The sequence below is a fragment of the Thermococcus sp. genome, from assembly GCF_027023865.1.
GTDB lineage: Archaea > Methanobacteriota_B > Thermococci > Thermococcales > Thermococcaceae > Thermococcus.
Window position 1 is genome coordinate 1 of the sequence record NZ_JALVUC010000014.1, and the last position, 56,142, is coordinate 56,142.

At 52.7% G+C, this 56,142-nt stretch carries 59 protein-coding genes; 27 read left to right on the plus strand and 32 right to left on the minus strand.

Annotated features, from left to right (window positions below; translation table 11 throughout):
* Positions 1-172: 172 nt before the first annotated feature.
* The 4 genes from MV421_RS04095 to speB are packed head-to-tail and all read left to right on the plus strand — an operon-like array spanning position 173 to position 3,376.
* Positions 173-718 carry a universal stress protein gene (locus MV421_RS04095; RefSeq protein WP_297503623.1) on the plus strand — a complete coding sequence of 182 codons (546 nt, stop codon included), beginning with the start codon at positions 173-175 and terminating at the stop codon, positions 716-718.
* A gap of 12 nt (positions 719-730) precedes the next feature.
* Positions 731-2,014, plus strand: a complete 1,284-nt coding sequence (locus MV421_RS04100; protein WP_297421035.1) for an ArsB/NhaD family transporter — start codon at positions 731-733, stop codon at positions 2,012-2,014.
* A gap of 9 nt (positions 2,015-2,023) precedes the next feature.
* Positions 2,024-2,473, plus strand: coding sequence for a universal stress protein (locus MV421_RS04105; RefSeq protein WP_297421037.1), 450 nt, complete (start codon positions 2,024-2,026; stop codon positions 2,471-2,473).
* Positions 2,474-2,512: 39 nt separating this feature from the next.
* The gene (gene speB, locus MV421_RS04110; protein WP_297517891.1) at positions 2,513-3,376 is read left to right on the plus strand and encodes an agmatinase; all 864 of its coding nucleotides are present in this window, start codon (positions 2,513-2,515) and stop codon (positions 3,374-3,376) included.
* A 181-nt stretch (positions 3,377-3,557) separates the two neighbouring features.
* Here the strand turns inward: speB and MV421_RS04115 are convergent, their stop codons facing one another.
* From MV421_RS04115 to MV421_RS04125, 3 genes are all read right to left on the minus strand, one after another.
* Complete coding sequence (locus tag MV421_RS04115) at positions 3,558-4,886, minus strand: sodium:proton antiporter (RefSeq protein WP_297421041.1); 1,329 nt, start codon at positions 4,884-4,886, stop codon at positions 3,558-3,560.
* Positions 4,887-5,031: 145 nt separating this feature from the next.
* Positions 5,032-6,693 carry a chloride channel protein gene (locus MV421_RS04120; RefSeq protein WP_366938884.1) on the minus strand — a complete coding sequence of 554 codons (1,662 nt, stop codon included), beginning with the start codon at positions 6,691-6,693 and terminating at the stop codon, positions 5,032-5,034.
* Positions 6,694-6,747: 54 nt separating this feature from the next.
* Positions 6,748-7,218: a hypothetical protein gene (locus MV421_RS04125; protein WP_297421057.1), complete on the minus strand. Its 471-nt coding sequence runs from the start codon at positions 7,216-7,218 to the stop codon at positions 6,748-6,750.
* Between the two features lie 89 nt (positions 7,219-7,307).
* Between MV421_RS04125 and MV421_RS04130 the strand changes: the two genes are divergently transcribed.
* The 9 genes from MV421_RS04130 to MV421_RS04170 all read left to right on the plus strand — a co-directional run bounded on the left by MV421_RS04130 (position 7,308) and on the right by MV421_RS04170 (position 16,543).
* The gene (locus MV421_RS04130) at positions 7,308-8,570 is read left to right on the plus strand and encodes a TIGR00375 family protein (protein WP_297503628.1); all 1,263 of its coding nucleotides are present in this window, start codon (positions 7,308-7,310) and stop codon (positions 8,568-8,570) included.
* Entirely contained in the window at positions 8,567-9,508 is a 942-nt protein-coding gene (locus MV421_RS04135; protein WP_297421047.1) for a thiamine-phosphate kinase, read from the plus strand. Before MV421_RS04130 ends, MV421_RS04135 begins: the two co-directional genes overlap by 4 nt.
* Positions 9,509-9,575: 67 nt before the next feature.
* The gene (locus MV421_RS04140; RefSeq protein WP_297421049.1) at positions 9,576-9,917 is read left to right on the plus strand and encodes a hypothetical protein; all 342 of its coding nucleotides are present in this window, start codon (positions 9,576-9,578) and stop codon (positions 9,915-9,917) included.
* A 28-nt stretch (positions 9,918-9,945) separates the two neighbouring features.
* A complete protein-coding gene (locus MV421_RS04145; RefSeq protein ID WP_297517894.1) occupies positions 9,946-11,097 on the plus strand; it encodes a glycosyltransferase family 4 protein in 1,152 nt (383 codons plus the stop codon).
* The gene (locus MV421_RS04150) at positions 11,087-11,797 is read left to right on the plus strand and encodes a polysaccharide deacetylase family protein (protein ID WP_297421053.1); all 711 of its coding nucleotides are present in this window, start codon (positions 11,087-11,089) and stop codon (positions 11,795-11,797) included. Before MV421_RS04145 ends, MV421_RS04150 begins: the two co-directional genes overlap by 11 nt.
* Before the next feature lie 34 nt (positions 11,798-11,831).
* On the plus strand, positions 11,832-12,878 hold the full coding sequence (gene amrS, locus MV421_RS04155; RefSeq protein ID WP_297517897.1) for an AmmeMemoRadiSam system radical SAM enzyme: 1,047 nt from the start codon (positions 11,832-11,834) through the stop codon (positions 12,876-12,878).
* The gene (locus MV421_RS04160) at positions 12,875-13,711 is read left to right on the plus strand and encodes a hypothetical protein (protein ID WP_367184487.1); all 837 of its coding nucleotides are present in this window, start codon (positions 12,875-12,877) and stop codon (positions 13,709-13,711) included. The genes amrS and MV421_RS04160 overlap by 4 nt, the downstream gene beginning before the upstream one ends.
* Positions 13,712-13,913: 202 nt before the next feature.
* The gene (locus MV421_RS04165; protein WP_297503630.1) at positions 13,914-15,716 is read left to right on the plus strand and encodes an S-layer protein; all 1,803 of its coding nucleotides are present in this window, start codon (positions 13,914-13,916) and stop codon (positions 15,714-15,716) included.
* A gap of 53 nt (positions 15,717-15,769) precedes the next feature.
* Positions 15,770-16,543 carry a hypothetical protein gene (locus MV421_RS04170; protein ID WP_297420512.1) on the plus strand — a complete coding sequence of 258 codons (774 nt, stop codon included), beginning with the start codon at positions 15,770-15,772 and terminating at the stop codon, positions 16,541-16,543.
* Here MV421_RS04170 and MV421_RS04175 read toward each other — a convergent pair whose 3' ends face one another.
* Entirely contained in the window at positions 16,544-18,289 is a 1,746-nt protein-coding gene (locus MV421_RS04175) for a radical SAM protein (RefSeq protein ID WP_297420510.1), read from the minus strand.
* 58 nt (positions 18,290-18,347) lie between these two features.
* Between MV421_RS04175 and MV421_RS04180 the strand changes: the two genes are divergently transcribed.
* The gene (locus MV421_RS04180; RefSeq protein WP_297503631.1) at positions 18,348-18,866 is read left to right on the plus strand and encodes a ferritin family protein; all 519 of its coding nucleotides are present in this window, start codon (positions 18,348-18,350) and stop codon (positions 18,864-18,866) included.
* Here MV421_RS04180 and rsmA read toward each other — a convergent pair.
* The 7 genes from rsmA to MV421_RS04215 all read right to left on the minus strand — a co-directional run bounded on the left by rsmA (position 18,841) and on the right by MV421_RS04215 (position 23,920).
* Positions 18,841-19,677, minus strand: coding sequence for a 16S rRNA (adenine(1518)-N(6)/adenine(1519)-N(6))-dimethyltransferase RsmA (rsmA, locus tag MV421_RS04185; protein WP_297503633.1), 837 nt, complete (start codon positions 19,675-19,677; stop codon positions 18,841-18,843). The genes MV421_RS04180 and rsmA overlap by 26 nt on opposite strands.
* Entirely contained in the window at positions 19,674-20,294 is a 621-nt protein-coding gene (locus MV421_RS04190) for a DUF655 domain-containing protein (protein ID WP_297420504.1), read from the minus strand. Before MV421_RS04190 ends, rsmA begins: the two co-directional genes overlap by 4 nt.
* A gap of 65 nt (positions 20,295-20,359) precedes the next feature.
* The gene (locus MV421_RS04195) at positions 20,360-20,728 is read right to left on the minus strand and encodes an RNA polymerase Rpb4 family protein (RefSeq protein WP_297420501.1); all 369 of its coding nucleotides are present in this window, start codon (positions 20,726-20,728) and stop codon (positions 20,360-20,362) included.
* Between the two features lie 2 nt (positions 20,729-20,730).
* A complete protein-coding gene (locus MV421_RS04200) occupies positions 20,731-21,027 on the minus strand; it encodes a 50S ribosomal protein L21e (RefSeq protein WP_297420498.1) in 297 nt (98 codons plus the stop codon).
* Between the two features lie 151 nt (positions 21,028-21,178).
* Entirely contained in the window at positions 21,179-22,087 is a 909-nt protein-coding gene (locus MV421_RS04205) for a hypothetical protein (protein ID WP_297517899.1), read from the minus strand.
* 105 nt (positions 22,088-22,192) lie between these two features.
* Complete coding sequence (locus MV421_RS04210; protein ID WP_297517901.1) at positions 22,193-22,702, minus strand: hypothetical protein; 510 nt, start codon at positions 22,700-22,702, stop codon at positions 22,193-22,195.
* A gap of 57 nt (positions 22,703-22,759) precedes the next feature.
* Positions 22,760-23,920 carry a tRNA pseudouridine(54/55) synthase Pus10 gene (locus tag MV421_RS04215; RefSeq protein WP_297420492.1) on the minus strand — a complete coding sequence of 387 codons (1,161 nt, stop codon included), beginning with the start codon at positions 23,918-23,920 and terminating at the stop codon, positions 22,760-22,762.
* Positions 23,921-23,965: 45 nt separating this feature from the next.
* On the opposite strand from MV421_RS04215, the gene MV421_RS04220 reads away from it, so the two are divergent.
* The 3 genes from MV421_RS04220 (at position 23,966) to gatE (ending at position 27,548) form a co-directional block, all read left to right on the plus strand.
* A complete protein-coding gene (locus MV421_RS04220; RefSeq protein WP_297420489.1) occupies positions 23,966-24,259 on the plus strand; it encodes a transcriptional regulator in 294 nt (97 codons plus the stop codon).
* Positions 24,260-24,333: 74 nt separating this feature from the next.
* Entirely contained in the window at positions 24,334-25,653 is a 1,320-nt protein-coding gene (gatD, locus tag MV421_RS04225; RefSeq protein WP_297420486.1) for a Glu-tRNA(Gln) amidotransferase subunit GatD, read from the plus strand.
* A gap of 5 nt (positions 25,654-25,658) precedes the next feature.
* Positions 25,659-27,548, plus strand: a complete 1,890-nt coding sequence (gatE, locus tag MV421_RS04230) for a Glu-tRNA(Gln) amidotransferase subunit GatE (protein WP_297517903.1) — start codon at positions 25,659-25,661, stop codon at positions 27,546-27,548.
* Between the two features lie 46 nt (positions 27,549-27,594).
* Here gatE and MV421_RS04235 read toward each other — a convergent pair whose 3' ends face one another.
* The 5 genes from MV421_RS04235 to MV421_RS04255 all read right to left on the minus strand — a co-directional run bounded on the left by MV421_RS04235 (position 27,595) and on the right by MV421_RS04255 (position 32,472).
* Positions 27,595-28,317 (minus strand): ABC transporter permease, encoded by a 723-nt coding sequence (locus MV421_RS04235; protein ID WP_297503637.1) that lies wholly within the window; start codon positions 28,315-28,317, stop codon positions 27,595-27,597.
* Complete coding sequence (locus tag MV421_RS04240; protein ID WP_297517905.1) at positions 28,305-29,246, minus strand: ABC transporter ATP-binding protein; 942 nt, start codon at positions 29,244-29,246, stop codon at positions 28,305-28,307. The genes MV421_RS04235 and MV421_RS04240 overlap by 13 nt, the downstream gene beginning before the upstream one ends.
* The gene (locus MV421_RS04245; RefSeq protein ID WP_297420474.1) at positions 29,243-30,388 is read right to left on the minus strand and encodes a PQQ-binding-like beta-propeller repeat protein; all 1,146 of its coding nucleotides are present in this window, start codon (positions 30,386-30,388) and stop codon (positions 29,243-29,245) included. The genes MV421_RS04240 and MV421_RS04245 overlap by 4 nt, the downstream gene beginning before the upstream one ends.
* A gap of 93 nt (positions 30,389-30,481) precedes the next feature.
* Positions 30,482-31,708, minus strand: coding sequence for a hydroxymethylglutaryl-CoA reductase (NADPH) (hmgA, locus tag MV421_RS04250; RefSeq protein ID WP_297420470.1), 1,227 nt, complete (start codon positions 31,706-31,708; stop codon positions 30,482-30,484).
* Between the two features lie 20 nt (positions 31,709-31,728).
* Entirely contained in the window at positions 31,729-32,472 is a 744-nt protein-coding gene (locus tag MV421_RS04255) for a MinD/ParA family protein (protein WP_297420466.1), read from the minus strand.
* 151 nt (positions 32,473-32,623) lie between these two features.
* Here MV421_RS04255 and tdh point away from each other — a divergent pair, with 151 nt between their 5' ends.
* The 6 genes from tdh to truA all read left to right on the plus strand — a co-directional run bounded on the left by tdh (position 32,624) and on the right by truA (position 38,701).
* Positions 32,624-33,676, plus strand: coding sequence for an L-threonine 3-dehydrogenase (gene tdh, locus MV421_RS04260; RefSeq protein ID WP_297420536.1), 1,053 nt, complete (start codon positions 32,624-32,626; stop codon positions 33,674-33,676).
* Between the two features lie 63 nt (positions 33,677-33,739).
* Entirely contained in the window at positions 33,740-33,913 is a 174-nt protein-coding gene (locus tag MV421_RS04265) for a hypothetical protein (RefSeq protein WP_297517907.1), read from the plus strand.
* A 156-nt stretch (positions 33,914-34,069) separates the two neighbouring features.
* Entirely contained in the window at positions 34,070-34,279 is a 210-nt protein-coding gene (locus MV421_RS04270; protein ID WP_297420460.1) for a type II toxin-antitoxin system VapC family toxin, read from the plus strand.
* A 145-nt stretch (positions 34,280-34,424) separates the two neighbouring features.
* On the plus strand, positions 34,425-35,927 hold the full coding sequence (locus tag MV421_RS04275) for a phenylalanine--tRNA ligase subunit alpha (RefSeq protein WP_297420457.1): 1,503 nt from the start codon (positions 34,425-34,427) through the stop codon (positions 35,925-35,927).
* A 9-nt stretch (positions 35,928-35,936) separates the two neighbouring features.
* Complete coding sequence (gene pheT, locus MV421_RS04280; RefSeq protein ID WP_297420454.1) at positions 35,937-37,655, plus strand: phenylalanine--tRNA ligase subunit beta; 1,719 nt, start codon at positions 35,937-35,939, stop codon at positions 37,653-37,655.
* Positions 37,656-37,897: 242 nt separating this feature from the next.
* On the plus strand, positions 37,898-38,701 hold the full coding sequence (truA, locus tag MV421_RS04285) for a tRNA pseudouridine(38-40) synthase TruA (RefSeq protein WP_297517910.1): 804 nt from the start codon (positions 37,898-37,900) through the stop codon (positions 38,699-38,701).
* On the opposite strand, the gene MV421_RS04290 is transcribed toward truA, so the two are convergent.
* Positions 38,648-40,042, minus strand: a complete 1,395-nt coding sequence (locus tag MV421_RS04290) for a DEAD/DEAH box helicase (RefSeq protein WP_297503646.1) — start codon at positions 40,040-40,042, stop codon at positions 38,648-38,650. The two genes, truA and MV421_RS04290, sit on opposite strands and share 54 nt — an antisense overlap.
* Positions 40,043-40,115: 73 nt before the next feature.
* Here MV421_RS04290 and MV421_RS04295 point away from each other — a divergent pair, with 73 nt between their 5' ends.
* A complete protein-coding gene (locus MV421_RS04295) occupies positions 40,116-41,381 on the plus strand; it encodes a UbiD family decarboxylase (protein WP_297517913.1) in 1,266 nt (421 codons plus the stop codon).
* On the opposite strand, the gene MV421_RS04300 is transcribed toward MV421_RS04295, so the two are convergent.
* The 4 genes from MV421_RS04300 to MV421_RS04315 form a co-directional block, all read right to left on the minus strand.
* Positions 41,378-42,304: an ABC transporter ATP-binding protein gene (locus MV421_RS04300; protein WP_297420528.1), complete on the minus strand. Its 927-nt coding sequence runs from the start codon at positions 42,302-42,304 to the stop codon at positions 41,378-41,380. The genes MV421_RS04295 and MV421_RS04300 overlap by 4 nt on opposite strands.
* Before the next feature lie 5 nt (positions 42,305-42,309).
* On the minus strand, positions 42,310-43,215 hold the full coding sequence (locus MV421_RS04305; protein ID WP_297420445.1) for an ABC transporter permease subunit: 906 nt from the start codon (positions 43,213-43,215) through the stop codon (positions 42,310-42,312).
* A gap of 93 nt (positions 43,216-43,308) precedes the next feature.
* Positions 43,309-44,100: an N-glycosylase/DNA lyase gene (locus tag MV421_RS04310; RefSeq protein WP_297420442.1), complete on the minus strand. Its 792-nt coding sequence runs from the start codon at positions 44,098-44,100 to the stop codon at positions 43,309-43,311.
* Complete coding sequence (locus MV421_RS04315; protein WP_297420525.1) at positions 44,097-45,074, minus strand: beta-ribofuranosylaminobenzene 5'-phosphate synthase family protein; 978 nt, start codon at positions 45,072-45,074, stop codon at positions 44,097-44,099. The genes MV421_RS04310 and MV421_RS04315 overlap by 4 nt, the downstream gene beginning before the upstream one ends.
* Before the next feature lie 67 nt (positions 45,075-45,141).
* Here MV421_RS04315 and folP point away from each other — a divergent pair, with 67 nt between their 5' ends.
* Complete coding sequence (gene folP / locus MV421_RS04320) at positions 45,142-45,960, plus strand: dihydropteroate synthase (protein WP_297420439.1); 819 nt, start codon at positions 45,142-45,144, stop codon at positions 45,958-45,960.
* On the opposite strand, the gene MV421_RS04325 is transcribed toward folP, so the two are convergent.
* The 3 genes from MV421_RS04325 to sppA are packed head-to-tail and all read right to left on the minus strand — an operon-like array spanning position 45,938 to position 48,427.
* Positions 45,938-46,942: an AI-2E family transporter gene (locus MV421_RS04325; protein ID WP_297420435.1), complete on the minus strand. Its 1,005-nt coding sequence runs from the start codon at positions 46,940-46,942 to the stop codon at positions 45,938-45,940. The genes folP and MV421_RS04325 overlap by 23 nt on opposite strands.
* The gene (locus tag MV421_RS04330; RefSeq protein WP_297420433.1) at positions 46,932-47,411 is read right to left on the minus strand and encodes a PH1570 family protein; all 480 of its coding nucleotides are present in this window, start codon (positions 47,409-47,411) and stop codon (positions 46,932-46,934) included. The genes MV421_RS04325 and MV421_RS04330 overlap by 11 nt, the downstream gene beginning before the upstream one ends.
* A 5-nt stretch (positions 47,412-47,416) precedes the next feature.
* The gene (gene sppA, locus MV421_RS04335; protein ID WP_297420430.1) at positions 47,417-48,427 is read right to left on the minus strand and encodes a signal peptide peptidase SppA; all 1,011 of its coding nucleotides are present in this window, start codon (positions 48,425-48,427) and stop codon (positions 47,417-47,419) included.
* Between the two features lie 94 nt (positions 48,428-48,521).
* Between sppA and MV421_RS04340 the strand changes: the two genes are divergently transcribed.
* The gene (locus MV421_RS04340; RefSeq protein ID WP_297420522.1) at positions 48,522-49,328 is read left to right on the plus strand and encodes a sugar phosphate isomerase/epimerase; all 807 of its coding nucleotides are present in this window, start codon (positions 48,522-48,524) and stop codon (positions 49,326-49,328) included.
* Here MV421_RS04340 and MV421_RS04345 read toward each other — a convergent pair.
* The 4 genes from MV421_RS04345 to MV421_RS04360 are packed head-to-tail and all read right to left on the minus strand — an operon-like array spanning position 49,323 to position 51,243.
* Positions 49,323-49,709, minus strand: a complete 387-nt coding sequence (locus MV421_RS04345) for a ribonuclease III family protein (protein ID WP_297420520.1) — start codon at positions 49,707-49,709, stop codon at positions 49,323-49,325. The two genes, MV421_RS04340 and MV421_RS04345, sit on opposite strands and share 6 nt — an antisense overlap.
* A gap of 37 nt (positions 49,710-49,746) precedes the next feature.
* Complete coding sequence (locus MV421_RS04350; RefSeq protein ID WP_297420428.1) at positions 49,747-50,034, minus strand: DNA-directed RNA polymerase subunit L; 288 nt, start codon at positions 50,032-50,034, stop codon at positions 49,747-49,749.
* On the minus strand, positions 50,009-50,656 hold the full coding sequence (locus MV421_RS04355) for a DUF2067 family protein (protein WP_297420427.1): 648 nt from the start codon (positions 50,654-50,656) through the stop codon (positions 50,009-50,011). The genes MV421_RS04350 and MV421_RS04355 overlap by 26 nt, the downstream gene beginning before the upstream one ends.
* Positions 50,656-51,243, minus strand: a complete 588-nt coding sequence (locus tag MV421_RS04360) for an exosome complex RNA-binding protein Csl4 (RefSeq protein WP_297420423.1) — start codon at positions 51,241-51,243, stop codon at positions 50,656-50,658. The genes MV421_RS04355 and MV421_RS04360 overlap by 1 nt, the downstream gene beginning before the upstream one ends.
* A gap of 117 nt (positions 51,244-51,360) precedes the next feature.
* On the opposite strand from MV421_RS04360, the gene MV421_RS04365 reads away from it, so the two are divergent.
* Positions 51,361-53,241 carry a threonine--tRNA ligase gene (locus MV421_RS04365; RefSeq protein ID WP_297517934.1) on the plus strand — a complete coding sequence of 627 codons (1,881 nt, stop codon included), beginning with the start codon at positions 51,361-51,363 and terminating at the stop codon, positions 53,239-53,241.
* Here the strand turns inward: MV421_RS04365 and MV421_RS04370 are convergent.
* The 4 genes from MV421_RS04370 to MV421_RS04385 form a co-directional block, all read right to left on the minus strand.
* Positions 53,200-53,973, minus strand: coding sequence for a hypothetical protein (locus MV421_RS04370; RefSeq protein ID WP_297420416.1), 774 nt, complete (start codon positions 53,971-53,973; stop codon positions 53,200-53,202). The two genes, MV421_RS04365 and MV421_RS04370, sit on opposite strands and share 42 nt — an antisense overlap.
* A 1-nt stretch (position 53,974) precedes the next feature.
* Positions 53,975-54,649, minus strand: a complete 675-nt coding sequence (locus tag MV421_RS04375; RefSeq protein ID WP_297420518.1) for a TBP-interacting protein — start codon at positions 54,647-54,649, stop codon at positions 53,975-53,977.
* A gap of 100 nt (positions 54,650-54,749) precedes the next feature.
* Positions 54,750-55,544, minus strand: a complete 795-nt coding sequence (gene uppS / locus MV421_RS04380; RefSeq protein WP_297420413.1) for a polyprenyl diphosphate synthase — start codon at positions 55,542-55,544, stop codon at positions 54,750-54,752.
* A 6-nt stretch (positions 55,545-55,550) separates the two neighbouring features.
* Positions 55,551-56,075: a gamma carbonic anhydrase family protein gene (locus tag MV421_RS04385; protein ID WP_297517937.1), complete on the minus strand. Its 525-nt coding sequence runs from the start codon at positions 56,073-56,075 to the stop codon at positions 55,551-55,553.
* Positions 56,076-56,142: the final 67 nt, after the last annotated feature.

The window sequence follows — 56,142 nt, forward strand, 5'->3', positions numbered from 1 at the left end:
GTTCTTGAGTGGCCTCTCCGAGACCTTATTAAGTTGCAAAAACTTAAAAGGGTTTTCGGTGGTTTAAGGGTTGTTAGGTGGTTTACTTCATCCCCGCCCTAAAGGGCGAGGCTTTCGGGAAGAAAAAAGGTAAACTTAAATCCTTTTCGCTCATTTAGGGGTGGGGTTCATCATGGTGCGATTTGCTAGCTTCATAAGCCAGAAGTTCAAAAACATCGCTGGAAACAGGTACGAGGAGATACTGAAATCCTACGAGGATTTCTTCCTGACGGAGGGGGAGATGGTCATTCCTGACGTTGGCTCCGTTCTTATTGCCCTTGACAGATACAGTGAGGAGGTTCCAAGTGAAGTTTATGAGGCTATATCTGCCTATCCCAATGCCGGATTTCTGGTTGTCTATGTGGTAGATGAAAATGTTCTACGCCTCATACGGAGCACTCTTGGGGATAAGGAAGCTCAAAAGTTCCAGGAGAAGGAGGAACAGTTGGCGGAGGAGAGGCTGTCAAAGGTTGAGAAGAAACTCCGAGAACTTGGGATTTCACCGAGGAGGGGGCGGGTCTTTGGGGACAAGGGTGAATACCTTGAGGAACTCACTGGAAAATACGACCTTCTGGTGATCTCAAAACACTACGGTTCCGAAACCACGAAGACCCATCCCATAAGCCCCGTTGTTTTCAGGGTTGTCCAAGGCATTAAGAAGCCTGTTGTAATCTACTGAGGAGGAAGGAGCATGATGTCCACAATGGAGATAGCTGCACTGCTCGTATTCATCGGAGTCTACGTTCTGATAATGAGTGAGAGGATTCACCGTACCATTGCAGCAATGGTGGGGGCCTCCGTCATACTCCTCCTCAATATAGTACCATGGGAAAAACTGCCGGAGTATCTTGACCTCGGTACGATACTCCTCCTTGCAGGGATGATGACCGTGGTAAACATCGCTAGGGATAGCGGCCTTTTCGAGTACATAGCCATCAAGACTGCAAAGCTTTCAAAGGGTAGCCCACTAAAAGTCCTTCTCCTGTTCTCGGTTGTTACTGCCTTTGTGAGTGCCTTCCTTGACAACGTGACGACCGTTCTCCTACTGACGCCAATGCTCCTCTACATCACTAGACAGATGGACGTCAACCCAATCCCGTTCCTCCTCTCGGAGGTGTTCGCTTCTAACATAGGCGGAACCGCGACGCTGATAGGGGATCCACCGAACATAATGATAGGCTCCGCGGCCGGGTTGAGCTTCAATGATTTCCTTGTCAACATGGCTCCAATAGCCTTCATTGACCTCATCATCACCGTAGGAATAATCTACGTCGCCTACAGGGGTGCTATGAAGTTCCACAGGGAGCGGACCAACTCGATACGGAGGGGCATAATGTCACTCAACGAGGAGGACGCTATAAAGGATAGAGCCCTCTTCAAGAAGTCGATTATCACAATCGCGGCCATCATTGTTGCGTTTTTCTTCCACGACAGAATAGGCGTCGAGCCTGCGGTTATAGCCCTCGCCGGTGCGTCGTTTCTCCTCCTGTGGAGCGGTGCTTCGCCGGAATACGCGCTGGAAAAGGTCGAGTGGGCAACGCTGTTCTTCTTTGGTAGCCTGTTCATAATCGTCGGCGCCCTCGTTGAGACAGGTGCAATAGACCAGCTCGCGGGATGGATGTTAAAGCATGTCCACGGAGAAGGAGGAGCCGTAGTGGCAGTAACCTGGTTCTCCGCCCTCTCCAGCGCAATAGTGGATAACATACCCTTTACTGCCACTATGATACCCTTGATAAAGGCCATGGGGAGTAGCCTGAACACATACCCCCTGTGGTGGGCGCTCTCACTTGGAGCCTGTCTTGGTGGCAACGGCACGGCCATAGGGGCAAGTGCAAACGTGGTTGTCGTGGGCATAGCCCACAGGGAAGGCATAAGGATAACCTTCGGCGACTTCCTTAAGGTGGGGGCGATCATAATGATGACCACGGTTGGGGCTGGAAGTCTGTTCATATGGTTGAGGTATGTTGGACTGTGAGGTGGGAACATGAGGATACTCGTGCTTATAGATGGCTCAAAGTGGAGCCAGAAAGCGGCACTTCACGCGTTCTCCCTTGCAAAGAGGAGGGGGGCGAAGGTGACCTTATTCTCTGTCCTGGACAGGAAGGAAGCTAAGGCCATAGCCTTCCAGTTGAGCATGAAGAGCGAGAGTATTGAAGCCCTCCAGCGCTTCGAGGAGACCGTCTGGAAGGAGACTAAGGCTGCCGTGAAGGAGGTAATAACCAACCTCCTTGAACTTGGGATTAAGGAAGGCATAAACTGCTCCTTCCGGATAGTCGAGGGGACTGCAAGAACCAGAATCCTTGAGGAGGCCAACAGTGGGAAGTACGGCCTTGTGGTTATGGGTGCCTATGGAAAGAGCGGGAAGACCAGAATAGGCTCTCTTTTAGAGGACGTCATAGGGGAGATAAAGTCCCCGGTCATGGTCGTCCGCTGAGTTTTTAACCCCTATCCTCCCCATTATTCCGGTGGTTGCATGGAGTTCCTGTATACATACGACACCTTCAAGCTGGAATTTCCCCTGGTGGAGCCGGAAGATGCCTCCTTCATTATCCTAGGCGTTCCCTTTGACGGAACGACAAGCTTCAAGGCAGGGGCGCGCTTCGGACCGACCCTTACGAGGCACGCAACCCTCAACCTCGAGAGCTACATCCTGGACTACGGCGTTGATATCGCCGAGTTTCCAATAGCGGATATAGGTGACGTCGCGGTCATCGCCGGAGACCCAAGAGGGACGGCTGACAGGGTACGCGAGACCGTTGAGGAGTTAAAACGGATAAACCCAAATGGAGTTCCAATACTCCTCGGTGGAGAGCACTCCCAAACCCTCGGAGCAGTTGAGGCTTTAAAGCCAAGGAGCTATGTTGTCTTCGACGCTCACCTCGACCTGCGCGACAGCTATGAAGACAACCCCTACAACCACGCCTGCGTCGCGAGGAGGATCGCCGAGCGTGGTGTCGAGGAGGCAATGTTCGGGATAAGGAGCGGAACAAGGGAGGAAGTGGAGTATGCTAAGGAAAAAAACATCCAGTGGGTTCACGCCAGGAACTACAGCTTTGATTCCTTCCTCGAGCTTGTAAGACCTCTCCCCGAGCCAGTCTATCTATCAATCGACATAGACGCCTTTGACCTTTCGATGGTTCCATCAACGGGAACGCCCGAGGCGGGCGGATTGTCCTTCTGGGATGTGGTTGAAGCTATTGAATGGCTCGCAGACAACAAGGTAATAGCTGGCTTCGACATAATGGAAGTGGCTGGGGAGAACCTTGGCGATATCACCGCTTTAACCGCGGCAAAGTTGCTGTTCTACTTCATTGGAGCAATTGGGAAAATGAATTAACTCCTTTTTCTCATTGTGAATTCACTCACAGCGTTAACTTATACTTTTTGACATTGAGAGGAGCTTATGACCCAAAAGAGCCTTATAAAGGGGCGAAATCCCTGGAGAACGGTGGCTGGGCCGATCCATCACCATAAAGACCCGCTCATAGGAGTAAAGTTAAAAAACAGAAAAAACTGCATCAGGAGGACTTCCCCTGAATCTTACTCTCTTGATACCTCCTCATCCTGTCCTCGACGGTCTCGTGCTGGAGGAGCTTGCTCTTGAGGAACGGAACCCAGAGGGTCTCGGTGAGGACCGATGCAAGGACCGTTATGACGGTCACCGCGAGGATCACCTCACCCCAGTAGGTTGTCAGGACGGCACTGTGATAGGTCATGGCCAAACTGAGTGGAAGTGCGGCAAGCGCTGAAGGAACAACACCCCTCGGTCCCTCGAATGAGATGAAGAGGTACTCCTTGACACCCCACCACTTCAGTATCGGCAACGCGGCTATGGGCCTTGCGACTAGCATTATAAAGTAGGCGATGAGTGTCCCACTAACGAGGTTCTCAGTCAATGGCTTGAGGTTAAGGCTTGCACCGAGCAGGACGAAGATGAATATTGTGGCTATGGCCGCTATGCTCTCGTTGAAGTGGACTTCCTTTTCCACGGCCTTCATGACCTTGGTGAGGACCTGTGGCTTCTCCCTCTTGCTGAAGACCTTGTAGTTTCCAAGGATTATGCCCGTGACGGTGGCCACGAGGTAGCCGGATGCCTGAAGGGCCTCTCCGATCAGAAAGCCGCTGAATGCAAGGAAGATAGAGAATATCTCGATCTCAGGAAACTCGAAGATACCCGTCTTCTTGATGAACCAGTAGCCGAATATTCCAACGGCGATGCCCACCACTATGGAAACGATAACTTCATAGAGGAAGTACCCCACCGCCGCACCGTAAACCCCGATGTGGGAGCTGAAGGCCGCGAAAAGCCCACCACTGGCCTGGGGAACTAGCATCGCAACCGCAACTGCCGTCAGAACTATGCCCAGTGGGTCGTTGAATATGGATTCCGTGACTATCGTTGTCTCTATGTCCTGCTGGACGTGATACTGCCGGAAGAGGGGAATGAGGGTCGCAGGGTCCGTTGCGCTGATTATCGCACCGAACAGGAAGCCCACGAGAAACGGAGCGTGGAAGATCCACGAGAAGAACCACGCGGCCAAAATGGCTGTGACGACCAGGCCCAGAGTGTCAAGGATTGTTATTGTTGAGAAGTTCCGTTTCAACAGCTTCCAACTAAGGTTGTGCCCTTCAGTGAACAATATCATAACCAGACCAAAGACACGGACGTAATTGAAAAGCTCTTGGGCAATGTTCCTGGATATAAGGGTTGCTATTGGTCCAAGGATTATGCCCGCGATGATGAAAATCGGAACGTAGGAGATGTTGTAGCGCCTACTTATCAGCATCGCGATTATTCCCGAGCCGAGAACCGCCACGAGAACCCCTGCTAGGATGTCCGTTATCATGATATCGCCCCCGTATTCTCTGTTCTCCGTGTTATCGAGTAGATTTTAAAGTTTTCCATGGGCATCTCCGACAATTAGGGAATTCTAACGATAGAGTTTCGAGAATAAAGCTGGGACATAGGTATTTATTCACCCTTTAAACCACTCACCAGAGGTATATGCCCTCAATAGCGTAGTAATACGCACGGTAGATGTCCTTTTTGGTTACCACGCCAATAAGCTTTCCACTATCATCAACGACGGGAAGGAGATTCTGGTCGTTCATCAAAATCTTATCTAGGGCATCCTGAGCCGTCTCCGCTGGGGTTATTACAGCAAAGTCCCTCTTCATTGTCCTTTCAACCGAAAGCTTCTTCATGGAAGTTGTCCTGCCCAGTATCTCTGTTACCCCCACGATGCCAACTACCCTCCCATCATCGTCCACAACGGGAAGGAAATCGTGTCCGGTTGAGGATATTATCCTCTCGACTTCAAGGAGTGGGCGTTTCACATGGATTCTAACAACATTCGTGGTCATTATCTCGTGAACCGCTATCGTCTCAAGGATCAAGGGCCTGCCTGTTTTAACGTGAACCCCCTTGCGTTCGAGTTTGGTTGTGTAGACAGAGGACCCTCTAAAGAAGGCCCTTGCGGTTAAAAAGGCGACGACCGAGGTTAGGGCAACTGCCGGCGAGTAGGCGTAGCTACCGGACATTTCCGTTATCATGATTATCTGTGTCAACGGTGCCTGGGTTGATGCAGAGAAGAAGCCTGCCATCCCCGCAAGGGCGTAGGCTTCCACGTTTGCGTGAGGGACGAGCATCCCGAAGGCCGAACCCAGCATCGTTCCAATGAAGAGGCTTGGGGCAAATATTCCACCGGAGAATCCCGAACTTATGGCTAGCAACGTGGCCGTCATCTTTGCGAGGGCGAGGATTATCAGCAGCTCAAGGGTGAACTTCCCAAGCAGGGCATCTTTTATGCCCCCAAAGCCTATCCCAAAGATCCCCTGGGTGGGGAGGAGCATCCCTATCAGGCCTATCCCAAGCGCTCCGATAACTAAACGAAGCTCGAAGGGATACCTCTTCGAGAACGCGTCGAAGAAGTCGGTCGCCTTATATAAAGCCCGAGTGTAAGCGTAGCCTACCAAACCGAGTATCACCCCAAGGATGAAATAGAAAGGAATCCCCCCCAAGATGCTTATGTTGGGGTTTACAACGGGGAACCTGGCGGGCTGATGAAGGATGGTGAGGGTTATTGCGTTGCCTATTATAGCAGATATGAATATCGGGACGAGGTTTATGGTTATCGCCCCCATGTAAACGACCTCAAGGGCGAACATAGAACCTGCCAACGGGGTGTTGAAGGTTCCCGCTATTCCGGCGGCGAGGCCGCAGGTGGTTATGAGCTTCCTCACCTGGGGGTTGGGAAGCTTTTCAGCCAAGGTCGAATCGAGGGCCGCTCCAATGAATGCAGCTGGTCCCTCGCGGCCAAGAGGACCGCCCGCTCCAATAGAAACAGCCGTTGCCACGGTCTTTAAGAGGGCCAGCTTGGCACCAATTTTACCGCTCTTGAAGATTATGCCCTCGATGACCTCGGGAACACCGTTTCCCCTAAGCCCTGGGTAGATCTTCACCATTGGGGCTATCAGCAGGGCACCGAAAACAGGGAGAAGAACGTATCCCAGGTTTAGGCCATAGACCCTGTAGGATACTGCCGGGAGAACGCGTGAAAAGAAGAGAGAAGTAAAACCGTCTATCAGAAGCCTGAAAACAAGAGCTCCCAGACCGCCAACTAACCCGGCCAGCGCTGCTATGCCGAGCAGCACGGTCCACCTCTTAACATATCTCCGGAGATTCCATTCCTTAGCGTACATCGGCACTCAACCGAAGAACGCTCCCATCATATTCATCTGCTCGTCGCTCATGGACTTTATCCTGAACTCTGGTATCTCAAGAATTAAGCCCTCGTATTCCTCCTTTGTTATTTCCCTGGCTTTCCCGCCCTTAGTGAGGTAGAAGATCTCGTAGTCCGGGTCGCGGTAGGTAACTAGGAACCTGTCAGCCTCAATATCATTAAAGTTCACGAATATGATGTTCCCGCCCGTGTAGGGACGCTTGCACTTGAAGGGGAAGCTTGAGGAGTTTAGCATGGCATCGCCGAGGGCTTGGTTTGCTCTCTCTCCGTTTATCTCGGTCCAGAACTTTTTCCCCTCGAAGTCCCCCTCGACAACGATGAGGAACCTCTGACCGTCAAGCTCGACTATAGGTGCACCTTTCTCAGCAAGTATCTTAAAAAGCTCGCCGATTGTTTCAGCGTTTCTCAGAGAGGCAATGAATCCCTCAACCTTCATATCTCCCACCTTTTTTGAGTTGAGAAGGCGGGTTATAAGCTTTGGGGCAACGTTTTTTATAGTTCCCAAAAACTTCCTCCGGTGGTTGAATGTTAGTAGATGCCGACCTCCACATCCATTCCCACTACTCAAGGGCCGTTTCAAAGGCCATGACGATACCTAACTTAGCGAAAAATGCCCGCTTCAAGGGGCTCGGCCTCGTCGGAACCGGGGATATACTGAACCCAAAGTGGGAAGAAGAACTGCTCAAATACGCCGAAAAGGTCAACGAGGGAACCTACGAGAGGGACGGAATCAGGTTTCTCCTCACCACCGAGGCGGAAGACGACAGAAGGGTTCACCACGTTCTCATTTTCCCGAGCATAGAAACCGTCCACGAGATGAGGGAGAGATTGAAGCCGTATTCAAAAAACATCGAAACGGAGGGTAGGCCCCACGTAAATCTCTCCGCGGCGGGGATAGCTGATTTAGCGAACGAGCTGGACGTCCTAATCGGGCCGGCCCACGCCTTTACACCCTGGACAAGTCTCTACAAAGAGTACAACAGCCTTAAAGAAGCCTACGGAGACGCAAAAATTCACTTCCTCGAGCTTGGTCTCTCCGCTGATTCAGAGATGGCTGATAGAATAAGGGCACACCACGGGATTACCTACCTCAGTAACAGCGACGCCCATTCCCCGATGCCCCACCGCCTTGGGAGGGAGTTTAACCGCTTCGAAATTGAGGAAACCACCTTTGAGGAGATAAGAAGAGCCATCCTAAAGCGCGGCGGGAGGAGAATCGTCTTGAACGCAGGCCTCGACCCGCGCCTTGGTAAGTACCACCTGACGGCATGCTCGAGGTGTTACACTAAATACAGCCTTGAGGAGGCGAGGGCCTATCACTGGAAGTGTCCGAAGTGCGGTGGAAGGATAAAGAAGGGTGTTCACGACAGGATTATGGAACTGGCCGACACGGAGAAAGGGCCAAAAGACAGGCCACCTTACATCCGCCTCGCACCGCTGGCCGAGATTATAGCGATGGTGATCGGCAAAGGCGTCGAAACGAAGTCAGTTAGAGTAATCTGGGAGCGTTTTTTGAGGGAGTTTGGGAGCGAGATAAGGGTCCTTGTAGATGTGCCGGTTGAGGCCTTGGCGGAGGTTCACGATGAGGTGGCCAAGGCAGTTTGGGCTTACAGGGAAGGCAAGCTGATAGTGATTCCCGGCGGTGGTGGTAAGTACGGCGAGATTAAACTGCCCGAGGAGATAAGAAAGGCGAGCATCGAGGAGCTGGAAAGCATTGAAGTTTCAGTCCCAGACGGAGAAAGGCCAAAACAGAGGAGTATAACTGATTTCTTGGGGGTGGAAACTTGAGAGAGTCCGAGATAATCAGCCTCTTTTTCAGACATCTTCAAAAGCAGGGTGATCTTCCTCTTGGAGACGACGCCGGGGCGATAAGGCTCGATGATGAATGGCTTGTGGCAACCAACGACATGCTGGTCAGAAAAACGGACGTTCCCGATATAATGACGCCAGAACAGGTCGGTTTTAAAGCGGTGACGATGAACGTGAGCGACGTTGCCGCTATGGGTGCAAGGCCGGTGGGATTCCTCTTCTCGCTTGGAATTCCCGACGATTTGGGCGCGGGTTATCTTGAAGGAGTAGCAAAGGGAATTGGAAAGGCCCTCGACTTCTATGGCGTTCCCGTTTTGAGTGCCGACACCAACGAGGCGGATGATTTAATCATCGATGGGATTGCCCTGGGAACGACGAAAAAGCCACTCACTAGGTCAGGGGCAAAGCCTGGGGAGATAATATGTGCTACTGGGGATCTTGGCAGGGCGCTGGCGGGACTTCTCGCCTGGAGGAAAGGCCTTGAAATTTCTCCTTCCCTGAGGAGGGCACTCTACGAGAAGTTTCTGGAGCCTAAGGCGAGGGTCCGCGAGGGGATGGCCCTGAACGGCATTGCCAGCGCGGCAATAGACATCAGCGATGGACTCAGCAAGGAGCTACACATCCTCTCTAAGATGAGTAACGTTGGAATTGAGATTTATCCCAATAGGTTACCCATCAGAGAGGAGGTTTTTTACGTTGCCAAAGAACTTGGTGAGGATCCTGTAATGCTCGCCCTCGCCAGCGGGGAGGAGTTTGAGTTGGTCTTTACCCTACCCGAAGGATTCAGTGAAATCCCTGACTTTAACTGCACTCCTATCGGAAGAACGCTTAAAGGGGGTGGTGTTTACATTACCACAGAGGAAAAACGGGAGGAGATGCCCCTTTTAGGATGGGAACACTTGGCTAGTCATTTATAACCTCCGAAGCCTGTGTTGGGATAGGTGACCGGAAAAGGTTTATAATGCCTCTCAAACTTCAGTGAGTTTGAAGTGTGGCGGGATGGTCGTGAACGTTGAAGCCCTCATCAACTCAGGCGAGCGTTATCTTGACCTTATGGGAAGCGTCCCGGTACACTACCTTGCCCTCGCCATTTTAAGCTGCTATCTCAGCGTTGTGTTATACGCTTTGAGATGGAAGGTTATTTTGAGGGGGACCGGAGACGACGTTGGGTTCATAAGGCTCCTCAAGAAGGTTCCTCTGCCCATTTCAACGGCCAGTGTGATCTACGAGATAATCCATTTGGAGATTCAGGCGGTCTTTGTGGTTCCGGTTACACTCACAGAGAGGTTTGTGTCTACGTTCAGAGCACCGTGGTCGGGATGGTAGTCATGTCCTCTTCCGGAGGGGCTGAAATATGGAGAGCCTTAAAATCGCGCTCGTGAGCGACTGGTACTATCCCAAGCTCGGCGGTGTTGCCGTCCACATACATGACCTCGCATTGAATCTCCGCCGTCTCGGCCATGAGGTTGATATAATAACGAACAACCTCCCCACTGGAAGAGAGAACGAACTTTGGGAGGCAGAGGTGGGTCTTGTCAAAGTGCCCGGCCACGTTGTCAAAGACGTTGGGGTAAACGCCACAGTTCTCTCCCACAATGCCCGAATTTTAGAACCCTACCTCAGGGACTATGATGTGGTTCACGGCCAGCACGCCTTCACCCCCCTTGCCCTCAAGGCAGTATCCCTAGCGAGAAAGCTTGGACAGGCTTCGATCATTACAACCCACAGCATAGACCTCGAGAACACCCAATACCTTAGGGCGGCCGCGAGAGTTACATTTCCCTATTTCAAATATTACCTTATGAACCCCCACAGGATCATCGCCGTCAGTAAGGCATCCAAGCTCTTCATAAAGAAGTTCACTGATGTTCCGGTAGATGTTGTCTACAACGGCATAAACACGTCTATGTTTCACGACGGATGGAACAAGGACGAGCTCCGAGAGGAGCTTGGATTGGGGGATGGACCCCTGATCCTCTACGTTGGGAGGTTGGAACCTCGTAAGGGCGTCAACGTCCTTGTTTCAGCTATGAGGTGGATCGATGGGACCCTCTTGGTGGTTGGTAATGGAAACATGCTCCCCCTCCTCCGTAGTGAGGCTAAGATGCTTGGCGTCTCCGAGAGGGTTCGCTTCATGGGAACGGTTGAGTATGGACTCCTCCCTAGAATTTACGGGGCTAGCGATGTTTTCGTTCTCCCGAGCCTCAGTGAGGCCTTCGGCATAGTTCTCCTCGAGGCTATGTCCTCCGGTGTTCCGACCGTGGGGACAACCGTTGGTGGCATCCCGGAGATAATTGACAGATGCGGCCTTCTCGTTCCGCCCGGTGACGCTCGCAAACTCGCAGAGGCCGTGAACATGATACTGGACAACAAGAGCCTTGCTAAAAAGCTGGGTCGCTTGGGAAGGGAGAGGGTAGAGGAGATTTACAGCTGGAACGTCATAGTCAGAAGAACCGTCTCAATATACAAGGAAGTTCTTGGGGGAGGTGAAAGCAGTGGGCACTAAGGTTATACTCTCCTTTGACGTGGAGCACGACTGTCCACCGTTTGCTGAGACTCGAAGGGGGATGGAATGGGGTCTGCCAAAGGTTATGTCCCTCCTTGAGCGGAAGGGAATCAGGGGGACCTTTCTCTTTACCGGTAGGATGGCTGAGGAGTTTCCGGAGCTTGCCGAGAGGGCCGCGAAGAGGCACGAACTTGGCTGTCACGGCCTTGAACACGAGCGCTTCGACAGACTGAACACTGAAGAGACGAGGAGACGGCTGATGGAAGCGATGCGCATCCTGTCTGATTTTGGAAAAGTCGTTTCCTTCCGCGCCCCAAACTTCCAGTTCCCGGATGAGTACTATCCAATCCTCCGTGAAGTTGGTTTTCTGGTTGATTCAACGAAGGCAAAGCACAAGGGGTGGAAGAAGGGGGTGACAAAGATAGGGGAAATCCTAGAGATTCCAGCCACCACGACGTCCATTGTCACGAGGCTACCCTGGGTAATTCAGGAGAGGTTCCATAAAAAATTTGAGAGCCCCATCGTCTACATCTTCCACCCCTGGGAGTTCGTGAGGATGCCTAAGCATTTGAGGCCAGACTGCTGGTTTGGAACGGGTGATGGGGCCTTTAAAAAGCTCGAGGCCCTTATAGACTATCACCTAAAGGGGGGTGCCGAGTTCATCACCCTCAGGGACATGGTTGGCGACCCCAACGTTTAAACCCTCCGCGGATAAACTACATCTCGGTGAGAGTATGCGCGAGGCGATGTACTGGGAGCCTTTGGAGAATGGCCGGGTGCGGTGCAAACTTTGCCCCCTTAACTGCATCATAGACGAGGGGCAGAGGGGCTCCTGTAGGGTGAGGAAGAACATTGGTGGAAAACTCTACACTCTCAACTACGGCAAGGTCTCGGCCATAGCGGCTGATCCGGTGGAGAAGAAGCCGCTCTTTCACTTCTGGCCCGGTTCCTGCGCTCTCTCGGTAGCCACCATCGGCTGCAACATGCACTGCAAGCACTGTCAGAACTGGGAGATAAGCCAGTCGGATGAGAGCTTTCCTTACCTCCATGATATGAGTCCAGAGATGATTGTGGAGATGGCGAAGCGCTACGGATGTGAGAGCATAGCCTATACCTACAACGAACCTGTCATCTGGTATGAGTTCGTTCTAGACACAGCAAAGCTCGCTCGGAAGGAGGGAATTCACAACCTCCTCATAACCAATGGCTACATCAACGAGGAACCCTTCAGGGGGCTTGCACCCTACATCGACGCAATGAACATAGACGTCAAAGCCTTCAGCGACGACTTCTACATGAAGATAGTGAGTGTTCCAAGCGGTGAGCCGAGCAGGAAAACCGCAGTAATAGCGAAGAAGGACTACGGAATTCACGTCGAGCTGACCTACCTTATAATCCCGACACTCAACGATAAAGAAGAGGAAATCCGCACCTTCGCCCGTTGGGTTGTTGAAAACCTGGGCGACGATACTCCAGTCCACTTCTCGCGCTTCTTCCCGCACTACATGCTCAACCATCTCCCGCCGACGTCGTTAGAGACTGTGGAGATGGCCTACCGCGTGGCTAAAGAAGAGGGCCTGACGTTCGTCTACGTCGGCAACGTTCCGGGTCATCCCGGGGAGAGCACTTTCTGCCCTAGGTGTGGCAAACCTTTAATAGTCCGCGATGGATTTGAGATAACCGAGTACAACATTGAGAACGGGAAGTGCAAATACTGTGGTGAGCCCGTTCCCATCGTTGGCACCTATCTCAAAAAGCGATATAACGGCATGTGGTGGTGAAATTGGACGAAATTGAGGTTATTTTCTATATCGAGGGCCTTGGCAATGACAAGAAAGTTTTAGAAAGCGCTCTAAGGGAGACCGCTGAGAGCCTGAGAAATGAAGATGGTGTCAGAGTAAACTACGTGAACGTTGAAGACATACTTGAGGATCCTGAGAATGAACTCCTCCCATACTCGGGGGTTATAGAGGCAGGAATCACAGGAAGCCTTGAGTCGCTCATCCGCCTGGCTATCCGCTATGCTCCAGCAGCCGTTGAAGTCACCCTTCCGCCCAAGGTAGAGGTTAAAAGTGAGGAGCTGTCCAAACTCCTTGGACTGGTCTCTTACATGATGGGAGAGCTTATGAATCAGTTTGGACCTCTCGCGGCTTACCCAGATTTTAGTGAACTTCCCGAACCGAAGATTGGCTACGAAAGGGAGGAAATCGAGGAGCTTGTAATCGGTGACAGGAACGTGTTATATCGCTTTGTCATTGAGATTTTTGGGGATGACGTTGAGAAGGCCCAGAAGGATTTCACAAAAGCCCTGAAGTATGAGGGTTGCCGCATAAACAAGCTGGTTTCCAAGGTGCAGGGAGAGAACGAGAGTGGCAGGAAATACATCCTCGTGGCCACAGAACTACTCTCGGATGTTGAGACAATGTTTCAGCTGACTGCAAAGTACGCCCCAGTTGCAATATCCGTCATCGAGCCCGACTACGTTGACATAACCACCTCGGAACTCCAGGGAATACTATCCGACATCGCAGGTTTTTCCCATGAACTCGTCATGCGGCCGGTGAAGAAGAGAATCATGGAAACGAAGAACACGGAGTTCAAGCTCAATCCCTAAAGCTATTATCGTCAAAAGGCGAAATTCATATAGGCATTTAATTAAGCTTCCTTTTATTTTTACGGCAATGAGCGAGCTTTTTTTGGACAGAGAAAGGGTCTGAAAGCGAAAAGTATATATACCCCCACCGCTCAGCAACTACTGACAACACATGTTAGACCATACTAGGGCGTAAGCCCAAAGCTAAGGAGGTGTATGGGAAATGAAAGTGAAGAAGATCGCGGCGCTCGTAGTTGGTGCCGCTATGGTTGGAGCCACCATCGGCTTTGCCAGCGCCCAGCCGACCGTTCCAAACATACCAAAGGGCTTCTTTGTTAAAAACGGACAGCCGAACGTTAAAATCGTAGTCGGCAGCCAGGGAGCTGCTATGGACGTTGCCAGTGCCGCTGACATTGCAGTCGCCTTGGGAACCCTTCTCTACACCGAGAAGAATGTCAGCGTTACGAACACCAGTGTGGTTGTCAAACAGGACACCGCTTACAACCCGCCCAACATCCCGGTGTTTGACAACACCTACAAGGGCAACTACCAAGTCGGGGAGAACCTCGCCAACGTTCCCAACTGGTGGAACGGAGGATTCGACTCCAACGGCAACCCCATCTTCAACGCCAACTTCTCCAGCTCGGCTTGGGCTGGTGGCGTTTTCACCAACGGATGGAACGTCCTCGTCCCAAGTGGCATTGAGTGGAAGAGTGGCAATTACTGGGTTGATCCGAACGGCAACGTTCACAACGCCAATGATGTTTACCTCCACTACAACATCCACATAGGGAAGGTTGAACTTAAGCAGATAGCTGAGGACAATGTGGACTTCACCAACATCGATGACTTCAACACGTTCACCCTCGTCGTTGACGACGTCGTTGCCAACGTCAGCTTTAGCCTCAACGCCTATAATGCATCTGTGTACGACCCCGTCCTTGGTGAGGTTGGAACCACCTACACCCTAAGCGACCTCCAGCCTTCAGGCTACAGCCTATACCAGAGCGGTGTTATCTCGGGCGTTACTGTTGGGGACACCCTCAACCTCTTTGGAAAGACCGTCAAGATCCTTGACATCCAGAACAACAGCATCGAGTACGGCAACGACTGGGGCGCCACCTACATCAACGCCGGTACTAGCAAGGCCTTTGGCAACTACACCGTCAAGGTTCTCGATATCGACGTTAACCAGATCAAGGCCCTCCTTGAGATATCCGGCCCCGCCGGGAGCTGGAAGATCACACTCAACAAGGGGCAAACTTGGACCTCACCTGACAACGGCATAAGGGTCACCCTCGACGACACCTTCATCGGTATCGGCGGTACCACCAGTGCGGAGGTTTCAGTCCAGACCAACATAAACTACATCCAGAACGGCCAGGAATTCATCCCAGGATGGATAGCCGAGTTCGGCGTCCAGAACGACAAGCTCATGTGGTTTGCCCTCAAGAACGAGAACCAGCTTACTGGAAACGAAATCAACCTCTTCAACACCTACATCATGAAGTACAGCGCCAACATTATGGAGAAGCAGAACCCGAGCAACGACAAGACCTATGCCGCCATGAGTGCCTACGTTACAATTAACCCGATAAAGCCGCAGTACACCACCCAGACCCTTAATGTCGGTGACACCCTTGGTGGCTGGACCATTGACCAGATAACAGCCACGCCCAACCCGGCTCAGGCCGCCGTCGTCAGCAAGGTCACCACTCCGATAACCGTCCTTGACACCGAGGTTATGAAAGAGGGACTCAACAAGGTTGACAGCAACCTCATCCTTATCGGTGGTCCGGTCGTTAACAGCGTCACCGCTGCCCTCGCTGACAAGCTCGGAATCCCGGCCAACTACACCGGCTGGAAGAGCAAGTACGGCACCGGCGCCAGCAGTGGTGTTGTTCTCTACAAGGCCCAGTGCCCGACCATCGGCGGTTACGGAGTTGTCCTCGTCGCTGGTACCGACAGGCAGGGCACCAAGGCCGCTGCCGAGGCTCTTATGGAGTACCTCGCTGGCCTTCACTGAAGGCCTTTTTTCTTCCTCCTTTAGTTCTCACAGCGTTCTCGGGAGGTCTCAAGGTGTCGAGGAGGACACTTCTTGCCCTGCTGATTGCAGTTCTCATCTTAGTCCCTGCCGGCTACATTTCATACGGCTACAGTCAGTACAGTAAAGTGGTTTCAGTTCCAGAAAACGCATCAACTGCCACGTACGTTGTGATTAACCTCCCCAATGGAAGCTTTTTATCGATGACTCCCAGGGAATACGCCAACCTGACCCTTCATGGGTTCAAACCCCCCGCGGGTTCGAGGGGTTACCTAATCAACGTTACTGGAACGCTCACCGGAATCCCACCGGTTGATGTTAACCTCACCATGCTGGCCCCATACAAGCGCTTCACGATAGTTATTGGAAGTCCAAGTGTTAAGGTCTGCTCTTCAAATCCTGCGGAGTTTATTGGAAGCTGCTCCGAACGCACCGCGGCGGTCACGGAGATAAGCGCCCTCACCTCGACACTGTTCAAGAGGTACTACTACTGGCAGGCCATTAAACAGGGCATGAACAATGCCAGTGCCAAACAGTACGCCTATGAACAGACGATGAGAAGGTACGACATCAGGTATCTCTCTTTCTTGACAAAGGTAGATATAGGCCTAGGAAGGCTTGGAAACAAGAACCATTTAGTTGTGGTTCTTCTCGGTCCAGCCGAGGGTGCAACCAAGAATGTTATTTTGATCCCGAGAAGGGGCACCATAATACTCGAGGGCCGCTCTGACAGCACGCTCCGTGCGGAGGTTGCACTCATAGAGCACATACTTAACTTCAAATGGCCCCAGAACACGACAAAGAAGTGATCACACTTCGATGACCCTTTCTAGTATCTCCCTTTTATCCTCCCCTACTATTCTGAAGAACTCGTCGATGGTTCGTAGGGGCCTGCTGGATATGATCCTCACAGAATTCCTTTTACCAACTCCGGGGAGGTACTGGAGAACCCGGACACTTTCCTGGTTCACGTTTATGGGGGCTGGTAGCCCGGTTATACTCCTGAATCCGTGCCCCACTATGAGAACGTTGTAGAACCTGTTAAGAGGAACTTGCTTTGGCATGCCAACGATGAGGGGGTAACTTCCTATCTGCCTTCCGTAGGTGAGACCATCCTCAAAGACCTCGGCACGGACATCCCTCAAAATCGTCCCAACGGGAACAACGCGTTTGAGCATCGGCAAATCTATTTCGTGCCGTATTTTATGCTTGTAGTGCTGAACGAGCCTTTTGTGCTTCTCCGTTTTAACTTTATCCCGCATGTTCCAGAGGGGGGTTCCCGGAAAGACCACCACCTGACGGATGTTTATGCGCCTCACCATCAAGCCGTCGTTGAGGAGCCTCTTTAGGAACTGGAAAGTAAGTTCATAACTTTTCTTCGTCTCACCTGGAAGGCCGAAGATGATGTTTATACCCGGGAGAAGCCAAGGCATCCCGTTGTGACCCCTTTTACCACCTACATCGTTCAGTATTCTGGTGGCTTCGTACGCCTCTTCTGCCGTCGCGTTTAGGTTGTTGAGCTTTGCTACCTTTGGGTCCGCGCTTTCAAGACCGAAGGCAACGACGTTTCCCGGTGTTCCATATTTGATGAGTGCCTTGGCTATCCGGATGCTCTCCTTGGGATAGTTGGCTATTACAGCGGGGTTAGCGTTATCCACATGGAGGGTTTTAACCTCCGGTGCAACGGAGCGTATCCCAGCGAAGAGCCGCTCTATTGCCTCGGGATTTGGAATTGGGACCCTTCCGTTCGGCGTTGCCATGTAAGAGAATATGCAACTCTGTCTGCCGACGCGGAAGTTTCTCACACCGAGGTCGTAGAGGGCTTTGACCTCCGCAACGACGTCCTCAATGGGTCTGTCCTCAACAGTTCTGTAGCGAACGGGTTCGGTGCAGAAGGAGCAGCCGCCTATGCCCATGGCCTTTGGACAGCCGCGCTGGGTTTCTATCTCGACTATGACGAAGTCTGGAAAGTCGGGGAACTGCCTGACAACATTGGCTCCAATAATTGCATAATCCCTTAGTTCGTTGTAGTCCCTGAATCTAAAGGGATCAGCGTCCTTCGGGTTGTTCAGATAGTCGAATAGAAACGCTTCGAGGTCGCCGTAAACAATATGATCAAAAACCTCCTGTGCTAGGAAGAGCTCTTGGGAGGTTATCCTGACCCCACCCTGATGGGCGGAACCCATGAAAGCCGGTCCCCCGAGGATTTTAACACCCTCAAACGGCTTTAAAAACTTGACAACTTCTACCACCTGGGAGGGAACTGCCGAGAGGTACTTACCCGGTGTATGGAGGCCGCCTATGTAAACGATAATGTCTGCCGTTTCGAGTACTTTTCTCGTCTTCGGGAAGTTGGGAGTCTTGTTCTTTGTGGCAACTCCCCTCTCACCTTCAAAAGTTGCCCTGAGGTCATCTATTGTAAGGTAGAAAACCCCCGCATTTTTTACTGCCTTTTTTACCGCACCATAGGCGTATCTGGGATATATTCCGAGATAAGGGGGAACCCCAAGTCCCGCTGGTTCGTCGGTGTACCCGTCAACTATCACCACCCGCATGTGCCCTCCTCCGCAGATGGGTTTAAAAACATGCTCCGCAACACCCGTTGGTGGGAGCATGCCTGAGTTCTCAGAGAATGAACGGAGCCGCCTCCAGGAGATGATACTGAGTTTGAGCAGACTCGACGGGAGGTCACTTCTGTCGTACTGGATAACCTCTGAGATTGAGGTGGCCAAAACCTACAACGATCTTGCAAAGAGGGTTATGGAATACGGGTGGGACCCAAGAATTCCCAGGCTCTTCCAGGAGCTGGCCCGAGAGAGCCTGGAGCACGCGGAGATACTCCTCGAGGAGTACAGGCGCACCTATGATAACGCTCCTCTCATAAAGCCAGGGATACCGAGCATCAGGATTGAGTTTTCCCTTGAGAAGCTGAAGAACTACCTGCGCAACGGGCGCCTTGTGGACCTCGTGGCCGTTCTAATGGAAAGCGAAGAGCTGGCTAGTGAAGTTTATAGATATCTAACTGAGAACTCTAATGGAAGTTCAACCGAGATGTTCAGGAGACTCGCGGATAATGAAAACGATCGCTACCTGAGGCTCAAGACCCTCATGGACTACCTCCAGGGGGGATAATGCTCATACCGGAGAGAACTCCCTCTATCTCCTTTACCTCCTCCGGGCTGAGCTGAAAAACCCTCTTTTCTCCATGTGGCAGGGACCCCAGTTCTTTCCTCATCCGTTTGAATTCCTCTCGGTTAAGCCCGAGCATGTGGTGGGATTTCTTTAAAGCTGAAAGTACTGTGCTCCCCCTGTGCTGGAAGAGCGCTCTCACAAGGTTCTTGTTCAACTCTATCCGCTCTCCCCTCGGCTTTGGTGTCAAGACGACCACCGCAGAGTCAACCTCCGGCTTCGGCCAGAATGCTCCCCTCCCGATGCGCTCCGCGATTTCAGCGTGGGCCCTCGCTTGAATCATTAGGGAAAGGCGTGAGTAGTTCTTATCACCTGGCTCTGCCACCATCCTCTTGGCGAACTCGAGCTGATAAACGAGGACGGCCCGTTCGAAATCGTGCTCCAAAAGGCGAAACGTTATCGGTGAGGATATCTGGTAGGGTAGGTTCGACACAACCTTGTTGAACTCAGGGAGTGGAACCCTGAGCACGTCACCCTCGATTATCTCAACGTTTGACCAGTTGTATTCGTTTCTCAAAATTTGAACAAGCCTTAAATCTCTCTCAATGGCATAAACCTTTCCGGCCCTTTTAGCTAAGACCTCTGTAAGAACACCCAGACCCGGACCGATTTCGAGGACGGTGTCTTTTTCACTCAGCTCTGCTCTCTCAATGTTCCTCTCGATTATGTCGGGCACCATCAAAAAGTTCTGGCTGAGGTTGCGGTTGGGCTTGAAATTGTATTTGGAGATTAAATAGAAAAGGCGCTCCCTCATACGCGGAATAACCTCCTTGAACCAACGAAGAGGCGGTAGCGGTCCTTACCAATTATCTCATCAACGATGCGCTTGGCTATCATCTTCACAGGATCTGGAAGTCCCTTTACCCTCTCACGAAGGTCATCGAAGCTCCTAAAAGGTTCCCTCTTGCGCTCGTCTATTATCTCCCACATGTGCTTCTTCCCTATCCCCGGAAGCAACTCGAGGCTGTGGAGCCGGTTGGTTATCGGTGGGGCCATGTTGAAGAACTGGACGAAGCGCTCCTCGTTGTTCTGGATTATTTCCTCGACGACATAAGGAAGCTCAGCTTTGGCCGTGGCTGTCAGGTCGTCGTATCCTATTTTCTTGTTTATCATCAGGATTTTATCCCTCTGCCCCTTACCAATGAAAATTCGCTCGTATAACATGAGGTCTTCTTTCGGAGCGACCTCAAGGAGGGTAAACGCTTTCTCACCGAGAACCTGTGCAACCGACTTTCCGGTTCGTCTCCCAGTTGGGATATCAGTGTAACCCTCAGGTAGGTAGTCAAGCACGTAAGCGTACTCCTCATACTCAACGTTCCGCCTCTTCTTGTCGAGGCTCTCCCTGTAAGAGTGTCTCCGGTACCTATCCATCGTCTCTCCCCCAAAACCTATACCCACCCGGAGTTTTTATACTTTGTCTAAAGGAAAAGAAGAGGTCACTCCTCAGGACGGTATTCGTCGAGGAGCTTCAATATCTCTTCCGCCTCCTCCCTGCTGGGCTGGTGAGCCTCCTTGGCGAAGATGACGTGGACGTCAAAGTAGTCCTCAGGGAGAAGGTCAATGAGTTTGGTTGCCATCTTCTCGTCGAGCCAGTCAAATAAGCCGACCAGCTTCTCCTTCAGTTCCACAGCCTGCTCAGGCTTGAGCTTTGCAAAGCGCTCGGCATGCTCGAGGCTAACCCTTGCCTCGTAGAACATCGGCTCCTCCGGGTTCTCCTCCATTCCCTCCGCCTTGCGCTTTTCGAGGAGCACCTTTACCTCCGCTGTCGTTACGTAGTGCTCCTCGACCTTCTTCCTGCCTATCATGCTCATCCCTTCTGCGCCCTGAGGTGGACCGGGTGTATGAAGAAGGTCTTGACCTTGCCGCCGTCCTTTATCTGAACGACATAGGCGTCGCCGCGCTTGCCAACGACTGTTCCTGTCCTTCCGTGGAACCTCGGGTCTGGCATTCCCCTGTGGTAGCTCGGCTCTATGACGATGTGAACCCTCTGCCCTGCTTCAAACTCCTGGAGGAACCTTGTGAGCGGGGGCATACCTCTCCTCCTCGGACTCTTGCCCAGCTTGCCGCGTGTCTTTCTCCTGAAGCTGTGTGCCTTCTTAACCATTCCAATCACCCCTTAAACCTTTACGGCCTCTAGGCCAGCTCACGTTTACAACATGATACCCACTGTGGGGGCGCTTTTCGCACCTTTAGATTCAGGACTAACCCCCAGGGAATCACTAAATCCTCCTGGAGAGTGTTTATAAATCTTTCACTTACCCATTTCTCCAGCGTAGGAGCAGTGGTAAGAACGCGATGGGGATTACCACCGCTGGACCGCAGATCGAACCTTCTGGTTTCTCTTTCAACGACTTTAACGGCTTGATCACTATAGGAATGTCCCCTTTGGTGGCTTTAACCCCAACCCGCCCTTTGAAAGTCTTTACAGCAACTTTACTAGACTTCACGATGACCATGGGGGCCAAGTGAATATGAGCGGGTTCAACGGTTACCTTAAAGGGATACACCTTAAATGCTTTACCATTGATTACATCTCCAAAGCTCGAAACGATGGCCAAATCCCTGAACGTTCCAATGCTTCCGTTTAACGCAACGAGACGCCATACTGAGATGAAAGAATTCCCCATAACAGCCATTCCAGAGGGTGCTACAAACGCTTCGGACTCCATTCCTGTGCCGTTCCCAACGAGAACAAAGCTGCTCTTAACGTTTCCATGTGTGTCCGTTTTCACGACTTCGTAGGTTGTGTCGATCCCAACACAATCAAGGCGGAACGCTTCAATAATAGCTGGCTGAAAGAAGAGGTTGCCGTTCGATAGGATCAGAGACCGTGTAGGCTCAGTAGACGAGGTACTGACGCTCCTCAGGCTAATGTTTTGCCCCGTTTCGGTACACTCCTTTATGGGGATGAGACGATAGAGTTTTGACCAGAGGACTGCGTTGTTCTCTATTTCCCCAAGAACGGTTCCGTTTGATGAACCACCAAGGAAGTAGATGGCTTCCCCGGTACTTGCGGTTGATTTAACGAAGAAGCCCCTTAGGTTGGTTTTGAATTCCTTTACACTTATCACTTCTCCGTTGGAGCCGAGCCTGGCGTAGTAGTATCTTTTCCCTGAGTCGTGGAGTATCAGATAATAACCCTTTGCAAGTTCTCCAGCCCCCACACTGTAAAGCTCCCTTGGGCCATGAACGATCCAGTAATCCCTCGCCCACAGAACTTCCCCGCTTCGTCGGTCGAGGGCCAGAACGAGCGGTTTGGAAACGTCTATTCAGTTTATGTCGTATTCAACGTGGGTTGTGATTAGGATCCTGTCCCCAGTCTGAACTGCATCGTCAACGAAAGGTATCCATCCTGGACTCACGTTGAGGAGATAATCTTTCGACCACACGAGCGTTCCATTTTCACTAAGCTCAACGACCCACAGGTCGGTGTGGTTCCCATTCCAGTCACGCCCGATGAGCAGTGTTGAACCGTTGGCGGTTGCATAGAGGATCCTTGGTGAGTGGAGAAAGTCCCCTTTAACAGCTTCAACCCAGTTAACGGAGCCGTTGCTCTTCAGGTACACAACCCAGGCTCCCGGAACCACAGGTTTCCCAGTGGAGGTCATGTTGAACGGAACTACGATTACGAATCCATTCTTTCCATCCGCTCCAACGCCGGCTATGGGGTTGGGATAAGTGATCGTTCCGTTACCCGGTGCCCATATAATGACAGAGCCTTTAACCAATCCTGCCACGAATAGTAACAGCAAGACAAGAAGAGTAACCCTCTTCAGCATGGTATATCCCCAAATACGAATCAGCAGGAAAAATAAAAAGTTTTTCATGAAGGAATACTAATGGTCAAGAATGTTCAGAACGTCGAGCCTCTCGCACCACGCCGGTTTCCCAAGCAAGTCGCTCACGCTCGGTCTCGTCCTACCTTTGTCACCTGAAATCAGCTCCTTGATGTAGAGGCCGCCGTCGGTGACAAGGCGCAACTCAAAGTGCTTTTCGTCAATCCATTTCGCCTCCACCTTGTGAACCCTTTTGATCCTCACCTTATCTGCCCTCACCGTCCTCACGCGCCACGGCGTCCTCTGGTGGATTTCAATACCTTTCAACTTCCTCGCTACTTCCCCCGCTTCCTCCGGTGTTACACCGTCCTCGACGAGAACTAAAGCGAGATATTCTTTACGGTGGTTCTTCGTTAGAACATTCTCGACCTCCTTCGGCGAGACGAAGCGAGGGTTGAGAGCACTGACCTTGCCGCTCGCGTTTATCTCCTCCACTATTGCGTTTAGATTGAGCTTTCTCTTCTTGGGCCTCTTGATCTCGACGATGAAGGGCCTGCCGTTGCCGAGCATGCGAACGTCAACGTCCTCCCTTCCGGAGCCTTTGAAGACGCACTTCCCGCCGCTCGCCTTTGAAAAAGCCCGACAGATTATGGAAGCAACACTGTCCTTAAAGCCAGGCATAGGAGTTTGGGGGATACCTCTGACGAGCTTCCTATAGCGGCCATAAATGTAAATCGGATTGATTTGAAGCTCAATTTCACCGGAATAAGGTTCCATGATAAAGACAACATCAGGCTTCTTGGAGGTGTCCTTTCCAGTGGCTAAACCGAATGCCTTCCCGAGCTCGCGGTTGAACTCGCGGTTAATCGGCTCTCCAGTATCGATTCCAAACTCCCTCCAGATTGCCTCTTCTCTCTCGCAGACCTCTTCCAAAAAACGCGAACCGACGAGAAACGTCTCGAAATCTACTCCCTCGGAAACTTCTTTCATCATCTCAACTAGTTCGGGAATCCCCTCAAAGACGTTTTCGCAAATCTCACACTTCTCCGGCTCGTTAATGGGGGGTAACCCCTCCGCAGAGCGCTCCATGTTGAGGACGAACCTTATTGCCTTTCCCCTCTCCTCGTTGGTGCCCTTTCCGAGCCTCGCGAAGAGTCTGCCGAGGCAGTGATTGCAGAGTTCGTGTCTTTCAAGAACCTCTCCAGCCTTCTCGACTATCATGTTCCCACCCTAATGTTTATATCCGTCCCGTCCAACCGCCTCGCGATGATGACTCGAAGACAGCGCATAATAAAGCTTTTGGAGGAGCGAGACTACTCGCCGAGCGAGCTTGCACTGGCTCTCGGTATACGGGGCAGGGACACCAAGAGGACCATACTAGAGGACTTAAAAGCGATTCAGAAAACCCTCAAACGAGAGGGTAAGATTCTCCTAATAAAGCCCGCCGAGTGTAGGAAGTGCGGCTTCGTTTTCCAGCCCGAGATAAAGATCCCCTCCAGGTGCCCGCATTGCAAGTCAGAGTGGATAGAGGAGCCGAGGTTCAAGATAGAGCCTAAGTGATGCTCTGATTTTGAAGCCTTCAAGGCCCGAAGGTTTATATTACGCGTCTTCCACTTTAGAACGGAGGGAGGCCAATGCGAAAGGTTGAGCGGTTTATGAAGGAGAAGAGCCTTGAGGTGGGCGATTACGTCAGAGTTATCAGGAAAGAGGACGGACGTGAGAGCGTCTACGAGGGAATAATCATGAGCCCCTACGAGCTTTCCAGCGGTGAAACCCTCACGATAAAGCTGGACAACGGATACAACATCGGGATACTCGTTGATGCAATTTCCAAAGTTGAGATAATCGAAAAGGCTCGGCCAAGGGGGGAGGTAAGCTTCGCCGAGATTTTTCCGAAGAAGCCCGAACTCCCGAACGTGGCGATACTGGGAACCGGTGGAACCATCGCGAGCAGGATAGACTACAAAACGGGAGCGGTTCACGCGGCCTTCACCGCGGAGGAGCTTGCAACGGCCGTTCCTGAGATATTCGAGATAGCAAACATAACACCCAAGCTTCTCTTTAACATAATGAGTGAGGATATGAAGCCCGAATACTGGAGGGAGATAGCCCACGAGGTTGCCAAGCTTCTCAACGACGGCGAGGATGGTGTTGTGGTAACCCACGGAACGGATACGCTTGCCTACACCGCATCGGCCCTCAGCTTCATGCTCCGCGACCTTGGAAAGCCCGTCATCCTCGTCGGCTCGCAGAGAAGCTCCGACAGGCCCAGCAGCGACGCGGCCATGAATCTAATCTGCTCAGTCAGGATGGCCACCTCCGACTTCGGTGAGGTGGCGGTAGTGATGCACGGCGAGACGGGCGACACTTACTGTTTGGCTCACCGCGGGACCAAGGTAAGGAAGATGCACACTTCAAGGAGAGATGCCTTCAGAAGTATAAACGATATCCCAATAGCTAAGATATGGCCTAGGGGCAAGATAGAGTTCCTGCGCAGTGATTACAAGAAGAGGACTGATTCCGAGGTTCACGTCGACGACAGAATGGAGGAGAGGGTTGCCCTCGTTAAAGTATTCCCCGGAATCCAGCCGGAGGTTATTGACTTCTTCGTTGACAGAGGCTACAGGGGGCTGGTCCTCGAGGGAACCGGCCTCGGTCACACCCCCAACGAGCTGATTCCTGTCATTGAGCGCGCTAGGGAGGAAGGAGTAACCATCTGCATGACAAGCCAGTGCCTTTACGGCAGGGTGAACCTCAACGTCTACTCCACTGGGAGGAGGCTCCTCAAGGCGGGCGTTATTCCGTGCGAGGACATGCTTCCGGAGACGGCCTACGTAAAACTCATGTGGGTCCTTGGCCATACCAACGACCCGGAGGAAGTCCGCGGAATGATGCTCACGAGCTATGCCGGTGAGATAACGCCCTACACGAGGTTTGACACATACCTGAGGTGATGACGATGACCGAAAAGTTAAATTACAAAGAACTCGGCCTCAGGGTCGGTCTTGAGATTCACAGGCAGTTGGACACGAGGAAGCTGTTCTCACCCGTCCCGAGCGAGTTCAGCGAGGAAGTTGACTTCACGTTTGAGAGGAAGCTTAGGCCGACGATAAGCGAGATGGGTGAGATTGATCCGGCCGCTTTAGAGGAGTTCAAGAAGGGAAAGAAATATATCTATCAAGGCAACTACAGGCTTACTGACCTCGTTTACATGGACGAAGAGCCGCCGAGGGGGCCAGATACTGAGGCTCTCAAAGTTTCACTCCAGATAGGCTACCTTCTCAACGCTACCCCCGTTGATGAGGTTCACTTCATGCGCAAGATCGTCATCGACGGCTCGAACGTTTCGGGCTTTCAGAGGACCGCGATAGTCGCAATGGATGGGAAGGTTGATACGCCGTGGGGAAGCGTTGGAATCCCAACCGTCTGCCTTGAGGAGGACGCGTGCAGAATTGTCGAGCGGAAGGAGAAGGAGGTAGTCTACCGCCTCGACCGCCTCGGTATTCCGCTGGTTGAGATAAGCACCACTCCGGACATACACCACCCGGAGCAGGCGAAGGTCGTTGCGAAGTATATAGGTGATGCCCTGAGGGCCACTAGAAAGGTCAAGCGCGGCCTTGGAACGATAAGGCAGGACCTCAACGTCTCGATTAAAGGCGGAGCAAGAGTTGAGATTAAAGGCGTCCAGGAGCTTGATATGATACCCCTCATCATCGAGCGCGAAGTGGAAAGACAGTTGAACCTGCTCAAGATCAAGGACGAGCTTCTCGAGAGGGGAATTAGACCGGGGGACATTAAAGAAGAGTTCCACGACGTCACCGAAATCTTTGGTAACACGGGCTCAAAGATAATCGCGAGGGCAATAAAGAGCGGGGGTAAGGTGCTTGCCGTTAAGCTTCCGGGCTTCCGCGGGTTGATCGGCAGGGAGATACAGCCGGGCAGGCGCTTAGGTACCGAGATGGCAGACAGGGCAAAGAAGTATGTGAAGGGTATCTTCCACATCGATGAACTGCCGAATTATGGAATTACAGAATTAGAGGTTAACGCGGTTATCGAAAAACTCGGACTTGGAGAGGACGACGCCTTCGTTCTGGTTGCGGCTGAGGAGGAAACCGCCAAGAAAGCCTTAGTAGAGGTCGTCAAGCGCGCTAAAGAGGTCATAGAAGGCGTTCCAGAGGAGACGAGGAGAGTCTTGCCCGACGGCAATACGCAGTACATGCGTCCACTTCCTGGAAAAGCGAGGATGTATCCAGAGACGGATATACCGCCGATATTCATAACACCCGAGATGAGGGAGAGGATAAAGGTGAACCTGCCGGAATTGCCCCAGGAGAGGGTTGAGCGCTTCGTCAAAGAATACAGAATTGATAGGAGTCTAGCTGAAACCCTTGTCAACGACGAGCGCGACGAACTCTTTGAGGAGCTTATTGGGAAGGGTCTCAAGCCTTCTCTGGTCGCTTCAATACTCGTCGTCGTCCTCAAGGGACTCAAAAAGGAGGCCCCGATAGAGAACCTCACCGAGGAGCACATTAGGGGGGCTTTTGAACTCTACCTTGAGGGCAGAATCGCCAAAGAGGCCTTTGAGGAGATATTCACGGAACTCGCGAACAACCCTGGAAAGACAGCCCAAGAAGTGGCCGAGGAGAAGGGCCTAACCCTACTGGGTGAGGAAGAAGTAGAGAGGATAATCGATGAGGTCATCCGGGGGAACATCGACGTCATAAAGGCAAAAGGCATGGGCGCGATAGGCATGATAATGGGAAGGGCAATGGCAAAGCTCCGCGGCAGGGCCGACGGAAAGCTCGTGAACATGCTGGTAAGGAAGAAGATCCAGGAGATAGCGGGCTGAAGTGCCCGTTCTCTCCAGCTCTTTTGGTCTCCCTTCTTGAATGGTGTTAGTAAAGCCTCCTGAGTGACCTTATTGAGAGTAGAGTGAAGAGGAGCGTCATAAAGATCATGGTGAGGGCAGACGCTAAAGGAGGGACGACGTCGTAGTAGTAGAGTATTCCGTAGCGCAGGCCGTCAACGGAGTAAGTCATGGGCGTTACGAGGCCTATGGGCAGGAACCAGCGCGGGAAGAGCGTCAGCGAGGCTATCGCACCGCTCGTGAACATCATTGGAAGTCTTATGATGTTGAGCCAGGTCATGACGTTTATCGGGTTGAATATCGCGAGAGAGATGTAAACTCCCATCGCCGCGAAGGTGAGGTTCGACAGGAGCAGGTTGAGGGTGGTTACTGAAACGCTCCAGAGGGGGTAGGTCATAAAGTGCAGAACGAGGAGGAGTGTTACCGTGCTCACCATGAGGCCGAATATCGTCCCGACAAGGATTTTGGCGACTATTATCTCCCCGTAACTAACCGGTGAAAGGAGGAGCCGCTCAAATGTCCTCAGCCGGCGTTCGAATATTATCGATGAAGACACGAAGGAGGTAGTTCCAAAGAGGGCCGAGATGCTAACGAGTCCCGGGACAAGGTGATCTATATCACCGAATCTCGCTATAAAGGCCAGGCTGAAGACCAAGGGAAAGATAAGCCCCCAGCTTATTGCACCCGGCTTTAACATGTACTCCTTAAGCTCCTTGACGATTATGGCGTAGACCTTCATCATAGTGGGCATCCCCCGCAGGCACAGCCCTTCTCGCCGTTTTCCTCCTCAGTCAGCTCGAGGAAGACCTCTTCTATGCTCGGCAGTTCGGTTGAGATGTGTAAAACCCTGAAGCCCAGCCCCCTCTTCAGTTCCTCGAGTTCATCCATGAAGGTATCAACGTCCTCAACCTTTAGAAGGAGTGAGTCTTCATCGAAGATCGGTGAGTATTCCTCAAGTGCGTGGATGATGGCGCTCTTCAACGGCTCAACCTTGAGCCTGACCCTAACCTCGCTCCCCACGAGCCTCCTGACCTCGTTCCTTCCACCTAGAGCCACTATCCTCCCGTGGTTGATTATCGCTATCCTGTGGGGGAGCGTCTCTGCCTCCACCATGTTGTGAGTCGTCAGAAAGACCGTCCTTCCTGATACGTTTAGCACCCTCACCATCTCGCGAACCATCTTCGCAGAGCGGACGTCCAGGGCTATCGTCGGCTCGTCCATGAATATCACTGGGGGGTCATGGATTAGAGCGGCCACTATGCTGGCTCTCTTCTTGAAGCCGGAGCTGAGCTTTCCAAACTTTTTCTTGGCCGGGAGGTTGAAGTCCTTTATGAGCTTCGACACGTTCTCCATTGGGGCTTCATAGAGCCTCGCCAGAAAGCGGAGGTTCTCTTCGACTGTCAGCTCATCGTAGAGGTTTGAAACGTCCTGAACGACCCCTATGCTCTTCTTAACCTTCACCTTTTCCTTCCTCACGTCGTAGCCGTTCACATAGGCCTCTCCCTCGGTTATCGTCGTCAGACTAGAGAGCATCCTGACCGTCGTCGTTTTTCCTGCACCGTTTGGGCCTAAGAAGCCGAATATCTCGCCCTTCCTGACCTCAAAGCTTATCCCGTCCACGGCAGTGAAGTCTCCGTAGCGCTTCGTCAGGTTGACTGCCCTTACTATCGGCTCGCTCATTCTCTAAACTCCCTCCACAAAAGGTATCCAACGAGGACAAGCCCGACTGATATCCCCACCACAAGGGGGAGACCTGAAAGCCTGTAGGACGGTGCCTCCGTGGTTTCCGTTGGTGTAACCGTCCCGCTGAGGCGGAGGACGTCTATCGTCTCCCGGCAGTTCTCAAGGGAGTGATAGCCGTAGCCAACTGCCAGAAAGCTTGCGTCCCTGGCAATTCCAACGTTCTTAACGCTCCAGTTGAAGCTTGTGTCCCACAGAACGGTTCCGTTCGGGGCGACGAATATCGCCTGCTTTGCACCTCCAGCTAAGAGGTATCCCCTGGCCGTTGATACCTGGAGCGTCGAGACGAGGAACGGAACTTTATAAACCACGCTCCCGTTCGATGAGAGGAGAACCAGGCTCCCGATGTCTCCCCCAACCGCGACGTTCTCTCCATCGGAGTCGATGTAGCGGACGAGGTTGTTGAAGTGCCTCATCCAGAGTTTCTTTCCACTCCACGATACCTTTCCAACGTCGCTCCAGCTGCCGTCCTTGGCCGTTACCCTGAGAAAGATCCCACTGTTACTCCCTATTGCCTGGCGGACGTAGCCACCGAACGAGTCTGAGAAGAGTACCTTTCCCGAGAGGTTGAGAGCCTTGAGGGAGTTGTCAACACCGACCGCTATCCTGTTCCCGTAGAGGTCAACGCTCCAAGTGTAGTTTCCAACCTTTTTCTCCCAGGCGAGCTTTCCATTCCTGAAGAGGTAAACGTAGCCTGAGCTGTCCCCCGCAACCACGATCTTTCCGTCCTTGGAAACGTCCACCTTTGTGATGGCACCTTTGGCCTTATACTCCCAGAGGAGGGTGCCGTTTGAATTGAAATACTGTATCCATTTTCCCTCAGTTCCTATAACAAGATCGTTGTTGCCACTCAGTGCCGCAGTGTAGGATATTCCCCTAGTTGGTTTCTTGAAGATGAGATAGCCGTTGGGCGAGAGAAGCTCGGCATAGTAGCCGAAGGCGAGGCCTATGTAACCGTTATCGTTGAGAGCCATGTCAAAGACTATACACTGGTCTGTGTAGGTCCATGTCCAGTTCACCTGAGCACTCGCAAACGGAATCACCGAGAGAAGGAGGAGAATGGCAAGTAAAGCTCTCTTCATTTTCTATCCCCACTGAAGTTTGGTCAGGAGCTTAAAGAGTTAGTGATCCAAAAGGTCAACTAACTTTGCTCTTGTGGGAAAATAAGAGACATCTCAACGGCCCAGCTCCTTGTGAGCCTTCGCGAGGTGTTTAGCGGCTATAGCGGCCAAAAGTGAGAGTTCCCCAGCTAAGACCGCGCCGGCAACTATCTCCCCAAACTTCTTGGCGTTGCTCCCTGGAGGATCTCCTCCGCCGGCGACACCCATAATCGAGAGCGCTTCCCTCTGGGTTGGAACACGGGTTCCGCCGCCGACGGTTCCTATCTCAAGGCTCGGCATGGTTATGCTCATATAGAGGTCGCCCTCTGGAGTCACCTCAGCGAGGGTTATGCCGTGTGAGCCCTCGGTTATCTGAGCTTCGTCCTGACCTGTCGCCAGGAATATCGCCCCGACGATGTTTCCAAAGTGCGCGTTGAAGCCGTAGGAAGCGGCCTGGGCAGAACCGACGAGGTTTTTCCTGTAGTTGACCTCGGCTATGAGTTCTGGCGTCGTCTTCAGCTTCTTCCCTACTGTTTCTCTCGGAATTACCGCCTCGGCTATTACCGTTTTTCCCCTGCCCTCGATGAAGTTAAGGGCGTTGGGCTTCTTGTCGACGCAGAGGTTGCCAGAGAGAGCCAGATACTTAACGTCCGGGAACCTCTCCTCAATGGCCTTCATTATTTCCTCGCTGGATATGGTAACCATGTTCATACCCATTGCATCTCCAGTCTCGAACTCGAATCGGAGGTAGAGGTTGTTGCCAACTATAAAGGGCTTAACACCACGGAGCTTTCCGTGTTTAGTGACCGCGGAAACGACCTCCTCCTGGAGGTAGTTGAGGTTGTCCTTAACCCAATCCGCTACCTCCCTCGCGCGCCTCGCGTCTGGACATTTAAGGAGCGGCGCGCGGGCCATTTTATCGGCTATAATGGTGGTTTTAACCCCCCCGGCCTCCGTCAGTGCGGAACAGCCACGGTTGACACTTGCCACCAGAGCGCCTTCCGTTGTTGCCAGTGGAATGTAGAACTCCCCCTTTGCATATTCGCCATTGATTTTGAGCGGTCCGGCGACACCCATCGGTATCTGAACCACTCCAATCATGTTCTCGATGTTCTTGCCTATGAGTCTGTTTGGATCAACCGAGTAATGCCCGATGTCCCCGAGGCTCACGCCGAGCTTCTTCTCGAGTGCCTTCCTCCTTATTTCAGTGGCGAGCCTCTTGTCACCATTCGTGTACTTCTCAACTTGGTGGAGCTTTACCTCTCCGCTTGCGACCTTCTCAACCAGCTCCTCAAACTCCATAACCACACCTCCGTGAAAAATCAGCCGAACATCCATTCCTCAAGAACTTTGCCGGTCTCCATGAACGCTAGGGCTGCATCGCTACTGGGGGCGTATTTCAGAACCGGAATCCCTGCGTTTATCGACTCTGGAACAGCGTTGTCAAAGGGTATCCATCCAAGAACAGGAACGTCAAGGTCCTCCTCAACGGCGTCTATTATTTTATCCACTACGTCCTCCGACTCGCGCACCTTGTTCAGAACGACCCCAATGTTCAGGTTGTATCTGTCTCCGAGGGCCTTGAGCTTTTCTATCTCGTTTTTAACCATAATCTCAAAGGAGTATATTGGAGAGCGCTCTATCTCGACGACGATTATCTGGTAGTTAGCCAGCTCAAACGTGGGGAGGGTGTCGAAGGGTATGCCCGTTGGGGAGTCGACAAAGACTATCCCGAACTTGTATTTTACCCTGTCGAGTATCTCTACGAGCCGCTTGGGGGATATACCGAGGACATCCTGGAGCTGTGTACTTCCGGGCATGACATGAACGCCGGTCTCGGGGTGTTTGTAAATTGCCCACTCTGGGTCTACGTTGGGGTCCTTTAGAAGGGAGTGCACGGTGTACTTGACCGTATCGAGGGAGAAGTGGAACCCAAGGTTCGGGAGGTAAAGGTCGCCGTCGACGTCCAGCACGCGGTACTCCCGCATGGCAAGATAGGTACTTAAGTTTGCGGTAGTCGTGGTTTTACCTGCACCCCCCCTCCCCGTCACTACCACCAGCGCCATTCCTCAACCCCCTTGTCCAGAAGGAATTATCAAAATTCATTATAAGGTTTCCGCTCTTTTCGGCAAACCGCCGACACTCTGGAGGATTTTCACAAAAGGTTTATATCGATTCCGTTCAGATAGGGATTGTAAAGTTTAGGAGATGATCGCCATGGCCGAAAAGATGCCAGCCATAATGAAAACCAAGCCCGCCTACGGTGCCGAACTGGTTGAGGTTGACGTCCCCAAGCCCGGTCCGGGAGAGGTTCTCATAAAGGTTCTCGCGACGACTATCTGCGGAACCGACCTGCACATCTACGAGTGGAACGAGTGGGCGCAGAGCAGGATCAAGCCGCCCCAGATCATGGGACACGAGGTGGCTGGAGAGGTCATAGAGGTCGGTCCCAACGTTGAAGACCTCCAGGTTGGTGACTATATAAGCGCGGAGACACACATCGTCTGCGGTAAATGCTACACCTGCCGGCACAACCGTTACCACGTCTGCCAGAACACCAAGATATTCGGCGTTGACATGGATGGCGTTTTCGCCGAGTACGCTATCGTTCCAGTCAGGAACGCCTGGAAGAACCCGAAGGGTATGAAGCCGGAGCATGCCGCCCTTCAAGAACCCCTAGGAAACGCTGTTGATACCGTCTTGGCTGGCCCAATAGCGGGAAGGAGCACCCTCATCACAGGAGCAGGTCCGCTTGGACTCCTCGGGATAACCGTCGCGAAGGCGAGTGGTGCCTATCCCGTAATTGTGAGCGAACCGAGTGAGTACAGAAGAACGCTCGCCAAGAAGGTCGGTGCCGACTACGTCATCAACCCGTTTGAGGAAGACCCAGTTAAAGCAGTAATGGACATAACTGATGGCGCCGGCGTTGAGGTCTTCCTTGAGTTCAGTGGGGCACCGAAGGCCCTCGAGCAGGGCTTAGCGGCGACTACCCCGGGAGGGAGGGTTTCCCTGCTCGGCCTTTACCCGAGGGATGTCACGCTCGACTTCAACAACCTTATAATCTTTAAGGCCCTTGAAATTCACGGCATAACCGGCAGGCACCTCTGGGAGACATGGTACACCGTCTCGAGCCTTATCCAGAGCGGAAAGCTTAAGCTCGACGAGGTCATAACCCACAGATACAACGGCTTTGATAAATTTGAGGAAGCTTTTGAACTGATGCGCGCCGGCAAGACCGGAAAGGTCGTCTTCTTCCCGCACAAAAAGTGAGGGATTTCTTTTTCTTTTCCAGTTCTGGCGAAGGCATTAAATATCAAAAACCCAACTCTTAAAATGGGTGTGAAAATGGAAGGGGTTGAGTACATATACGATGAACATGGGCGAATTAAGGGGGTCATAGTACCCCCTGAGCTGTGGGAGCGTTTGAAAGGCTGGCTTTTGAACCTTCCAAGTACAGGGGTATATACCGAAACAAAAAGGGCCTCAAAGAGAGCCTGCGGGAGCTGAAGGAGGGATGGGAGGGGGATTTCTGGTAGACACAAACATCCTCATCTACTACCTCGCCGATGCTCTACCCCGTGAGGAGTTACTGAGGAGTTACCGAAAATTGAGGAAATTCTTCGCGAGAGCTTCAACATCTCGATAATAACGAAAATAGAGTTCTTGGGCTGGAAAGGGCACACTCCGGAGGGATTCGAAAAGTCCAAGGAATTCATTAGCTTCGCCCATGTAATACCTCTAACCGATGAAATAGCAGACCTTGTCATCGAATTAAGGAGAAGGAAGAAGATGAAACTTCCAGATGCAGTTATAGCCGCAACAGCCCTAAGATATGGTCTCACACTCATAACGAGGAACGTTGAGGACTTTTGAGGACTTCAAAAGTATCGATGGACTTGAGATTTACAACCCGTTCGGGAGGGTTGACTAGAAAAGGTAGCTCGCTCTTGTTCTTAGTCTTAAAACTTACCGCAATTCTCTTAAGTTCTCCCTCTCATTCACACCGGGAGGTGGCATCATGGAGCTAAGCTACCAGGAGAAGCTCACGCTCATAAAGCTCGGCGAGGATAAAAAGCTCAAATTTGAAGAACTCGTTCGAAAGACCGGCCTCGACCAGGTCGCCGTCATGCGCTCTGTTCTTGGACTTCAGGCGAAGGGACTTGCAAAGCTCCACGAAAAGAGCGAGAAGGTTGCTGTTCTAACGGAAACCGGAAAAAATTACTCGGAGGTAGGTCTTCCTGAGTGGAGAGCTCTTGAGGTTCTTAAGGTGAAAGGAAAGGTTACACTCAACGACCTCTCCGGAGTTCTCAGCGAGGACGAGCTTAAGCCGATAGTCGGTCTCCTCAGAAAGGAGGGCTGGGTGAACGTCAGAAAGGAAAACGGTAAGCTTATCCTTGAGATAACTGAAAAGGGCCTCAAAGCAGAGGAGAGGCCGATAGACAGGGCTTTGAAACTCCTTGCAGAGAGGAAAACCGTCCCGGTTGATGAGATTCAGAAGCTCGTTCCGGTTAGAGAACTTAAGAGGAGGAAGATAGCCGAGGAGGACACCGTAACCGAGAGGACGGTTGAGATAACCCCCGCCGGTGAGAAGATCGTCGCTAAGGGCATTGAGCTGAAGGAGCAGGTATCCGTTCTAACCCCAGGACTCATAAAATCCGGTAAGTGGAAGGAAGTCGAGTTCAGGCGCTTCGATATTAAAGCCCCCGTGAAGAGGCTTTACCCCGGCAAAAAGCAGCCGTACAGGGCTTTCCTTGACAAGATAAGGAGAAGACTAATCGAGATGGGCTTCATCGAGATGACATCGGAGAGCATGATTGAGACCCAGTTCTGGAACTTCGATGCACTATTCCAGCCCCAGAACCATCCCGCCCGCGAGTGGACTGACACCTACCAGCTCAAGTACCCGAAGAGCGGCTACCTACCTGAGGGGGGGCTCGTTGAGAGAGTTAAAGAAACACACGAGCGGGGCCTTGCCGGCTCGCGCGGCTGGGGCTACGTTTGGAGCCCTGAGAGAGCAATGCTCTTAATGCCCCGCGCCCATGGAACGGCCCTCGACGCGAGGCAGCTTTCCAGCGAGGTTGAAATTCCCGGGAAGTACTTCACGATTCAGCGCGTTTTCAGGCCCGACGTTTTAGACAGAACACACCTCATAGAGTTCAACCAGATAGACGGCTTCATCGTTGGGGAGGATTTAACCTTCAGACACCTCTTAGGAATCCTCAAGCGCTTTGCGGTGGAGATAGCTGGGGCGAAAAAAGTCAAGTTCCTGCCCGATTACTATCCGTTCACAGAGCCGAGCGTTCAGATGAGCGCCTACCACCCGGAGCTTGGCTGGGTTGAGTTCGGTGGGGCTGGAATATTCCGCGAGGAGATGACCAAAGCTCTCGGAATCGATGCGCCGGTAATAGCGTGGGGAATAGGAATCGACAGACTAGCGATGTTCAAGCTCGGAATAGATGACATCCGCTACCTCTTCAGCTACGATTTGAGGTGGCTGAGGGAAGCGAGGCTGGTCTGGTGAGGTGATACCATGCCAAAGTTCGACGTTTCAAAGTCCGACCTTGAGAGGCTCATCGGGAAGAGCTTCACCGTCGAGGAGTGGGAGGACCTCTTCTTATACGCCAAGTGCGAAATGGACGACTCCTGGGAGGAGAACGGTGAAATCTACTTCAAGGCAGACTCCAAGGATACCAACAGGCCCGACCTCTGGAGTGCCGAGGGGATAGCGAGGCAGATCAAGTGGGCACTCGGCATGGAGAGGGGCCTGCCGAAGTATGAAGTGGAGAAGAGTGATGTGATAGTTTACGTCGATGAAAAGCTGAAGAACATCCGTCCCTACGGTGTCTACGCAATCGTTGAAGGTCTCCACCTCGACGAGGAGGCCCTCAAGCAGATGATAAACCTCCAGGAGAAGGTTGCCCTAACCTTCGGTAGAAGGAGAAGGGAGGTGGCGATAGGCATCTTCGACTTCGACAAGGTGAAGTCCCCGATCTACTACCGTGCCGCCGAGAAAACCGAGAAGTTCATTCCGCTAGGCTTTAATGAGGAGCTAACGCTTAGGGAGATACTTGAGAAGCACGAGAAAGGGAAAGAATACGGGCATCTGATTAAGGACAAACCATACTACCCGCTCCTCATTGATTCCGAAGGAAAAGTTCTCTCGATGCCGCCTATCATCAACTCCGAGATAACCGGGAGGGTGACGACCGGGACGAGGAACGTCTTCGTGGATGTCACCGGCTGGGATCTGAGGAAGATTATGCTCGCCCTCAACGTCGTCGTTACCGCCCTGGCGGAGCGCGGCGGCAGGATAAAGAGCGTTAAAGTCGTTTATCCTGACTTCGAGGTTGAAGCGCCAGACCTGACACCAAAGAGCTTCGAGGTCGAGCTGGACTACATAAGAAAGCTGGCCGGCCTTGAGCTGAGCAACGAAGAGATCAAAGACCTCCTCGAGGAGATGATGTACGAAGTTAATCTTGGGGACGGTAAGGCAAAGCTCCTCTATCCGGCATTCCGCGACGACATAATGCACGCCCGCGACGTCCTTGAGGATGTTCTCATAGCTTACGGTTACAACGAGATTGAGCCGGAGGAGCCGGAGTTGGCGGTCCAGGGCAGGGGTGACAAGTTCGTCGAGTTCGAGGACGCGGTCAGGGAGCTGATGGTCGGCTACGGCCTCCAGGAGGTCATGACCTTCAACCTCACCAACAGGGAGGCGCAGTACTCAAAGATGAACCTTCCCTGCGGAGAGGGGGAGTGCAGCGACTACTTCAACCACCCACCGGGGGAGCTGGTTGAGATAGAGAACCCGATAAGTCCCAAGTGGTCCGCCCTTAGGGCCTGGCTCATACCGAGCCTGCTTGACTTCCTGAGCCAGAACACCCACGAGGAGTACCCCCAGAGGCTCTTCGAGGTCGGAAAGGCGACGCTGATCGACGAGAGCAGGGAGACGAAGACGGTAAGCGAGAGCAAGCTGGCGGTAGCCCTGGCCCACCCGCGCGTGACATTCACCGAGGCAAAGGAGATACTAGATTCAGTCATACACCACCTGGGCTTCTCCTACAGGCTGGAAGAGGTCGAGCACCCGAGTTTCACCCCGGGAAGGGCCGGGAAAATAGTGGTTGATGGGAAGGCAATAGGTCTCATAGGGGAAATCCACCCGGCCGTGCTTGAGAACTGGGGCCTTGAGATGCCCGTTGCTGTCTTTGAGCTTTTCCTGGCTCCCTTCTACAGCGAGCCGTATCTCTGAGTCGCTCCCTTTTCTCTCTTCTCCATCAGGACGAGCATTATCTCAAAGTTCGTCACGTTTGAGATCACCTCTTCATCAAACACTCCCTCCATGTTATCACCCCCAACGAAAGCTCTCTTCAGCTGTTTATCAGCTTTGCCCCTTCCTTTTGGGATTTTGTCCAAAGATAAACTTGCTCTTTGTAAAAAAATTCGTCCATCCGTCGGGGAAAAGCACTTATACCCCGTCGAGAACCATCGGCCATGAAGCTCGCTCTAAGAGTAGCCTACGATGGAACCGCATTCTACGGCTTCCAGAGACAGCCTGACGTAAGGACTGTTGAGGGTGAACTGCTGGAGGTTCTCACCAAGCTGGGTATCATCGAAGACGCGGAAAGTTCGGGCTTTAAAGGTGCCTCACGGACAGACAAAGGCGTTTCGGCCCTCTTCAACGTCGTCTCTTTCATCCCCAGAGAGAGGCCCGGCCTTGCCCGCCCCGAAGTTCTCAACCATCACCTGCGTGACATATGGGTTCTCGGGGTTGCAAAGGTTCCGGATGATTTTCACCCGCGCTTCTGGGCAAAGTCGAAGATCTACCGGTACTACCTCGTGGACGAGGGCTTTGACAGCGGGAGGATGGAGGAATGCGCACGGCTCTTCGTGGGGGAGCACAACTTCTCGGCCTTTGCGAGGCTCGAACCAGAGAAGAACCCCGTCAGAAGGGTAAAGCGGTTTGAGATTGAGGAAAGACGGGGTTATTACATTATCGAAATCGAGGGGAAGGGCTTCCTCTGGGAGATGGCGCGCAGAATGGTGAACGCGATGAGGTTCTGCGGGCTCGGCCTTATGGAATCCACTGAAATCGAGGGAATGCTCAAGGGGCAATACACTAAAAAAGTCCCGCCAGCTCCACCGGAGGGCCTTGTACTGTGGCGCATTGATTATCCAGAGGTGTCCTTCAAAACCGACGAGAGAGGCCTTCAGAAAGCCAAACGTGATATCTTTGGGAGCTACTCAAGAGCGCTTACGAGGGCGGCCCTTTTTGGGGACGTTCTCCTCGAGCTTTAATTGCATTTCCCTGTCATAGTATTTTCCGTAGTACTGCTTGAGCGCCTTCTGTCGCTCGATGAAGTGGGTGAAGAGAAGGGGATCGTCGTCCTGGACGTCAACTATAACCGCCTTCATACCCCTTTTTGGTCTCAAAGCACGGCCTATGGTCTGTATCGTCATTATATCGCTCTTGCCGCCGCCCGCGAGGATTATCGCCGAAATCTCGGGTATGTCAACACCTTCCTTAAGGAGTGTAGAGATTAGAACCGGTATCTCACCGTTTTTGAAGGCCTCCAGTATCTCCCATCTGTCTAAACTCTGGGAGCTGAGAAACTCGGCCTTTATCCCCTTTTCTTCGAGCATCTTCTTCAGAATTTTGCCGTGCTCTATGCGTTTGACATCGATTAGGACGCGGTGGCCCTTTCCCGCGAGTTCAACTGCTTTCTCAACCACGACCTTGTTTCTCTCCTCGTTGTTCATCACGAGATCCTCGTAAAGCTCTTTGTATCGCTCGCTGAAGGAGAGCATCATGGACTCGTATGTTATAACCTCGAAGCGCGGCTTCGCGAGGAATTTCTCCCTAATCAGATCCTCAGCTTTAACCTCAAATATCGTCGGGCCAACGACTGCCTCAATCTTTATCTCCTCTCCACGAACCCTTCTCCACGGTGTGGCGGAGAGACCAAAGCGATAGACCTGTGGGAGGGAAAGACCGAGCTGATAAAACTTATCTGCGGCAGAAGTCCTGTGGCACTCGTCAAACATCAGAACCGCGTAATCGTTCTGGAGCTTGTCAGCACCCCTTGAGAGAAGCGTCTGTATCATTGCCACCGTTACTTCTCCTTCATCCCAGCGGTTGTCTCCTACTATACCAGGCTCAACACCGAGGACATCGCGAACCTTGTCCGCCCATTGGTAGAGGAGTTCCTTGGTGTGGACGACGATGAGCGTCGAGAGGCCTATCTCGTGGATTATCCTCAGTCCAACAACCGTCTTGCCACTGCCAACGGGGAGCGCAAGGACACCCATCTTTTCTTTCAATGCCTTCTTAACCGCGCGCTCCTGGTACCTGCGCATAACGTAACCTTCGTTCCACTTGGAGTTAAGTCCTACCCCTCTAACCTGGCGTTTGTCCTTCACGCGGACGCGGTAGCCCTTACCCTTGAGGAACTTCTTAACCCTCGGGAGAAGCCCGACCGGGAAGGTCTTCTCGTAGGGGTCGTAAAGGCTCTCGGGTTTGTCCCACTTCCCGAAGTCCCGGCGGTAGCTCAGCAGTTCGTATATCTTGAAATAAAGCTGGGGATCGGCTTTCTCAATCCTCACCAGTGCCGAACCGTCTGGAATCCTAAGGACAACCATGGGCATGGCCAATCGCTGGGGGTTTGGAAAAAGGCTTTATAGGCCTTTTGGAACATCAACTTAAGGTGATATGATGCTGAGGGAGATACTGGAGCGCTTTGACGACACCGTTGTGATTGAAAAGCCGGTGAGTAAGGAGCTTGAGGTCACCCGTTACCTCCTCAGATACCATGACAGGCCCGTCCTATTCGAGGACGTGGATGGCTGGAGCGTTGCCGGCAACATCTGGAGCACCCGTGAGAGAATAGCGGGCTACCTCAACCTCTCCGTTATGGAGTTGATGCCCTTCATAGCCGACACTATGGGGAACCCCTCTCCATGCAAAACGGTTGGTGATGCCCCGTTCCTCCAGAACTCGACGGAGGATTTCTCCCTTTTGGAGCTTCCGGTTCCCAAGTACTATCCTAGGGACGGCGGCCAGTACTTCACCTCGGCGATGGTCGTAGCGAAGGACGAGAACGGCTTCGTTAACGCCTCCTTCCATAGGATAATGGTGCGTGACGAGAAGGCTGCCTCAATAAGGCTCGTCCCGAGGCACCTCTACTCAATGTGGAAGGACAAAGCCGAGCACGGGGAAGAGCTTGACGTTAGGATCATCGTCGGAAACCCCGTTCATCTACTCTTAGCTGGAGCGACGAGCACCGTCTACGGGATCAGCGAGCTTGAAATAGCCAGCAGGATGAGTGAGAGGGCCTTTGGAAGGCCCCTTGAGGTGGTAGACCTCCATGGTATCCCTGTCCCGGTTCAGACAGAGTTCGTCTTCGAGGCTGGGCTAATGCCGGAGCTAGTTGACGAGGGGCCGTTCGTGGATATAACCGGCACCTACGACTACGTGAGAAAGCAGCCGCTGGTCGTCTTTGAGAGGATGTACCACGTCGATGAACCGGTTTTCCATGCCCTTCTTCCCGGCGGCTACGAGCACTTCATGCTAATGGGCCTTCCGAAAGAGCCGCAGATATACGCGAGCGTGAAGCGTGTCGTGCCAAAGGTCCACGGCGTTCGCTTAACGGAAGGCGGGGCGATGTGGCTTCACGCCGTAGTTTCAATAACCAAACAGCACGAGGGAGATGGTAAAAACGCGATTTTGGCGGCCTTCGCCGGCCATCCAAGCCTCAAGCACGTCGTTGTTGTTGACGAGGACATCAACATCTACGACGACCGTGATGTGGAGTGGGCAATAGCCACGCGCTTTCAGGCTGATAAGGACTTAGTGGTGGTTCCGAACGCGAGGGGAAGCTCCCTCGACCCCTCTGCAACCAAGAGCTTAACCGCCAAGTGGGGCATCGACGCGACCAAACCGCTCGACAGAAGGGAGGAGTTTGAGAGGGCCGAGGTTTAGCCCTCCTCCTTCACTAAGCTCAAGAAGACCTCCTCAAGGCTAGGTACGCGAACCATGAGCTGGAGTATCTTAGCCCCCTGCCTCCAAACGAGGTCGTTCACGTCTTCCCTTATGTCGCTGGGCGCTTTTATCCCGTACTTCGTCGGCGAAACCCGTTCGACCTCCCAGTCAACGCCCTCAAAGCTCACCGGCTTCGTCGTCTCAAGGAGTATGAGATAGCCGGCTTTCCTCAGGAAGTTCTCTCTGATGTCGTTTATGTTCCCTTCGACGCGGAGTTTGCCCCTAACGATGACGCCGACCGTGTCACAGACTTCTTCGACATGGGCCAAGATATGACTTGAGAAGAAGACCGTCTTTCCGGCCTTTCTCTGCTCTTTTATGATCTCCTTGAATTCAGCGATGCCCTTGGGATCCAAACCACTCATCGGCTCGTCCAGAATGAGGAGTTCTGGGTCATTTATCAAAGCTTGAGCGAGCAGGAGCCTCTGCCTCATGCCCTTCGAAAACTTGCCTGCCTTCTTGTCCTTCACCTCCCAGAGGTTCACGGTCTCTAGGAGTTCCCTTATCCTCTCCTTCCTCTCCGTCCGTGGAATATCAAAGGAGTCCGCCAAGATCTCGAGGGTCTGGTACGGCGTCAGGAAGTCCCAGAGGGTTGCGTGCTCCGGCATGTAGCCAATTCTGGATTTCGCCTCTAGGAGCGCCCCCTTGTTGAACTTGCCGTTATGGAAGACCTCCCTTCCGAGGAGACTTATCCTCCCGGAGTTGGGATATACCAATCCAAGGGTGCTCAATAGGGTCGTGCTTTTCCCAGCCCCGTTTGGTCCGAGGAAGCCGTAGATCTGCCCCTCCTTCACCTCGAGGCTCAACCCGTCGAGGGCGCGGACGTCACCGTAGACCTTGACCAAATCTTCTACCACGAGCATCGCCATCACCTCAAATCCATCCTGACAAAGCGGACGACTGCCACTGCAAGGTACGCTAGCGACATGATGATGAGGAGCAGGAAGTTAATCCAACGCTCCTTTATCGCGTAGCCAACTCCCCGGTATATAGGGAGGTTTGTTGCATAGGTCTTCGTGCCTTGCGGCGTATTCACGGTCTTCTGAACAACCTTGTAGTCCGAGACGTAGGAGGTTATGACCTCGGCCTGGGCAGTCGGGGAGTAGAACAGGTATTTGGTGTAGTAGTCCGCCTTCATGTCGCGTAGCCCCTGGTCTGAGATGCCCCCCGGAGCGTGGGTGTACACCTCATACTGGACGAAGATGGGGAGGACGAGATAGATGATGAAGAACACAACAAGGGCAACGCCAAGGGCCGAACCCGAGGACTTTAGGAACGTCGAGAGGACGTAGCCGAGGGCAAGGAACTCGACCATCACCATGAAGAGCACGATGTTCAGAAGGAAGACGTCACCAAACACCTTTCCCGTCAGGCTAACACCCACGTATGCCAGTCCGGCCAGGGCAACGAGGACCGCCAGTAGGACCGCGGCAAAGAACACGACACCTTGGCCCGAAAACTTTCCGAGGATGTAGCTCAGCCTGCTTATCTTCTTGCTCAGGACGACGCGTATGGTTCCCTCTTCTATCCCCTTGTTGACCGCGGTGGCACCCATAACGATGGCCACTATCCCAAGGAAGAACATGGACATTCCCGTGATGAACTGTATCATTAACGACATTGCCGCTTCGCCGCTCATTTCGCCGCCGCCCTTCATTCCCTGCTTGAGAACGTAAACGACCGGCATGTAGAACAGGAGCATGATGAGGAGCACTGCCCAGAGCTTTTTGGTGTGCATCCCCTTCTTAAGCTCGAGTTTAAACCCCCACCACACATTTAACACCTCCGTATTGGTCTGGCCGAAACTCTGAAGAAGAGTATAAAATGTTTTTCTTTATGATGGTTAAAAACCAAAGGTTGTGAAACCTCAGAGGGCCGCCAGTTTAAGAACTAGGGGCGCTTTATCGCATCTTTTGCGCAGGCGCCGTATGATCTCCCCCTTTCCGCCGAGGACGGGCCAGAGAATTGAATCTATATGAAGCGGCGGGATTCCGGTTTCAACGGCGATTCTGCTCCAGAAGCTCACGGGAGGTTCATTCGTGAAGCGCTTTGTGTAGGCGTTTATCCTCACGTCGTCCGGGATTTCGATAGACATTGGGTAGGGCACGAATTCGCCGAAGGCGAGCCTGCCTGCGTAGCCGAACATCTTGACGGCAAAGACTATGGTCTTGGCGTTCCTCTTTGAACCGAGAACCCTGGAAAGTTCATTTCTCAGTCCCTCCATCCCGTTGAAGTAGTAGCCCTTCAGCGCCCTTAGGTCAAGCTCGCTGAGGAACGGCTGAAGCCTCTCAAGCCGTTTGAGCTTTCCTGGAACGAGGCGCCTGTTAGTTTGTGAAGCGGGGAGAAAACTGGCATATGCCTCAATGATGCTTCCTTCGGGGGGATTGACCGAAAAATAGCGCGAGAACTCCCACCACCAGTCTTCTCCTTTCCCGCTCAGCTGATAGCTCACTATAGAGTTGGCCAGCACGAGCTTGATGAAGAGTTCGTCGTCGTTGAGGTTGCTGTGGAGGTTTCTGAGGGCGTCGAACTGGAGATCAACGCGCTCCTCTATAGTCCGGGCACAGTATATGCCCAGTTCTCGCAGGTGGCCTACGAGCACTTCAACCTTCTCCGCGTTCTCCTTGTATTTGACCTTGATGAAACGGTCGAGGGTCATTCTCTTCCCCCGGCCACATTTCTTATCAGTCGGTTTAAAAAGGTGTTCTGCCCTATCACCTCGGCCCCGGCGTTCCTCGGAAGCCCAAGCTCAACCTTGGCCCTAAATCCTTGTTCTTTCAGGAAGTCGTGTGCCTCCTCGGAAAGCCGCTGGAACTCTCCCTTTCGTATGAGGCCATAGACCGTCGGACCCCAGCTGCTCTGCCCTGCTCCGTAGGTTTTCTCGATCAGGAAATCAAGGATGAGCTTCACATCCTCCCGGAACTCGCCGCCCTGGTAGTCCTCGAAGTGCTTCCCCACGAGGCGTTGGATCGCCGTGAGGTGCTCCCCGAAGGCTTTGATGTCCCCATCTTTGAGCGCCGGGAGCAGGCCGAGCAGGATTCTGTGGCTTATCTCCATCGCGGCCTCTGGTTTTCCTGGAACCCCTGCCATCACCGGATTTTCCTCCTCCTCGTCAAGGCCGGGCTTAAGCTCCGGGAGTATCAGTAGGAAAGCCCACTCCCCAGGAAAGTCCTCGTGGAATATCAGCGGTGGAAAGTCACCCTTTACTCCGCCGTCTATGACGAAGCCGCCGTAAGCGAAGGAATAAACGCCGGCCCCGCCGTTTCTGCCCCTGCCAAGGGTTTTTGCAAGCTCTTCCACAGAAAGGTTGAGGTTTCTGAGCCTCACCACCCCGAGACCCACCGCGAGACTTAGCTGGGTTGTCGAGCCGAGACCTATATGCCTCGGAATGGCCCTTTTAACCTCCACACGGTAGTTCATCCCAGTTCCGTAGGCGGAGTTCATCCTCCTGAGAGCGGCCTCTATCGTCTTCCTGTCTTCACCCTCGGCCGCTATCTCCTTCGAGTCTGACTCAAGAACCTCAACCTCGTAGCCGTTTTCAAGGGCCACGCCGAGGCTCCCGAAGCGCCTTCCAAGAACCGCTGAAGGGTCGATGAGACCAAGGTGAAGCCTCCTTGGAGTGAGGATTATCATGAGCACCACCGTTCCTCTTTCCCGAAAGACCTTTTTATACCCAGCGCCAACATCGCCCGGTGATAACATGAAGTTCGCCGGAGTTGACTTGAGTGAACCGAGGATAATGGGCGTCATCAACGTCTCGCCCGAGAGCTTCTACAAGGGGAGCGTCAGGAACGATGAGGAAAAGCTTGTGAAGACGGCAGTTAGGATGGTTGAGGAGGGAGCGGCCTTCATCGACATCGGGGCAAAGTCAACGGCTCCCTACTTAGAGACTCAGATTTCTGTCGAGGAGGAGATAAGAAGAGCGATCTGGGCCGTGAAGGCCGTACGAGAGGAGGTAGACGTTCCAATAAGTATAGACACGACGAGCGCAAGGGTTGCGGAGGAGGCCCTCAAAGCAGGTGCGGACATCATCAACGATGTGACCGGCCTGAAGGGGGATTCAGACATGGCCAAAGTGGCCTCCGAGCACGGAGTACCGGTGGTAGCCTGCGCCCACGGTGAAGTTGGGGACTTCAGTGACCCGGTTCACACGGTTATCGATTTTCTCGAGGATAGTCTGACCATTGCAAGGGAGAATGGGATTGAAGAAGTTGCCGTTGACCCGGCCATCGGTTTTCTCCGCCCGGATTGGCCGCCCTGGTACGAGTGGGACGCCAAGATATTAGCGAACCTCAACGCCCTCAAAATCCTCGGGAGACCGATACTCATAGGAGTCTCGCGGAAGTCCTTTATCGGAGCGATAACGGGTAGAAAAGACCCTGCCGAACGGTTGGCGGGGAGCCTCTCTGCTACGGGCATAGCGGTATTCAACGGGGCGCACATCATCAGAACCCACGACGTTAGGGAAACGGCCGATGCCGTGAAGATGGCCACATTCATGAGGAGGTTCTGGCCTTAAGCTCCTTCGTTTTCTTCCATTCTTCTAGAAGGGTTCCGAGGAGGGAGAGCGCGACAGGACCGAGGATTATCCCGACTATGCCGAAGGCAAGGTAACCGCCGAAGATCCCCACGAGGCTTATGAAGGAGTTGATACCGGTTTCTCTTTCACCCATCTTTGAACGGAGCAGGTAGTCCGGAACCGGCGATACGAAAACTGCACTGTAGGCGGAGAAGGCCAAAGCCACCAAGGCATGGCCGGAGGTGAACAGATAAACCGCTCCGGCGAGCCATATCATCCAGCCGCCGATAACGGGCAGGAGTTCAAAGATGACCGTAAAGATGCCCACCGCTATGGCCCCCCCAGCAGAGGATACGGAGAACGCGTAGAAGCCGACGGCAATGGCCGTTCCCTTGAGGATGCTGAAGGCGAGCCAGCCGCGTAGGATACTATGAAGTGTTTTCTCCGTGCTCCCCATGAGCTTTAGGGCCAGCTCGCGGTTCCCCTGCGGAATGAGCGAGTGAACTTCCTCGCTGAGCCCCCTTGCATTAACAAGGGCGCCGTAGAAGGCGAAGAGCATGACGACGGCTTGGAAGGAGAGCTTGGGAAGTGAGTAGGTGTAGCCAAGGACGTACCCCTCAAACCTCTTTGGGATGTCCTTCGCGAGGCGCTGGATCAGGTCATAGATTGCCATGGGGAGGTGAAACCCGAGGAGCCACTGGAAGAAGGCGTTGATGTAGTAAGCTAGGGACTGCTTGACGTCGTTTATCCAGAGGGCGTAGCCTATTATGAAAAGGAACGTGATGATGGTTAAAACACCGGTGAGGGTAAAGGCTGAGATTCTGTTTCCAATCATTGAGGAGAGCCTTTCGTGGAGAGGGTAGAGGATATAGGCGAGGGTTAAAGCTATGATTATGGGGGAGATTATTGGACTTATCGTCTCCCAGACAAGGTAGAGTATGATGAGGGAAATGGAAAGCCAGATAGCCGCTTCAAGCTCCATCAAGCATCCCCAGGTACTTTAGTATAAGCCCCCTCGCCGAAGGTTTGTTGAAGATGAGGAGGTAGCCTTTCTCAAGGAGGATGAAATTCTTCCCGAGGGCCAATAAATCTTTCCGGAGTTTGTGAATCTCGACTTTGTTTAGGTCTATGGCCTCTTTGATCTCCTCTGGAGCGTCTATCCCTTCAAGGGCATTTTCAAGCCGGTTCAAAACGCTCCTGTTGGTGAACTTTACTGAGCTCGGCCTGAAATCCTCCGCCTCAATCTCCCCCGCTTCCATCGGGATTCCCCATAAGTCCTTGGCGCACTCGAAGGGGTAAACGTAGTCCTCTCCGTAGTCCGGAAGGTAAAGCTCCCTTATGATTGCAAGGAGAAGCCTTCTGGCATCCCTGCCGTAGAACTCAATCCTGAGGTTGAACTTTCCGTCCTCAAAGCCGTTCTCAAATACCTTCAGCTTCTCCTCGCAGAGCAAAACCCTCACCCCCTTATGTATGCGTTTACATAGCGCGGGTCGAGGAGGAGTGCGGTGCTCCCAAATATCCCGAAGTTAGAGGGTGGGCCACCGTTGTAGACCACAACGCGTGGGTTCGTGACGTTGAGCATCTTGGAGAGCAAATCAACGGCATCATCGATGCTTCCGGTCTCGTCAACGAGGCTTCCTGTGACGTTGATGGCGAACCATGTCCTTCCGGTGGCGTATTCCTTCGTCTCATTTAGGGGCATGTTCCTTCCGATGCTGACCGCCCTGAGGAAGGCCTGGAAGTATGTGTTTACTTGGTTCGCTATTATCTTCCTCTCCTGCGCGGTTAGGCCGCGCCACTCCGCTCCCATGTCCTTGTAGGGGCCCGTCTTGAAGACGTCGACCTTTATGCCGTTCATCTCGTAGTTCTTCTGGAGGTCGTAGTGGACATATATAACCCCTATGCTTCCGACCTGCGCCAATGGGTCGGCAACTATCTTATCCGCCGCAACCGCTATGTAATACCCTCCCGAAGCGGCCATACCACCGGTGTAAGCAACGACCGGCTTTATCATATCAAGCTTTCTCACGGTTGAGTATATCTCCCTGACCGCACCCACGTAGCCGCCGGGACTCTCTATCCAGAGGACGACGCCGCCTATGGAATCATTCTCCGCAATGCTCCTAAGGAGGGGGATAACGTGGAGTGCCGTGGAATCGTCTATGAGTCCAAAAATCGGAACTATCGCTATAGTCGTGTTGCCCTTTGGGGCGTTCTTTGTCCTTAACTGTGCTTGGAGGAAGCGTATTTGGCTTTGGAGTTCCTCTATCTGGAGCCTGTAAGCCGTGTCGTTGCAGGTTGAGTTGAGGGATGTCTCAACAACGACGGGGGATATGTTGGTTGAGTTCGTGGGGGAGTAGGATTTGAGCTCGGAGTTCTGCTCATAGAGCAAAACCACGGCCGCACTAGATACCGCCAACAGGAGTATCAGAACCGCGGATACGTACTTCCATATGTCCGCTTTCATTCACTCACCCGGAGGGATTTACGCTCCCGGCTTTTAAGGGTTCCCTTGCTAAGCTTTTTATATTCGGCCGCCAATTCCCTCCAAGGTGATGGTAATGGAGATAGGGGTTACGGTTTACCCACACTTCATCGCTAAGGACAAAACGCTGGCCTCTGTACTGGCGGACATAAAGATAAAGAACTACGACTTCGTCTCTATATTCCCCCACACCCTCGGCCTGATAAAGAACGGCATCGTTGTTGAGAAGAAGCTGAGGAACGTTGAGACAACCCTCAAGGGAGTTGGAATCGACTACATCGTTAGGATGCCTACCTCCGTCAACCTGCGCGATAACATCTACTACACGAGGCACTTCCGCGTTGCGAAGGCAGTTGCGGACGTTGCCATAAAGCTCGGTGCCAGAGTGATAGTCATGCAGAGCGGTAGAACCGGCAGGCTGGACCTTGAGATAGAGGCCATCCAGCAGCTCGCCGACATGGTTGGCCCATTCGGAATGAAGATAGCCCTTGAGAACACCTTCAGCGTCAAGGATACGCTTTACGTCGTCGACAACGTTGACAGGGGCAACGTTGGCTTCGCCCTTGATGTGGCCCATGCCTTTCTCAGCGCCCAGGGCAACGACGAAAAGCTTCTTGAAGATGTGAAGCTCGGAACCGACAAGACGATAATACTGATGATACACGACAACTTCGGAAAGCTCTTCCCGCAGGTTGAGCCTGAGGATGCCCTAGCCTACGGCGTTGGCGACCTCCACCTCCTTCCGGGGGAGGGTAGGATACCCTTTGGAAAGGTCCTCAGACTCTTCGGGGACGTGCCGATACTGCTCAAGGTCAAGAATCCCGAGAAGTTCGCCAAGATACCGACAAAGACCGGCCTGATAGAACTGCTGACGAGCCTATAGCTCCAGTCTCTCTTTTATCACACGGTAGACTTCCGTGAAGGCCTTTCCAACGGCCTCTTTTTTCCTTGAGAAGTGAGTGACATCCTCCGTGAAGTTATTCCTTAGGATTTCAGCGGCTTCCTCAACGGTTATCCTTCCCTCAAGCCACGAGTATGCGAAGAGGGCCTCCGCTACGTCCCCCTTTCCATGCTTGTCCGTCCTTGGAGGGATAATGGATCTGAGTCCCGCCAGCTCAAGGGCGATGGCTAGGGACGCGTTGGGAACCCTCTCTCCGGTTGGTTTTCCCAGATACTCACTTAAAGCGAGGGAAAATGTGAAGTTGACGAGGGAATCGCCGAGCTTGGCAAGCCCCCTGTCGGTGAAGTCCCTGCTGTACTGCAAGGTCACCACATCCCCGAGAATCCGAAAATAGGAAAAATCACTCGCTCAGCGCAGCCTTCCACGCTTCGAGAACGGCCCTGGACCTGTCGAATACCTTCTGGGCCGCCTCCTCCAGAGCCTTCTCCGGTGTTATCTTGCCATCGGTGACGACGCGGAACTTCGGCTTTCTGGCCATAAGAACCGGGTGTTCAATGGTGTAGCCCGCAAAGGTAATGTGCTCGTTCTCGTGGAGCACCTCGTTGAGCAGGTTGGCGAAGGTGTGGTCCTCACCCTCAAGGTAGAACTCAAGGACGTTTTCCTCACGCTTGATGACCTCGATCTTCATTTTCCTCACCCTTTAAGTGATTAAGCAGGATTTCCATGGCCTGCTCCTTGTTCTTCACCAGTTCGTATTTAAACTTATCCTCTTTCCATTCGGCCGCGCCAAGGTCAATGAGAATATTTGTTACCTCCTCCGGGTCGAGATTGAAAGCAACAGCAACCGGGAGAACGACCTCCCTTATCTGCCTCGTGGTGTTGAGCGAGATTTTGGAGAGTGCTTCCCCAAGTTTTCCTGCTACTTCTACAAGCTCTTCCCATGGAAGGGACGTTACAAGCTCTCCCTCGCTGGTTTCCACTGTTTCCCCTAGCAGTTTGAGGGTTTTGACCAGTATCGGCGTCGAAACGCTCGCGCTAGCCTCTCTCAGGAGGTCGTCCACCGTGTAGCGATAGAGCCCCCGCCTGTCCGGATAGAGCTTTGCACTCACCTTGTTGTGTATCTCCCTTACTCTTCGTATCGTCTCGCGTATCTCGTCCTTCGTTCCCTGGACGTTTATCTTGAGGTCGTTGAGCTTGCCGTGAACGTAGATGAAGGCGGATAAATTCAGCCTTTGGAGTTCCCGCATGAACTCCTCCTTCTCCCTGTCGTCACGGACGTGGATCGTTATGACCCTCTTAGCCCTCGCCATTAGGGATTCACCCTCCGGTACATGGATGAGAGCTTCCTCGTCTCAACGTGGCCGCAGCGCGGACAGACAAGTTTGTCACCGCGCCTCACCAATGGGGTTCTGCATCTAGTACAGAGAGCATAGATGACGCCAAGGTCAGGGCCCTTTGTGGAGAGCTGTATCGGACTTTTCTCCGCGGCGATGACGCGCGCCCTCACCATGTCACCTATCCTGAACTCGTTGAGCATGCCCTCAACGTAGCTCTCATCGACCTGTGATATGTGGATACCTGCCAGTTTGGAGGTCGCTACTTCCCTGTCGTTTTCCCTGCCCTCTATACGGATTATCTGGACTATCGCCGTCTGCGGCTTTACCTCTATAACCTGCCCTATAACGACGTCTCCAACCTTTGGAAGGGGTGGTGTGTCCGTGAGGGGTTCGACGCTTATCTCCATCCTCTCCCCGTCGATTACAACCGTACCTGCTCTGATTGCATACAACTCTCCGTTCTCCTCTTTGACACCATCACCTGGGAAGTACTCCTCGATTACACCTAGATAATCACCGGGAAGAACTATGTCCCCTGGCTTTACCTTCCTCTCATTCATCCTCCCACCTCCGCTAAAGTTCCGGTTCGGATTTTTTAAGCCTTTGGCCTCGGGAGGATTTATAAGGGAAGGGAAAAAGTTTTAGTAATTCGTGCACAGCCCAAGGTGGTGATTGAGATGAGAATGCTTCTGATACACTCCGACTACCTCGAGTATGAGGTCAAAGACAAGGCCCTGAAAAACCCGGAGCCGATAAGCGACGAGCAGAAGAAAGGCAGGCTTGACGAGGTTCTTGTTGTTTTTATGAGCGTTGAGAAGGTCGATGAGTCAAACCCTGATGAGGTTATCTGGAAAGCCGTCGCGGAAATCAAGGGTGTCGCTTCACAAGTCAAGGTAGAGAGGGTCTTCGTCTACCCCTTCGCCCATTTGAGCAGCGAGCTGGCGAAGCCGGACGTTGCACTCAAAGTTCTCCAGAGGGTTGAGGAGAAGCTTAAGGCGGAGGGCTTTGAGGTAAAACGCGCCCCCTTTGGTTACTACAAGGCGTTCAAGCTGAGTTGCAAAGGCCACCCGCTAGCTGAACTCAGCAGGACGGTAGTCCCGAGCGGAGAGGCGGTGAGCGAGGAGGAACGCAACATAGCCCTTGAAAAAGAGGAGGAACTAAAGAGCTACTGGTACGTTCTCACCCCGGAGGGCGAGCTTATAGAGGTTGATAAGTTCGACTTCACCGGGCACGAGAACCTCAGGAAGTTTGCTAACTACGAAATAAGTAAGAACAGGGTCGCTGACAGGGAGCCGCCTCACGTTAAGCTCATGCTTGAACACGAGCTTGTGGACTACGAACCTGGAAGCGACGGTGGAAACCTCAGATATTATCCCAAGGGCAGATTGATAAAGGGCCTCCTCGAGCAGTACGTCACCGAGAAGGTCATTGAGTACGGTGCCATGGAGGTTGAGACCCCCATTATGTATGACTTTGAGCACCCTGCGCTCGAGAAGTACCTGAACAGGTTCCCTGCCAGACAGTACGTCGTCAAGAGCGGCGACAAGAAGTTCTTCCTTAGGTTCGCGGCCTGCTTCGGCCAGTTCTTAATAAAGAAGGACGCGACCATAAGTTACCGCAACCTTCCTTTAAGGATGTACGAGCTTACTAGGTATTCCTTCAGGCGCGAGAAGAGTGGTGAGCTGAGCGGCCTTAGGAGGCTCAGGGCCTTTACGATGCCCGATATGCACACCGTCGCTCGCGACCTCAAGCAGGCCATGGACGAGTTCAAGAAGCAGTACAAGCTCAGCATGGAGGTTCTCAGGGGCGTTGAACTTACACCTGAGGATTATGAAGTGGCAATAAGGTTCACCCGCGACTTCTGGGAAGAGAACAGGGACTTCATCGTTGAGCTGGTGAATATAATCGGCAAGCCAGTCCTCATCGAGATGTGGGACCAGAGATTCTTCTACTTTATCCTCAAGTTCGAGTTCAACTTCGTCGACAACCTCGACAAGGCGGCGGCTCTAAGCACCGTTCAGATCGACGTCGAGAATGCGGAGCGCTTTGACATAACCTACTATGATGAGGAAGGCAAGGAGCAGTACCCGCTCATACTCCACTGCTCGCCGAGCGGTGCCATCGAGCGCGTCATGTACGCCATCCTTGAGAAGCAGGCCAAGCTCCAGGCCAAGGGGGTAAAACCGGCCTTCCCGCTCTGGCTCAGCCCGATACAGGTCAGGGTTATCCCGGTCAGCGAAGAAGTTATGGATTACGCGCTCTACGTGGCAGGGAAGCTCGAGGGGGCCAAAATACGAGCAGACGTCGATGATACCGGTGACAGGCTCAACAAGAAGATAAGGAAGGCAGAGAAGGAGTGGGTACCGTACATCGTCGTCGTCGGAAGGAACGAGAAGGAGCAGAACACCATCACGATAAGGAGAAGGAGCGACGGAAAGCAGGTCGAGATGCAGCTCGGGGATCTAATCAAGGAGGTAAAAGGCCATACCGAGGGCTTCCCCTACAGGCCGAGGCCCCTACCGCTCCTCCTCAGCAGGAGGCCTAAGTTCAGGGGTTAATCCGACCCTTTCGAGCGTTACCCTCTTTCTTCCCCTTTCCACCGTCATAGAATAGACCGCTGGTTCGAAGTCTGCATGGGGAGCCTTTAGCAGATAGAGAAACTCCTTTATGTGGTCTTCGTGAATCCACGACTTCGCGAGCAGAACGTAGTCACTGAGGTTTGAGACCCACGCCACAAAGCGTCGCGACACCATGTCGGCGTTGACAGGTAGTATGAGGTTAGAATTCTGGGATCTAACGCTCTTTGTCGCAACCGTCTGGTTGAGAAGTCTCAAGGTGTTATCCTCCCCGAGCATTACGGCCGCTCCATCGAGTGTGTGTATCATGCGGAGGGATTTTTCTGAGCGAAGTTTCTCTTCAAGGATCTCGTAGTATATTTTATCCACCCTGGGGTTTATGGTCTCAGGTTCTACCCTATCGAGGTAGAACACACCGGGCAGATTATATCCAAGCTTTGCGTAGCGGGAGCCGAAGACGTCTATGATAGATATCTTTTCTTCTCTTAAGGCTTTTTCAAGGTCGAGGCCAACGCTTCTACCCCTTCTCATGAAACTCATCAGTGGAACGCTGTAGTTCGAGACCACAGTGAAGTAGTCGTTTTCAACAGCTTTCCTGAGGAATAAGAAGAGGATCTGCCAAGCGGAGGAGTAAGCGTCGTAGATAGCCGCTATGTTGGTGCCTTGAGCAGGCTCTCCTCCCTTGAATATCTCAAAGAGATCCATCTTTGCCATATCACCCACCGGACCCGGAGGTTATCTCCTCCAGGAAGTCCTTGGCCTCTTCGCTCAGTTCCTCTCTCTTAACCTCTTTTCCATATTTGTCGTGGAGCTTTCCGTCGTGGAAGTTTATCTCGAAAACTTCGTAGCGCTCCTCGCTCTTCTCGTGGTGCTTGATCCCATGCCCCCTGAGGTGTCTCTCGAGGCTCTCGACATCGACATATTTTCCGCAGATTTCACACCTGTAGAACTGCCAGAAGGCGTAGTCTTGGCCGGCGAGCATGTTGCTCTTGATGTGGTCGATGAGCGCCCCTCCGAGGTACTCATAGAAGTCTTCTTGGATGAGCCTTCCATCCTCTTCTATTACCCTGAAACCGCTCCAGACTATGTGATCGTTTATGTCGGCGAGGGTGGCCTTTATGTAGCGGTATGTAAGTATAAAGGCTCCATTGTGGATAAAGAAGACGCTCTTATCGGGGATGGCGATTATCCTTATCCCATCGGCTTTTTCTTTCTCCGCAAGCTCTTGGGCGTGCTCTTTATCATTGGCAACGTCTATGATGACCTTCACGTTGCTCTTCTTGTGTGTTCCGGTTATCCTGTCATCCCGTATCTCCCAGTGGTAATCATCGAGATACCTGACCTGCGCGTAGACTCTCTTAATCTTTGGACTCAGCTCGCCGTATCCCATTTTCAACCACCGCTGAGAAGTCGGACTCAACGTTAATAAGCTTTAGCGGAAAACTTTAAAAAGGGTCGTTCTGGCAGGCCAAGGTCCCAATCCAGAAAAGCTACCTCCCAAAGCGCCTTTGCCTCTTCTGGTATTCGCGGATGATTCGGAGAAAGTCAATCTTCCTGAACTCCGGGAAATAGACGTCGACGAAGAAAAGCTCGCTGTAGGCTATCTGGTAGAGGAGGAAGTTGCTTATCCTCTCCTCACCCCCGGTTCTAATGACGATATCCGGGTCGGGCATTTCAGGATAGTAGAGGTAGCGTTTTACCAGCTCCTCGTCGATATCCTCAGCGCGTATCTTACCAGCTTCGATGTCCCTCACTATGTCCTTCACCGCATCGACTATTTCGCTCCTCCCGCCATAGGCTATGGCAATGTTAAGTATGTAGTTCATATATTTTCTAGTTGCCCTCTCAACCTCTTCAGCGGCCTTCCTAACGTTCTCAGGTAAGAGCTCCTTCCTCCCGAGGATGTTCACTCTCATACCATATTTATGAACCCTCTCATCCACCATCAGCTCTTTGAATTTCTGTTCGAAGAGGTTCATGAGGGCGTTTATCTCCTCAGGTGTTCTCCTGAAGTTCTCTGTGGAGAAGGCGTAAACCGTGAGCGTCTTTATCCCGAGTTCACGGCACCACTCGAGGATCTCCTCCAGTTTCTGGGAACCGAAGAAATGCCCGTACCAGGGCGGCTTCTCAAGCTTCCTCGCCCACCGCCTGTTCCCGTCCATTATTATGGCCACGTGGTTCGGTAATTTACCCGATTTTACCTTCTCAAAAAGGTAGTTCTCGTAGAGGTCATAGACTGGTTTAAAAAGTATATGGGGAACGTGCGAGAGCAGACGGTGAAGCATTGATCATCACTCGATCTTCTTCCTTGATTTAAGGTGCTTCTCGGCAAGTTCCATGTAGATCTCAGCGTTCTTCTTCGTCCACTTGATTTCTTCCTCGCTGAGCTGTCTGACGACCTTTCCTGGAACGCCGACAACGAGGCTGTAATCGGGTATCTCCTTGCCCGGCGGAACCAAGGCTCCCGCTCCTATGATGACGTGTTTCCCCACCTTTGCCCCATCGAGGATTATCGCGCCCATGCCAATGATGGTGTAATCGTCGATAGTTGCGCCGTGTACGACGGCGTTGTGGCCGATGGTAACGTACTTCCCGACTTTGGTGGGAAGGCCGTGGGATGTGTGTATGCTGACGTTGTCCTGGACGTTAGAGCAGCAGTCGATGTAAATCTGCTCTATATCACCGCGGAGAACCGCTGAAGGCCAGACACTGGTTTTCTCCTCCAAAACGACATCCCCTATAATGGAAGCAGTCTCATCAATGAAGGCCATCTCGTGGATCTTTGGCTTTTTTTCTCCGAGTTCATAAACCGCCATGAGCACCACCAAAGTGGCCTCTCCGACAGGACTTATAAACCTAACCGGACAATTGATGAGGAGGGTG

Bases quoted from the DNA above. Each gene is read 5' to 3' on its own strand.
- uppS (WP_297420413.1), bottom strand. From the start codon at position 55,544: ATGCTTCACCGTCTGCTCTCGCACGTTCCCCATATACTTTTTAAACCA.
- pheT (WP_297420454.1), top strand. From the start codon at position 35,937: ATGCCAAAGTTCGACGTTTCAAAGTCCGACCTTGAGAGGCTCATCGGG.
- MV421_RS04315 (WP_297420525.1), bottom strand. From the start codon at position 45,074: ATGATAATCCTCACTCCAAGGAGGCTTCACCTTGGTCTCATCGACCCT.
- speB (WP_297517891.1), top strand. From the start codon at position 2,513: ATGGAGTTCCTGTATACATACGACACCTTCAAGCTGGAATTTCCCCTG.
- MV421_RS04310 (WP_297420442.1), bottom strand. From the start codon at position 44,100: ATGACCCTCGACCGTTTCATCAAGGTCAAATACAAGGAGAACGCGGAG.
- MV421_RS04145 (WP_297517894.1), top strand. From the start codon at position 9,946: ATGGAGAGCCTTAAAATCGCGCTCGTGAGCGACTGGTACTATCCCAAG.
- MV421_RS04165 (WP_297503630.1), top strand. From the start codon at position 13,914: ATGAAAGTGAAGAAGATCGCGGCGCTCGTAGTTGGTGCCGCTATGGTT.
- MV421_RS04355 (WP_297420427.1), bottom strand. From the start codon at position 50,656: ATGGCGAGGGCTAAGAGGGTCATAACGATCCACGTCCGTGACGACAGG.
- MV421_RS04300 (WP_297420528.1), bottom strand. From the start codon at position 42,304: ATGCTCGTGGTAGAAGATTTGGTCAAGGTCTACGGTGACGTCCGCGCC.
- MV421_RS04200 (WP_297420498.1), bottom strand. From the start codon at position 21,027: ATGGTTAAGAAGGCACACAGCTTCAGGAGAAAGACACGCGGCAAGCTG.
- MV421_RS04275 (WP_297420457.1), top strand. From the start codon at position 34,425: ATGGAGCTAAGCTACCAGGAGAAGCTCACGCTCATAAAGCTCGGCGAG.
- truA (WP_297517910.1), top strand. From the start codon at position 37,898: ATGAAGCTCGCTCTAAGAGTAGCCTACGATGGAACCGCATTCTACGGC.
- MV421_RS04290 (WP_297503646.1), bottom strand. From the start codon at position 40,042: ATGGTTGTCCTTAGGATTCCAGACGGTTCGGCACTGGTGAGGATTGAG.
- MV421_RS04115 (WP_297421041.1), bottom strand. From the start codon at position 4,886: ATGATAACGGACATCCTAGCAGGGGTTCTCGTGGCGGTTCTCGGCTCG.
- MV421_RS04245 (WP_297420474.1), bottom strand. From the start codon at position 30,388: ATGAAGAGAGCTTTACTTGCCATTCTCCTCCTTCTCTCGGTGATTCCG.
- MV421_RS04125 (WP_297421057.1), bottom strand. From the start codon at position 7,218: ATGAAGGTTGAGGGATTCATTGCCTCTCTGAGAAACGCTGAAACAATC.
- MV421_RS04175 (WP_297420510.1), bottom strand. From the start codon at position 18,289: ATGCGGGTGGTGATAGTTGACGGGTACACCGACGAACCAGCGGGACTT.
- MV421_RS04365 (WP_297517934.1), top strand. From the start codon at position 51,361: ATGAGAATGCTTCTGATACACTCCGACTACCTCGAGTATGAGGTCAAA.
- MV421_RS04350 (WP_297420428.1), bottom strand. From the start codon at position 50,034: ATGAAGATCGAGGTCATCAAGCGTGAGGAAAACGTCCTTGAGTTCTAC.
- MV421_RS04195 (WP_297420501.1), bottom strand. From the start codon at position 20,728: ATGATAGGCAGGAAGAAGGTCGAGGAGCACTACGTAACGACAGCGGAG.
- MV421_RS04255 (WP_297420466.1), bottom strand. From the start codon at position 32,472: ATGGCGCTGGTGGTAGTGACGGGGAGGGGGGGTGCAGGTAAAACCACG.
- tdh (WP_297420536.1), top strand. From the start codon at position 32,624: ATGGCCGAAAAGATGCCAGCCATAATGAAAACCAAGCCCGCCTACGGT.
- MV421_RS04235 (WP_297503637.1), bottom strand. From the start codon at position 28,317: ATGCCCACTATGATGAAGGTCTACGCCATAATCGTCAAGGAGCTTAAG.
- MV421_RS04325 (WP_297420435.1), bottom strand. From the start codon at position 46,942: ATGGAGCTTGAAGCGGCTATCTGGCTTTCCATTTCCCTCATCATACTC.
- MV421_RS04215 (WP_297420492.1), bottom strand. From the start codon at position 23,920: ATGATAGTCGAGAAGGCTGGAGAGGTTCTTGAAAGACACGAACTCTGC.
- gatD (WP_297420486.1), top strand. From the start codon at position 24,334: ATGCGAAAGGTTGAGCGGTTTATGAAGGAGAAGAGCCTTGAGGTGGGC.
- MV421_RS04240 (WP_297517905.1), bottom strand. From the start codon at position 29,246: ATGAGCGAGCCGATAGTAAGGGCAGTCAACCTGACGAAGCGCTACGGA.
- MV421_RS04370 (WP_297420416.1), bottom strand. From the start codon at position 53,973: ATGGCAAAGATGGATCTCTTTGAGATATTCAAGGGAGGAGAGCCTGCT.
- MV421_RS04180 (WP_297503631.1), top strand. From the start codon at position 18,348: ATGCCTGAGTTCTCAGAGAATGAACGGAGCCGCCTCCAGGAGATGATA.
- folP (WP_297420439.1), top strand. From the start codon at position 45,142: ATGAAGTTCGCCGGAGTTGACTTGAGTGAACCGAGGATAATGGGCGTC.
- MV421_RS04360 (WP_297420423.1), bottom strand. From the start codon at position 51,243: ATGAATGAGAGGAAGGTAAAGCCAGGGGACATAGTTCTTCCCGGTGAT.
- MV421_RS04220 (WP_297420489.1), top strand. From the start codon at position 23,966: ATGATGACTCGAAGACAGCGCATAATAAAGCTTTTGGAGGAGCGAGAC.
- MV421_RS04190 (WP_297420504.1), bottom strand. From the start codon at position 20,294: ATGGATAGGTACCGGAGACACTCTTACAGGGAGAGCCTCGACAAGAAG.
- MV421_RS04340 (WP_297420522.1), top strand. From the start codon at position 48,522: ATGGAGATAGGGGTTACGGTTTACCCACACTTCATCGCTAAGGACAAA.
- MV421_RS04375 (WP_297420518.1), bottom strand. From the start codon at position 54,649: ATGGGATACGGCGAGCTGAGTCCAAAGATTAAGAGAGTCTACGCGCAG.
- amrS (WP_297517897.1), top strand. From the start codon at position 11,832: ATGCGCGAGGCGATGTACTGGGAGCCTTTGGAGAATGGCCGGGTGCGG.
- MV421_RS04210 (WP_297517901.1), bottom strand. From the start codon at position 22,702: ATGCTGAAGAGGGTTACTCTTCTTGTCTTGCTGTTACTATTCGTGGCA.
- MV421_RS04130 (WP_297503628.1), top strand. From the start codon at position 7,308: ATGTTAGTAGATGCCGACCTCCACATCCATTCCCACTACTCAAGGGCC.
- sppA (WP_297420430.1), bottom strand. From the start codon at position 48,427: ATGAAAGCGGACATATGGAAGTACGTATCCGCGGTTCTGATACTCCTG.
- MV421_RS04295 (WP_297517913.1), top strand. From the start codon at position 40,116: ATGCTGAGGGAGATACTGGAGCGCTTTGACGACACCGTTGTGATTGAA.
- MV421_RS04095 (WP_297503623.1), top strand. From the start codon at position 173: ATGGTGCGATTTGCTAGCTTCATAAGCCAGAAGTTCAAAAACATCGCT.
- MV421_RS04265 (WP_297517907.1), top strand. From the start codon at position 33,740: ATGGGTGTGAAAATGGAAGGGGTTGAGTACATATACGATGAACATGGG.
- rsmA (WP_297503633.1), bottom strand. From the start codon at position 19,677: ATGAGGGAGCGCCTTTTCTATTTAATCTCCAAATACAATTTCAAGCCC.
- hmgA (WP_297420470.1), bottom strand. From the start codon at position 31,708: ATGGAGTTTGAGGAGCTGGTTGAGAAGGTCGCAAGCGGAGAGGTAAAG.
- MV421_RS04105 (WP_297421037.1), top strand. From the start codon at position 2,024: ATGAGGATACTCGTGCTTATAGATGGCTCAAAGTGGAGCCAGAAAGCG.
- MV421_RS04385 (WP_297517937.1), bottom strand. From the start codon at position 56,075: ATGGCGGTTTATGAACTCGGAGAAAAAAAGCCAAAGATCCACGAGATG.
- gatE (WP_297517903.1), top strand. From the start codon at position 25,659: ATGACCGAAAAGTTAAATTACAAAGAACTCGGCCTCAGGGTCGGTCTT.
- MV421_RS04100 (WP_297421035.1), top strand. From the start codon at position 731: ATGATGTCCACAATGGAGATAGCTGCACTGCTCGTATTCATCGGAGTC.